Origin of the sequence: Prosthecobacter sp. (assembly GCF_044226605.1) — a bacterium.
GTDB lineage: Bacteria > Verrucomicrobiota > Verrucomicrobiia > Verrucomicrobiales > Verrucomicrobiaceae > Prosthecobacter.
On sequence record NZ_JBGAGS010000013.1, the window covers coordinates 171,719 to 229,389 of the forward strand.

Genomic DNA, 57,671 nt, shown 5'->3' on the forward strand with positions numbered 1-57,671 from the left:
TTTGGGGTTGTTTGGACGGGGGGCTGTGGTTGAGGGTGGCTGGATTATGGCTTTTCCTGGTCCTCCGAAACCTTCGCGATTGCAGCGGCTGCTGGGGCCGGTAGGAGTGGGGCTGGCGGATCTGCTGTATCCGAGAATGTGCTGTGTGTGCGAGGCACCGGTGGATGAGGGGTGGTTCTGCACGGTGTGCGAGGAGGGGCTGCCCCTGGTGAAGCCGCCGTATTGCATGGTGTGCGGGGAGGTGTTTGACGGGGCGATGGAGCGGGAGTTTCGGTGTGGGAACTGCAGCGGGCGGAGGCTGGAGTTTGAGTTTGCGGTGGCGGCGTGCGAGGCGGAGGAGGGGGTGAGGGAGCTGATCCACAAGTTCAAGTATGAGCGGCGGCTGTACCTGCGCGGGGTGCTGGCTTCACTGCTGCTGCGGACGCTGGAGGAGCCGAGGCTGGCGGGGGAAAACCTGGCGGAGTGGCTGCTGGTGCCGGTGCCGCTGCATCGGAGCCGGGAGGTGGACCGGGAGTACAATCAGAGCTGGGAACTGTGCGAGCGGCTGTCCCGCCTGACTGGGATCCCGGCGGGGAAGGTGCTGGTGCGGACGCGGGTGACGGACACTCAGGCGGGCCTGAACCGTGGGGAACGGCTGAGGAATCTGCGCGATGCGTTTGCGATGCGGCCGGCGCGCCCGTGGCGGCCCAAACTTTCGATGCAGGGGCGGCGCATCCTGCTGGTGGATGATGTTTTTACGACGGGGGCGACGACGAACGAGTGTGCGAGGGTGCTGCGGCGGGAGGGTGGGGCTGAAAAAGTGGTGGTCATTACGGTAACACGCGGCTAGGATCGAGGCCGCGTCTGGCTTCGGCCGGGCCTGACGGTGCGACGGCCGGGTGGGTGCTCCCTTCCTGGCGACTCCTGCGATTTGCCATTCGGGGAGAGGTGCCGACGGGTCCGCTCCTGGATGGATGCGCAACCTGACTGACCTACCATGGGATTTTTCACAAGACGTACTGTTGATAATTTAGGCGAGAAGAAACGAGACATGCCGGAGGGGCTGTGGACGAAGTGCCCTTCGTGCGGGGAGAGCCTGTTTGAGCAGGCGCTGGCCAAAAACCTGCGCGTGTGCACGAGCTGCGGCTACCATTTTACGATCGGCTCGGAAGAGCGCATCGCGAGCCTGGTGGATGAGGGGAGCTTTGTGGAGATGGACAAGGGCTTGGACTCGGTAAACGCGCTGGGCTTCAAGGGCTACCTGGACAAGGTGAAGGCGTACCAGAACAAGACCGGCCTGACAGAGGCGGTGGTGACGGGGCGCGCGGTGATCGAAGGACAGCCGGTGCTGCTGGCGATCATGGATTTCCGGTTCCTAGGCGCGAGCATGGGCAGCGTGGTGGGTGAGAAGATCACCCGCGCGATCGAGGCGGCGACGGCGGAGCGGAAGCCGGTGATTGTGTTTTCGGCGTCGGGTGGTGCGCGCATGCATGAGGGGATTTTGAGTCTGATGCAGATGGCGAAGACGAGCGGGGCGCTGGCGCGGCATGCGGAGGCGCGGCTGCCTTATATTTCGGTGCTGACGCATCCGACGACGGGTGGTGTGACGGCGAGCTTTGCGACGCTGGGTGATCTGATTATTGCGGAGCCGAAGTGCATGATCGGCTTTGCGGGGCCGCGTGTGGTGAAGGAGACGACGCATGCGGATCTGCCGCCGGGTTTCCAGACGGCGGAGTTCATGATGCAGCACGGGCTGGTGGACATGATCGTGGATCGCAAGGAGATGCGGGCGACGCTGGCGAAGGTGCTGCGGTATATGGCGGCGGGGAAGTAGAGCCGGGCGGAGTTGACGGTTGTTGGCAGTGGTTTGCGATTGTTTGCGGTGGTTGATGAGTTTGTGGCGAGCTCGAATGGGGGGCTTGCTGAGGAGGCTATGGGATAGCCGGGGATTTGTTGATGGAGATCTGGAGAAAGGGCAGAAAAATTAGGGGCAGAAAGATTTTTTCCGGAGGGGGGAATGATCGGAGATTTGGACCACGGATGACACGAGCAGCACTGATGCTGGATGGGATTTTGGGGCTGGGGCGAAGGTGGTGCGCTGTTGTGTGGCGGAGGAATGGCCGGAGAGTTGCACCGCTAGAGATTAGAAGACCGCAGAGAAATCCTTCTGGGTTGGATACCAGGAGGGGCGGAGGTATGTACCGCAAAGATTTGGAGAACGCAGAGAGGGCAGAAATCTGTGCCGATGGTATTGAGATGGCTGGGATGTTGTGATTCGGAGAAAGGGCAAAAAGATTGGGGGCAAAAAGATTTTTTTCCGGAGGGGGGCGGAGGCTTGCAACGCCGGAGATTGGAAGGCCGCGGAGAAGTCGTTCAGGGGCAGAGCTCTGTGTTGTTTTGGTGCCCGGGGATGAGGGGCTGGTAAAAGATGGGTGGTAAAAGATTTTTGAATCGGAGGTGTGGAGGGGAAGGCTGATTTTTGGGAGAATGGGGTTGATTTGTTGGGGTGAGCCCCAAGGGGTTTGAGTTATGAAGATGAAGAGTGATTTTGATGGGGTGGCTGGAGTTGCGGCGGAGGCTCGGGCTGAGGGGAGGCGACGGGTGGGAAAAGGGAGGGTGAAGGGGGAGAGGAGGTGGAAGAGGTGGCTGGCGGGGGCGAGGGCGCAGGGGAGGTCGGACAGGGAGCTGGTGGTGGAGATGCATCTGTGCCGGGAACTGCCGCTGCCGAAGGTGGCGGAGGTGCTGGGGCTGAAACTGAAGGAGGTGCAAGGGCTGTGGCTGCAAGCGCGGATGGGGACGATGCGAGGAATGACCGTGCCGAACTCGAAGGAGGATCTGGTAGTGCTGCGGGAGCAGATGGGAGCGCTGCTGTGGCACACGGTGGCGGAGTCCTGCTTTGAGGAAGAGGCGGAGGCCTGCGGTGCCATGACGACGACTGCCAAGGCGGCGGCAGCGAAGCGGCGGGTGCCGGCGCTGGGGGTGCGGCTGAAGGCGTTGAAGCAGATCGCTGAGCTGTACGGGGTGAACCCGAAGGCGAAGACCAAGGTGGTGGAGCCGAAGTATCAGCAGGTGGAGCCCGCCACGCCGGAGGAGATCTCGATGCTGGTGAGGGAGTGGCTGGAGGAGCGAGGGAAGGGTGGGGGGCGGGTTTAAAGTTTCAGGTGTTAAGTTTAATGTTGCCGGAGGGGATAGAGAGAGCTGCACCGCAGAGGGGAGCTGGCAGTTGTTGGCGGTGGTTTGCGATTGTTTGCAGTGGTTGGGGACGCCGGAGATTTTCACTGCAGAGATCGGAGAAACGCAGAGAGGCCGGAAATTTGAACCACGGATTGCACGACCAGCACGGATGCCGGAACGGATTTGGGGCTGCGGTGAAGATGGGGCGCAGGATTTTGGCCGAGGAATTTTTGGGCAGGGGGATGGCCGGAGATTTGCACCGCAGAGATGGGAACGCCGCAGAGGTTTTCCGGAATGGATTCGGACGACACCGCTGCTGGGAGTGCGACTCAAAGCGTTGAGGCAGATCGCGGTGCTGTATGATGTGAACCCGAAACGGAAGGCGAAGGCTCAGGATCCGCGGTTCGAGCCCGTGGAGCCTGCGACGCCGGAGGAGATTTCGGAGCTGGTGAGGAAGTGGCGGGAGGAGAGAGAAGTGAGGGGTGTGAAAAATTTGCACCCGCCATTCGCTGCATTTTTGAGAATGCAGAAAGTTTTCCTACTTATTGGCGAGCAGATGGAGATTGGTAGGGCACTTTGGGTTGGGTCATTTTAGGTCTCGATTATCCTCTCTGATAGCTCTGCTGGCAGAGACTTCTGCGATGATCCCACGCAGCGCTTTTTCAACGTGGTGCCAGCCGTTCACTGAAGGGTTAAAGCTTGAGATAGGACGTAGCAGTCCGTTGTGATTCGGCACAGTCTGCAGCCCGCTCAGCCATTTCTGCCTTGCAAAGGCTTCGCTGGGCTCAAGCAGCACGGGAAGGATTACGGCGTCGCCAGCTTTATTGCGGCGTTGAGCTTCCTTGAGTTCGACGCCTTTGATATACTTGGAGGCAAAAAAAGGAGTGCTTAGGAGCATCACCACGATGTCTGCCTCCCTCATTTCTTTTCGGATGGCATCATCCCACTCGCTGCCGGGGCGAATTCGGCCATCGAACCACCAAGACACGAGCCGCTCATTCTTCAACACGTCAAGGTGCGGCTTCAGCTTGTCCCACACCTTGTAGTTAGCATGGGAGTAGCTGACGAATATCTTCAGCCGCGGTGCGCCTTTCCTCCTCGCCTTAGCGGGCTGCACCTGCTCAAGCTCCGGGGTGACGGGCAGATTTTGAGCTCCCTCAGGCGTCATTACCTGCACCGGCAGGTTCTGGGCCTCTAGTTTCTCCAACTTCTCCACGCTCTCGTACTGATCTCCTGGCACCTTCAATTCCAATTCCTCGCGGCCTCGCAAACCGTTCGGCAAACCGCGATGAATCTCCTCCATATTGGCCCTCACGATCCCTGCGAGGTGCTGTCTCTCCTCCGCATTACCACCGAGGATATGAATATCTACACGCGGACTGGGTCGCTGCCCCGCCATGACCAACGCGCGAGCATTTTCCCAGCCTAGCACCACTCCGCGCTTCCAACGGAAATAGCCATCGCTCAGCGAATGTGTACGCACGATAAAGCGGCTCATCACCCCTGCGGGCAGCAGTTCGTACAAATAACGAAAGCGCACCTGCGCCTGTTCGATATGCGCCGCCACATCGTACTCTCCAGGCTCTGGTTCATCCAGCATCAGTAGGCCAGGCAACAGGTAAAGCGGTTTGTTTTTATGTTCGCCTGCGTGGAAGCCTAGTTCCCGATCCTGCATAAGTTGCAGTAGGAATTCATGCACTCGCACCCCATCGCGGTCTTCGGGGTAGTCATCAATGACGGCACCGCGCTCCTTGCTCATGCCCTTCAAGCCTTCCTCCAACACTGCAGGAAATTCATCCTGCCAAAGTTGACCAAGTTTGTTTTGGAATGGTTTTCGATGCACGCCGCGAACCAAGCCGTAGAGGCCATTGGCCGCCCAATTGGGGTTCAGCACACGGGTGTCCCGCAGCCGCTCATCATTGCCATAGTAAAGCGCCACGCCCAGCGCATTCAGGTTCTCTGCCAGACTCGTTTGTGCACCTTGATTCGTCACCTTGCAATCGGTGCACACTTGGCGGTAAGCTGCCCAGTTTAAGAAATGCTGCCGTTTGTGGGCGTCCTTATGGGAAACCAGATCGTCTAGTTTTTGACGCACTTGGAAGTAGGTCAGTGGCCATTGCTGGCGCACTGCAGGCATCTGCTCCAGGACGGCGCAGATTGTCTCCCGCAGCTTATCGATGCCAAAGGCCGTTTTCTCACCCTCTTTGAGCTCGCAGTCCGTCTCCACAAAGGCACGGATGTTTGGATGCTCGCGCTGCAGGCGGCGTTTTTCCACATCGTAGGGTCCGGGGCTTTGCCACTTATTCATCACCACGATGACTGGGGAATGCTCTATCTTGTTTCCATTCTTTCGACTGCCGTAGCGTTCCACATGGCCAAGCCAGTATTCCGCTTCCTCCATCTGCTGGCCACCGCGTCCGTCTAGTACAACCACGTAGAGACTGCGTTCCGTCAGGAAAAAGCGGTGAGTTTCATGTGTGATTTCTTGCCCTGCAAAGTCCCACACATGAATCTTCACAGGCTCGCCGCTAGGGCAGTTCAGTTGCCATGATTGAATCTCGATTCCTGGCGTTTCTTTCTGATCTTTTTGATACGGCTCGCCACGCAGGGCACGTGATACAGACGTTTTTCCAGCCTCTCCGCGTCCTACCATTAGTAGTTTCACCTCATTTAGTGGGCGCACGCCTTGCGCTTGTATGGCAAAATAGTAGTCTAGGATTGCTGTTGAAGATGCCGCCTTAACTTTATCATTCACGACCTCTGTCCAACTCGGGCCAAGCACTCCTGAAGGCAAGTTCAATTCGTCATTGTCATGCAGATACAATTGCTTAAGCTTAGTCAGGTGGCCGATTTCCCGTGGCAGGCATGTCAGGAGATTGCCCTGGAGAAATAGCACCGTTAATTTTGCAAGCTGACCGATCTGTGGTGGCAGAGTAGTAAGCCGGTTATAGTGGAGAGCAAGTCTATCCAAATTAGCTAACTGGCCGATTTCTACAGGCAGACTGGTGAGTTGATTGCCCGAAAGGTAAAGCCAACGCAGTGGGAGCAGACCGATGTTCGTCGGAAGGGCGGTTAATCCGTTGTTCCAGGCAGAAAGTGACTCAAGTGCAACGAGTTGGCAGAGCTCTGAAGGCAGAGTGACGAGTTGATTGTCTCCAAGACTCAATTCTTTAAGCGAAGTGAGTTGGCCAATTTCTCGCGGCAAACAGGTTAATTGGTTTTCATAAAGGTTGAGTTCGTTAAGCGCCGTTAGATGTCCAATCTCCGGTGGCAGGCTGGTAAGCGCGTTATTGCTAATATGAAGTTTCTTCAGTGCTGCAAGTTCGCCAATTTCTGGAGGCACTTCAGTCAGGCCGAGCCCGACCAGAGATAGAGAAATTCCGCGCTTTCCCTTGCGGCGGCAGTTTTCGATGATCTCCAGAGCCCTCTCATAGGCAACTTCGGGACTCTTTGACAAGAAGGATTGAGGAGACATGCACAAAGAATGTAATGCTGAAGCCCAATTGTCGAATGCCGAATAGCATAAAGGGCGACCATTCTTCAAGGGCAGTGATCTTTGTCATCTTCCCTCCTAATACGCGCCCCCAATCTTCCAATTACTCGACTTCGTCATTGATAACTTTGGACGCATACCAAAAGGCGGTTTTCGCGGGTTTTGAGTTTGTCCAGTAGGACGCAATTATGCCGCCACGGCACTTGTGCAAGGCGTGCTTGAACGGTGTGTCCCGGTTCAATGGTGCCCCAGGCTAGTGCACAATTTCTCTTGGTCCCAATCAGACTGAAGGCACCAGGTTTGCCTCCACTAGCGGAGAATTTTTGGGAATTGGGCTGATGGGAGATGAAACCTGGGATTTGAGCTGGTATGGATCGGCATGCCTTTGATCAGACGCTCTCCAAGCGGCGCATTCCTTCGTATGATGAGGAGCGCTGGGCGAAGGATTTGGAAACACTTCGAATACTGCGACTGCGGTCATTAGAGGGTTCGGGAGCGGTGTGAGTTAGGCCGCCCTTTCAGGGCTTCCCGCTTTTTTGTTTGGCGGAATCCCAGGGCGGTGCCCTGGGCTGCGATAGGTCGCGCCGTTGGCGCTGCTGTGGGCGGAGGGGAGGCGGGATAGTCGCGAATTTTGGCGAAATGGAGATGAACTGACGGGGATCAGGGTAACGATGTGGTGACTCCACGGCACTTGTGCCAGGTGTGCTTGCACAATTCCGCCCGGTTTAAAAATTGTGCACCAAGTTGATGCGCCATTGCCCCGCCCTCCCATTGTCCAACGACCTGTTGGACAATTACGGCCTGCCATGGCCAAAACCGATGGTGGTGAAGGAGAAGTACTCGAATATCCGCGAATTTTCAGAAATGGGGATGGGGAGCGGTGGTTGCTTTGGTAAGAGGGGTAAGGACATCCCCAAATTGGGCTAGCCCGGTGGGGGGAGGGTGGGGGTAGCTGTAAAAAGGGCTGCAAATATGGGTTTCCGCATTTGCACTTGGAGGGAAAGCGCCCATTCTTCCTGCCCCCATTCATGAGTGCTACTTTGCCGTACCGCGCTAACGCGGATTTCCTCGAGTCCAAATACGTGGACTGGAAAAAAGACCCTGGTTCCGTGGAACCGCTGTGGTCGTCGTTTTTTGAAGGTTTCGAACTGGGCATGGCCCGGCTGCCGACGAAGGCTGGAGAGGCCGGGGGCGGCGGGGAGGGTGCTGTGCTCTCTGAAAAGACGCTGAATTTCCGCATGCGGGTGTCCAATGCGCTGCAGAATTTCCGGGCGCTGGGGCATACGGCGGCTCATTTGGACCCCCTGGACAAGGCGGGGCCGGAGGTGCCGGGGCTGACGCCTGCGGGGCTGGGCTTTACGGCGGATGAGCTGGAGGAGGAGGTGAAGACTCACCTTTTCCGCAACGGGCAGCCGATGAAGCTGAAGACGATGCTGGCGGAACTGCAGCGTACTTACTGCGGCAAGACGGGCTTTGAGTTTATGCACATCCACCACCCGGAAGTGCGGGCGTGGCTGCTGGACAGGATCGAGGGCCGGGACCTGGACGCCAAGCCGGTGGCGCAAGATCAGGTGAAGGCGCTGCGCTGGTTGCTTGAGGCTGAGTCGTTTGAGAGGTTCCTGCACCGCCGGTTTGTGGGGCAGAAACGCTTCTCGGTGGAGGGTGGCGAGAGCATGCTGGTGGCGTTGGAAACGCTGCTGGAGGCGCTGCCTGCGGCCGGGGGCAAGGAGATCATCCTTGGGATGGCGCATCGCGGCCGTCTGAGTGTGCTGGCGAATTTCCTGCGGAAGCCGCTGGAGTATCTCTTTTATGAGTTCAGTGAAAACTATGTGCCGAACATGGTGTCGGGTGATGGCGATGTGAAGTATCACCTGGGATTTGAGACGGTGAGGCAGACGAGCAGCGGGGATTCCGTGGGCGTGATGCTGGCACCGAACCCGAGCCACCTGGAAGCTGTGGACCCGGTGGTGGAGGGGATGGCGCGTGCGCGCCAGCGTGCGCTGAATGATACCAAGGACCGCAAGAAGGTGATCCCGGTGCTGATCCACGGGGATGCGGCGTTTGCGGGTCAGGGTCTGGTGGCGGAGGTGCTGAACCTTTCGCAGCTGCCGGGGTATCGCACGGGGGGCACGGTGCACATCATCGTGAACAACCAGATCGGCTTTACGACGATGCCGGAGGATGCGCGCAGTTCTGACTATTGTACGGATGTGGCGAAGATGATCGAGGCGCCGGTCTTCCACGTGAACGGGGACTGCCCGCTGGAGGTGATGAATGCGACGAGGCTGGCGTTTGAATTCCGCCAAACTTTTGCGCGAGATGTGATCATCGACATCGTGTGCTACCGCCGTCATGGCCACAATGAGACGGACGAGCCTGGATTTACACAGCCAAACATGGCGCGTGCGATCGCGGAGCATCCGTCCACGGCGACGCTGTTCCGTCTGGACCTGGCGGCGACGGGAGTGCTGGATGAGGCGGGTGCGGCGGCGCTGCAGCGTGAGCTGGACGATGACCTGGAGCAGGGCGTGAAGACGCTGGCGGAGCGCGACAAGGGCAACGAGGGGGGCAATCCTTTCGAAGGAAGCATGGCGATGCCGCAGCCGGCGTATGACTACAACCCGGTGAAGACGGGGGTGGAACTGGCGACGCTGCAGAAGATCGGCCAGCGCCTGCTGGAGGTGCCGGAGGAGTTTAATCTGCACCCGACGATTTCGAAGCGATTCCTGGCGGCGCGCAAGAAGGCGATCGAGGCGGGAGAGGGCATCGACTGGGCGTATGCTGAGTCTCTGGCGTTTGGCACGCTGCTGACGGAGGGGCACGGAGTGCGCCTGAGCGGGCAGGACGTGCGGCGTGGTACCTTCAGCCACCGGCACAGTGTGTTTTATGACACGCAGACGCGTGAGCGGCACATCCCGCTGAACAATCTGGCTGCGGAGCAGGGGCGGTACTGTGTGTACAACAGCCTGCTTTCCGAAGCGGCGGTGCTGGGATTTGACTACGGGTACTCGCTGCTGACGCGGAACCTGCTGGTTTGCTGGGAGGCGCAGTTTGGCGATTTCGTGAACGGTGCGCAGGTGATCATTGACCAGTTCATCGCGAGTGCGGAGAGCAAATGGCAGCGGCCGAGCCACATCACGCTGCTGCTGCCGCACGGGTATGAGGGCCAGGGGCCGGAGCACTCGAGCGCGAGGCTGGAGCGATTCCTGCAGCTGTGCGCCGGCGGGAACATACAGGTGTGCAATTTCACGACGCCCGCGCAGTATTTCCATGCGCTGCGCCGGCAGATCAAGCGCAGCACGCGCAAGCCGCTGGTGGTGATGACGCCGAAGAGCCTGCTGAGGCATCCGAAGTGTGTGTCCAAGCTGAGCGAGATGGCGGAGGACACGACCTTTAAGGAGGTGCTGGACGACGACCAGCTGCTGGCGGCACCGGAGCGTGTGACGCGCCTGATTTTGTGCAGCGGCAAGGTCTATTATGATCTGCTGGAATTCCGCGAGGAGCACAAGATCAAGAACGCGGCGATCATCCGCATCGAGCAGCTTTACCCGCTGAACTACGAGATGCTGAAGGAGATCGTGGCGAAGTATCCGCGTGCGCAGAAGAAGTGGATCTGGTGCCAGGAGGAGCCGCGAAACATGGGCGCCTTCTACTACATCCGCCCGCGCCTGGAAGAGCTGTCCAACCACAAGCTGCGCTATGCTGGCCGCGAACGCAGCTCGAGCCCGGCAGCAGGATCCAAGGCGATCCACTCGCTCGAACAGGACAAGCTGGTCGAGTCGGCCTTCAGCGTGTGATTTGCAAAGACATCGATTTTTTTCTCCCTACATCCCGTCATGCCCTCAGACATCAAAATACCCGCACTCGGCGAATCCGTCGCCGGTGGTCAGATCGCGAAATGGCACTTCAAAGAAGGTGACTACGTGAAAACTGGCGACATTCTGCTCACGCTCGAAACCGACAAGGTCGCTGCTGAAGTGACGGCGGAGACGAGCGGTGTGCTGCACATCGGCAATCAGGCTGGAGACGATGTGGAAGTGGGCGGCGTGGTGGGTTCGATCGATGAAAGCGCGGCGGCGCCTGCGGCGAAAGCGGAGGCTGCGAAGCCTGCGCCTGCTGCGGCGGCCCCAGCGGCAGCGGCTGCTCCAGCGCCTGCGGCGAAGGCGGAAGAGAAGCCGGCGAATGTGACGGAATTTAAGGTGGTGCCGAAACCTGAGGCGGCACCTGCGCCTGCCCCGGCGGCGAAGGCGGCACCGGCTCCGGAAGGGCGTGTGACGCGCAAGAAGATGAGCCCGCTGCGCAAGAAGATCGCGGATCAGCTGGTGAGCGCGCAGCGGACGGCGGCGATTTTGACGACTTTCAACGAGTGCGACATGACGAATGTGATGGAGCTGCGCTCGAAGCTGCAGGACAGCTTTGTGAAGAAGAACGGTGTGAAGCTGGGCTTCATGAGCTTCTTCATCAAGGCCGTGGTGGAGGCGCTGAAGGCGGTGCCGCAGATCAATGTGCGCGTGGAAGGCGAGGAGATCGTGCAGCAGCACTATTTCGATATCGGCGTGGCGGTGGGCACGGAGCGCGGACTGATCGTGCCGGTGCTGCGTGATGCGGACCAGAAGAGCTTTGCGGACCTGGAGAAGGACATTCTGGGCTACGCGGCAAAGGCGAAGGAAGGCAAGATCCAGGTGAGCGACCTGACGGGTGGTGTGTTCACCATTTCGAACGGCGGTGTGTATGGCTCGCTGCTGAGCACGCCGATCATCAATCCGCCGCAGAGCGCGATCCTGGGGATGCACAGCATCCAGCAGCGGCCGATGGCGATCAACGGGCAGGTGGTGATCCGCCCGATGATGAACCTGGCGCTGAGCTATGACCACCGTGTGGTGGACGGCAAGGAGGCGGTGACGTTCCTCATCCGGGTGAAGGATTGCATCGAGAATCCGGCGAGGATGCTGGTGGGTGCGTAAGCGAGGCTGAGATCGTACCGCGAAAGAATTGAAGACCGCAGGGTTCCTGGAAGCAGGGTTCTGCGGTCTTTTTTTTGGTGTGAGGAAGCGGGGCTTTGGGTGCATCTCGCGGAGCGAGATGGGTACTGTATTGAGGGTGCTTTGTGCGGGAGCGAAATTAGTCGGATGAGGGAGGAATAAGGGGAACCCTCAGGACATTCCTTTTGAGAAGCGGTTTAAATCTGCGATATAGTAAGTTTTTGCTGAACATATGCTTTGGCCTGCGTTCTGATTTTTGAGCCTGATGACGTGTTAGATGGCATTTGACCCCCCCAATACAATCCCGATGAGCGAAGCGCATGCGCCCAAAGGGTGGGGCGTGTGGCTGCGGAACAAGTTTCTGGCGGGACTGGCACTGGCGCTGCCGCTGATCCTGACGCTGTGGATTCTGTTTACGATCTACGATTTGCTGCATGCCTGGAGCAAGCCGGTGCTGGCGCAGATCGTGAACCTGGTGAACGAATTCAGCGATGAACCGCTGCTGAACATTGAGGATCCGAAACTGGAGAGCCTGACGAATTTCATCGGCTTTTTGTTTTCGGTGCTGACGATCCTTGGGCTGGGCTTCATGGCCACGAATGTGATCGGGGTGCACATTGTGACGGCGGTGGACAAGCTGCTGCTGCGCATTCCGCTGGTGGCGGTGATTTATCGTCCGCTGAAGCAGGTGATCGATGCGTTTCGCAGCCTGGGAGGGACGAAGCAGAATTTTAAGCGGGTGGTCTACATCGAGTATCCCGTGCCGGGCATGCGGATGATCGGTTTTGCGACGGGGCAGTATTGCGATCCGCAGACGGGCAAGGCGCAGACCTGCGTGCTGCTGCCGACGGCACCGAGCCCGATGACGGGGATTTTGCTGGTGGTGGATTCGGAGAAGATCACGGATGCGCCGATCACGATCGAAGAGGCGATGAAGATGATCATCTCCGGCGGGCTGGTGTCTCCGCCGAATGCGGTGGTGCCGCTGAATCAGAAGCCGGTGGCAACGCCTGCACCCGAACCGGTGGAGGTGGAAGAGCCAGCGCTGGATCTGCCCGCGGGGCTGCCGCGCGCGGAGGATTTTGACGCGGGAGACACGGAGATCCTGGCGCAGTCGATGGACATCAAGAGCGGGAAGCGCTGGCTGCGTGCGCTGCCGTGGAAGAAACGCTGAACTTTGCACGGTGATCGTCGACTGGAACTCCTGGCAACCCGGCGTACGAGCGACGCTGATGTTCATCATTGATGAAGCGAGACGGGAGGTTTTGCTGATCCGCAAGAAGCGTGGACTGGGCGCGGGGAAGATCAACGGGCCGGGAGGGAAGATCGACCCGGGTGAGACCTCGCTGCAATGTGCGGTGAGGGAGACGCAGGAAGAGCTGGGAGTGACGGCGCTGGACCCGATGCACCATGGGGAGCTGTGGTTTCAGTTTGTGGACGGGCTGCGGATGCACGTGGATGTGTATGTGGCCACGCAGCATGAGGGGGAGGCGGTGGAGACGCCGGAGGCACTGCCGATCTGGACGGCGCTGGACGCGCTGCCGTTTGAGGAGATGTGGGCGGATGATGTGCACTGGCTGGCGGAGACGCTGGTGGAGCGGCGGCGGTTTGTGGGACGATTTGCCTTTGATGATGACAGGATGCTGACGCATGAAGTGAGCTGGCTGTGATTTTTTGATTTCAGGGCGATGGCGAACATGACTATGTTTGGGGCATGAAATGCCTTTTGTTTTTGTGCGGGGTGGTTGGACTGCAGATGGCTTGTGTGGCCGCGCCGGATGAGCCGCCGAACATTGTCCTGGTGATGGCGGATGATCAGGGGTGGGGGGACATGGGCTACAATGGGCATCCGCATTTGAAGACGCCGAATTTTGACGCGCTGGCGAAGGAGGGGATCCGCTTTGATGAGTTTCATGCGGCGGCGCCGGTGTGCAGCCCAACGCGGGGGAGTGTGATGACGGGACGTACGCCGAACCGATACGGCTGCTTTTCCTGGGGGCATACGCTGAGGCCGCAGGAGATCACGGTGGCGGAGGCGCTGAAGACGGCGGGCTATGCGACGGGGCACTTTGGCAAGTGGCATCTGGGCTCTGTACAAAAGGCGAGTCCGGTGAGTCCGGGGAACAGCGGGTTTGATGAGTGGGTGTCCGCGCCGAATTATTTTGATCTGAATCCGGTGATGAGCGTGGAGGGGAAGGCGGCCCAGTTTGAAGGGGACAGTTCGGACATCACGGTGGAGGCGGCGCTAAAGTTCATCCGGAAATGCGGGGAGAAGAAGCAACGCTTTCTCGCGGTGGTGTGGTTTGGGTCTCCGCATGATCCGCACCAGGCGCTGGAGAAGGACCGGGCGGTGTATGAGGGGCTGCCGGAGAAGCAGCAGAATTTTTATGGGGAGATCACGGCGATGGACCGTGCGTTTGGCAGGCTGAGGGCGGAACTGAAGGAACTGGATCTGCGGGAGAACACCTTATTATGGTACTGCAGCGACAATGGGGCGCTGCCGAAGGTGGGGGAGACGGGCGGGAGGCGTGGATTCAAGGGGCAGATCTATGAGGGGGGCCTGGCGGTGCCTGCGCTGATGGAGTGGCCGGCGGCGTTTCACGAGCCGAAGGTGATCAAGGCACCCTGCGTCACCTCAGACATCTACCCCACGGTGCTGGCGCTGGCGGACGTGAAGATGGAGAAGCAGCCGCCGGTGGATGGCATTGACCTCATGCCGCTGCTGATGGGGCAGGAGCAGAAGCGATCTCGGCCGATTGGTTTTTGGGAGATGGGAAGGCCGGGGATTGGGGTGAAGTCGAAAGAGTGGATGAACGAACTGCTGGCAGCGCAGGCGAAGGGGGAGGAGCCTGCCGATGCGGTGCGGGTGCGGCCTGACGCGGGCAAGATCACGGAAAAGGTGTCGCTGACGGAGTTTCCGGGGCACGCGGTGTGGCTGGACTGGCCGTGGAAGCTGCACCGGATCGAGAACAAAAAGAATCACGAGGTGACGTGGGAGCTGTACAATCTGGCGAGTGATCCGGATGAGAGCACCGTTTTGCTGGCGGAGCAGCCGGAGCGGGTGCCGGAGATGCAAAAGAGCCTGGAAGATTGGCTGGAGAGCGTGGCGCGGAGCCTGAACGGGGAGGACTACGGGGGAGAGAAGGCGGCGAAGTAGGCGAGCAGGCGTGGCCGTTATTTTTGAAGGCGTTTCAGTACCGAGAATGTTTTCCTTTTTTAGTACCCGCTTGCCAGCACGTCATTGAGTGCTAAATAGACGGTCGAGTTGAAAAGCAAAAGGCCTGAAAAGTTAGGATCTTGAATTGATCAAGAATTCTAGAATTTCAAAATTTTTCTTTAAATTCTAAAAATATCTTGCGGCAGTAGGATGTTTCGTGTTACTATAACTTCAATTGCGGGTATAGCTTAGTGGTAAAGTTCCAGCCTTCCACGCTGGCCATGTGGGTTCGATTCCCACTACCCGCTCTGAGGTCACGAAAACATCTGTCCAACTAACCCTACTGCCCGCTTATGAAAGCTGTCTCTACTTCTCGCATCGCGAGTGCTTTAGCCTGTGTGCTCATGCTGGCATGCGCGTCGTTCAGCTCCGCGCAAACGGCGGGGAACTGCGCAGAGATCACGAATGACGTGCGGGTGGCGGTGGAAAAAGACCCCGCTAAAGTTCTGATGGTTGTGGAAGATGCACTGGTCATCAATGAAGGGTGTGCAGGCGATATCGTGAAAGCAGCCATCACTGCTTCCAAGGCGGATCCTACCCTGGCAGCGCAGATTGTGAAGACAGCCGTCTCGGTGGCCCCTAAAATGGCGGGAGTGATCAATGATTCGGCGTTATCTGTGGTTCCAGGACTGGCGAGCGTGACTCCTGCGGCACCCGATGTGAAACGCCCTGCGATGACTGTGGCGGACGAGAAGAATCCCGGGAAGAACCCGATCGTCGTGGACAAGAGCCCGGTGGTGCCGGTCAAAGGTGAAGACTTCTTCATTCCGTCTTCGATTCGGGGCGTGTTTCTGCTGATGCCCCCTGTCTCGGGACCGCTGCCACCACGGATCATTATCACGCCGGTGTCTCCGTCGAATTCGATTCCGTGACCTTCTCCGTGAAGGACCAATCCTGCGTCTCTGCCCAATCGAAACCGCTTCTGAATCCCCCACTCCATGCGCACAAAACTGGCAATGCTTATCCTGGCCGTCGCGGCTGTGCTCAGCCCAGCCGCGCTGCGCGCGCAGGGGCTGGTGGCGATCCAGAACTACTCGGCGGATTTCCGCAATGAGGAGCCGCTGTCATTCTCGATGAGCGCCAACAGCGGGTATGACATGCTGAAGTACAAGTCGCCGACGTCGCAGTATGGAAACATTGAGTCCTGGTATGCGCAGCTCGGGGCGGGGACGGCGTACACGCACGCGGACAAGACGACGCCCTACAGCTTCAGCCTTGAAGGAAGCGTGCTGGAATATGTGAAGGGAGTGCCGACCTATGGCAGCACGTTCTACAACGGCCGTGCGACGTTCAACTTTGAGCACCAGTTCTCTGAGCGCCTGAAGATGAGCAACAACTTCTACCTCACGTATGGAACGAACCCCAACAGTGCCTTTGGCTACGGGGCCACGAGCGCGCTGTGGAACGGGCAGTTCCTGTATGGCTACAACAACTTCAATGTGAGCTATGCGTGGTCTCCGAGGTTCTCGACGACGACGTCCTACACGTTTGACGGCATCACGTATGAAAACTCGGCGGTGGCCACCTCGCAGGACCGGTATTCGCACCTGGGTGCGCAGCAGATCGCCTACAAGGTCTCCCAGCGGACGAGCCTGACGGCAGAGTACCGCTACCGCATGACGAACTACACGCGGAGCCGATTCCAGAACTATCATTCGCACTATGCCCTTGGCGGAGTGGATCATGCATGGAGCGAGAACATGTCCGGGTCGGCGCGAGCGGGTGCGGAGTTCTTTGAGAACTCGACGGTGAGCAAGGTGAGGCCCTACGCCGAGGCGGCGATCAATTATTCGGTGGCACAGCAGACACAGCTGCGGTGGTTTACGATGCTGGGATTCAACGGCGCACTGCTGGGCAGCTACACCAACAGCTACGGTGTGAACACGGGCATCCAGGTGAACCACAATGTGAGCAAGCGTCTGAGCCTGAACGGCGGCGCGAGCTATGCGCACTCCACGCTTTCCGGCGGACCGCTGCCAGACCAGCGGCAGGATGCGGTGTTCATCAATGCGGGGATTGGCTATCAGCTGATGGACAACGTGAACCTGAACGCGAACTACTCGTTCTCCACACAGCTGTCCAACAATCCTGCCGTGGAATTCAACCGCAACCGTGTCTCCGTCGGCGCCACGGCGACCTTTTAGTCCCAACAGCCAAGACAACACGCCGCCGGCGGGCCGATTCGGACATCACGAATCTCCCGCTGGCGGCATTTCAAGACCCCTTTCTTAACCTTTGCCAATAATCAAACCTGAGCAGTCATGAACGAGTCCGGCACCGAACTGCAGAAGCATGCGATGGACACCTGGCAGGTGATCAAGAATCGATTTGGGCTGATCTCGCTTTGTTTCATCCTGATCTTTGCTGCGGCGGCGGTGCTGACGTACATCATGCCGAGGAAGTATCGCGGGCATGTGGAGATGACGATTGAGCGCATCACCGAAGGCATCAGTGTGTTTGCGAACAACCGCAGTGACAGCACGGGCTTTTCGCCTGAATACCTCAAGACGCAGTTTGAGACGATCACGAAGCCCACGACGCTGTATCCGGTGATCGAAAAACTGGAGCTGGCCAAGCGCTGGGAGCTGCCCAGCCGGCAGGCGGCGCTGGCAAAGCTGCGGGCCAATCTGGAAACGCAGTCGATGCTGCGCTCCGACTTTGTGACGATCGACTACTACGATCCAGATGCCCAGCTCGCGGCGACCATTGCGAACGAAGTGGCCAAGAGCTACATGGAGCAGCGCAAGAACATTGAGCATGAGAAGAAGCTCAAGGCTCTGGCAGTCCTGGAACAGAAGATCAACGACCAGGAGGGGCTGCGCGCCCAGGCCCAGCTCCGTGCGCAGGAAGCCAAGCGCAAGGCGGGGATCGTGGGTGAATGGGTGATGGGCGGTGGCAACTCGCTGAGTCCGGGCAGCGAAATCCGCACGGCGGAGGAAGGACTGCAGCAGACACGTGAGCAGATGCTCATGCAGGCGGACCAGGAGAAGATGACCCTGCAGACGGAAATTGATCAGATCGGAAAGCTGAGCCCGGATGAACTCATCGAGCAGGCTTCAGGCCTCAAGCTGGAGAATGCCAGCATCGCGACAATGACCGCTAAGATGCAGGAGCTCAAAGTGGCACGGCAGGGGCTGACGAACGAAGGCCGCGGCAACAGGCACCCGCAGGTGCTCAGTGTGGACAGCCAGATCGAGGAATACAAAAGGCTCATTCTTGCGGAGGCCACCTCCCACATCAAAGGACTGCAGAACCGGCTGGATGGAGCCAAGAAAAAGCGCGAGTCACTGGAGAAGTGGAATGGTGATGCCAAAAAGGAGATCATGGGAATGCAGGCGCTCTACAATGAGTACAAGAGCGCGAAGGATGAGGTGACGCAGCTGGACAACATCATCGTGAACCTGCGCACGAGAAACCTGGAGGAAAAGGTCGGTGCGGATCTGGTGAAATCTCCCGCGACGATTTATTCTGAAGCAGAGCCGGAAGGGAAGCCTGCGAAGCCGAACGTGCCGCTGCACCTGGCGCTGGGCGGGGTGCTGGGGGTGATGTTTGGCCTGGGCCTGGCCTTTTTCCTGGAGTACATGGACACCACGGTGAAGAACCTGGATGACGTGGAAGGCTACCTGGGCGTGCCAGTGCTGGCAGTGGTGCCAAAGGATGTGGGCGTGCTGCACCGCAGCAGCGGATTCAATCCGGATGCGGAGGCGTACCGCATTCTGCGCACGAACATTGAATTCAACCGCAAGACGCCGGAGGCGAACTGCCTGAGCGTGGTGAGCGGCGGAGCGGGAGAAGGGAAATCCACGACGATGGTGAACCTGGCGTATGTGTGCGCGCAGGGCGGGTACAACGTGCTCTTGATTGATGCAGATTTGCGCCGGCCGAGCCTGCATACGCATTTTGATGTGAGCCATGCGACGGGCCTGACGAACTACCTGACCACTGACATCCGGCTGGAGGATGTGGTGCTGCGCACGCAGGTGGAGAACCTGTTTTTCCTGCCGAGCGGCCTGCTGCCGGCGGACAGCGCGGGACTGCTGAACTCCCAGCGCATGGTCGATTTGATCGCGGATGTGAAGAGCCGGTTTGACTTGGTGCTGATCGACTCGCCACCAATCCTGGGCGTGAGCGATGCCTCGGTGCTGGCGAATCTGGCGGACATGACGATGATCGTGGTGCAGCATCGCAAGCTGCCACGGCACATGCTGATGCGGGTGAAGCAGAACGTGGAGAACGTGGGCGGCAAGGTGGTGGGGGTGGTGCTGAACAACGTGGACCTGCGAAGCGACGCGCAGTACCAGTATTACACGAGCTACTACACCTACTACTCGCCCACGAATTCGCCGAACGGCGGGCAGGGGGGCAAGACCCGCCGCCGCAAGGTGAAGGCGGAAACGACCGCTCCTGCGCTGGGCAGCCCGCATGCCGTCTCAAGGCTGGATGGCGATGATGTGTTTTGATTTTACCCGACGACGCACGCTTTTTTATGAACACACGCATTCTTACCTGCATCCTCGCTGCATGCGCGCTGGCGACGGCCCATGCGCAGAACGGCGAAATCGCCCTCAAGATCAACAACCGCATCTCGATCTCCATCGGTGGCATTCCGGACAATGAGGTGCCGCAGATCAGCAAGGTGTACACGATCAGCGACAACGGCACGATCAACCTGCTGCACATCGGTGAAGTGCGCGCAGCGGGACTGAAGCCCTCCGCCTTGCAGCGCAGCATCGAGGCGACCTACAAGAACCAGGAAATCTACACGCGGCCCACGGTGACGGTGACGACGAATGACAGCGCTACCACGCAGCAGATGGTGTATGTGGTGGGCGGCATCAAGGGGAACGGGTCGGTGCCGTACACTCCGAACCTGACCGTGCTGAAAGCCATCTCCGCAGCGGGAGGATTCACGCCCTTTGCCAAGCCGAGCAGGACGAAGCTGCTGCGCAACGGAACAACGACGGAGATCAATCTTAAGGACATCAGCGCGGATCCTTCGCGGGATATTCAACTGCAGCCGGAAGATCAAATCATCGTGCCGGATTGAGGCTGGATTTTTTTACCCTTCATGACCATGAACATGAGCATGCGCTTTCTTGTTTCTGTGGTTTCCGTGCTGGTGTGCCTGAACGCCACGGTGACGGCGCAGAACACGGAGATGGCCTTGAAGGCGGGGGATCGGATCGCGCTTTCGATCGGTGGGATTCCGGCGGATGATGCCGCGCAGATCAGCAAGGTGTACACGATCGGTGACGGTGGGACGATCAATCTGGTGCACGTGGGAGAAGTGAAGGCCGTGGGGTTCAAGCCTTCGGAGCTGCAACGGGTCGTGGAGAAGACTTATGTTCAGGACGAGCTTTATAAGAGTCCGACGGTGACGGTGACGATTGATGGTGGAGAGGTGCCCGCGAGGCTGGTGTATGTGGTGAGCGGCTGCAAAAAGAACGGGCCGGTGGCCTACAATGCGGGCCTGACTTTGCTGAAGGCGATCAGTGTGGCTGGAGGCTTTTCTGATTTCGCGAAGCCCAGTCAAACGAAGGTGATCCGGGATGGCAAAAGCATTGCTGTTGATCTCCGAAATGTGGGATCTGAACCGGCGAAAGACATGAAGCTGGAGCCGGAAGATCAGATCATTGTGAGGGAGTGAGGGATGCGGAATGACGAATGACGAGGCGGGATGGTGGGGACGTTCGGTTTGGCCGCAGTTCACATGAACTCAAGCGACGGGATTGTGGGATGGAGAGTAACTGGGGGGCGAGAGTTGTTTGTACGAAGAGAGCTTCCAGATTCCGGCTGAAGCCGGTACTACAATACTTGCGCTGGTTGGTTTAGAATCTCGGGATATGCGGTGATTCCGGAACGGGCTAAAGCCCGAACTACGTACTCAGAAGTGAAAGCAGTCAGATTTTCATGCGGTTCTCAACAGCGATGATCACTCAGTCGCGTGAGTTAAGAATGGCTCCACTGAAGGACGAAGAGACGTTGTGCGTTTTAGGCTGGATGAAAATTGTGCTGTTTGCTTTGTGCTTTGTCGGGGCGGCTGTTTCGGCCATGGCGGAGTTTGCGCTGAGGGATGGTGATACGGTGGTGTTTCTGGGGGACAGCATCACGGCGGCGAGGCGGTATGACCGGATCATTGAGAACTACACGCTGCTGCGGTTTCCACAGAGGAAGGTGAAGTTTTTCAATGCGGGAAGAGGAGGGGACACGATGACGGGGGCGCTGGAGAGGCTGCAGCGGGAGGTGTTTGATCGTGGGGCGACGGTGCTGACGGTGGCGTTTGGGGTGAATGACATTGGCTGGGGCATGAAGGCGGATGCGGAGCACAAGGGGGCGTATCTGGAGTCTCTGCGAAAGCTGATCGCGCGCTGCAAGGAGCATGGGGTGCGGGTTTTCATCTGCTCGGCGGCGATCACAAATGAGGAGCCTGACCGGGCGGAGAAGGGTTTCCTTCAGCAGATGTGTGATGAGGGGCTGGAGGTGGCGAAGGGGCTGGGGGCGGAGACGATCGATGTGCAACGTGCGATGCGGAAGGTGCAACGGCGGGTCTTGGAGGTGAACGAGAAGCAGAAGGAACCGTCCAAGCCGACGAGGTTGCATGTGGAGGATGGGGTGCATCTGAACGATCTCGGGCAGCTGGCGATGGCGGTGGCGATTTTGAAGGGGCTGGGTGCGCCTGCGGAGGTGTCTTCGGCGGTGGTGGATGCGAAGGAGGGCAAGGTGGCGGCTGCCGATGGGTGCGCGGTTACTGGTGTGAAGGTGGAGAAGGATGGAGTGGCCTTTGACCGGCTGGATGAGGGGCTGCCGATCAACTTTGGGGCGCTGGGTGCGCTGAATTTTTTGTTTGTGCCGATCCCGGCGGAACTGAACGGCTACATGCTGACGGTGAAGGGGCTGGCGGCGGGCAAGTATGAGCTGCGTGCGGGTGGGAGGCTGCTGGGGAAGTTTACCGCGGGGCAGCTGGCGGCGGGGCTGAATGTCTCTTCGATGACGGCGAATGGGTGGGAGCCGGGCGGGCCGTGGGATGCGCAGGCGGCGGCGCTGAAAATGGTGACGGATGCGCGGATGGAGATCGTGGGATCGGAGAGCTATCGGGAGATGTTTTTGAAGGAGCAGCCGGGGGTGGGGGAATTGCGTTCGGAGACGAAGACTGTGCTGGAAGGACTGGAGGCGTTGCAGCGGAGGTATGCGACGCCGGCGAAGGTGAGGTTTGAGGTGAAGAGGGTGGAGTGAGGGGGTGGAGGGTGGAGGGAACGCTTGTGCTGGCATCGCTACGCGATGCGACCGTGCCGCCGCCAGTGGAACATCACGCCCGATGAATTCACCTGCAGCGTGAACTCTTTCAATTGCGTGTGGTATTATTCGCCGAACAGCAAGGTCGTATCGCATGCGGAGCACTTCTCGCATGCGGAGCGCTACTTGAAATCGCTTGGGCGAAAGGGAGCGGGCTTGGGCGGTTCGAATTTCATATTGGCTTTGAGCCAGTCTTGAAAGCTTTGGAAGTCTGCGGCGGAAAATGGGTCGCTCGATACACGGATGTATTCGCGCCAGCGACCGCCTTCCTTGAACTCCAGGGTGATGAGGGTGGTCTGACGGGCGCTGTCCCTTTTGCCCCAGTCCCAGGATTCTTGCAGGACGATTTCTGCGGCGACGAATTCGCTCCAGCGCTGGTATTTGTCGGGCTTGAGGAAAGTGACCTGGCGGATGCCCTCCGGCTCGATGCGGGTGTAGTTCAAGAGCCCGATCAACGCGTAGCCGGCGCTCACGAAGCCGGTCCCGAGAATGAGGACTGCGATGCCGATGCCGTAGCGCAGAAAAAACGCGTTGCGAAAAAAGTGGGCCATCGGGCCGCGTGCGAACCCGTAGAAAAGCACGCAGGCCGCTGGCAGGACAGAGAGAAGCAGCGAGGCCTCCCACCACGGCATCTGGGATGTCATGAGGGGAGGATGCGCTGGAGTCATGGCGGCAGGATTACAGGCCGAGGTCGGTCACGGCGCCTTCGCTGGCGCTGGTGGTGAGCTTGGCGTATTTGGCGAGGACGCCGCGGGTGTAGCGGGGCTTGGGCTGCTTCCACTTGGCGAGGCGGGTCTTCAGTTCCTTGGCGGGAATGCCGAGGGTGATGGCGCGCTTTTCCGCATCGATGGTGATGGGGTCACCGTTTTTGATGACGGCGATGGGGCCGCCGACGAAGGCTTCAGGGGTGACGTGGCCGACGACGAAGCCGTGGCTGCCACCGCTGAAGCGGCCGTCGGTGATGAAGGCGACGTCTTTGCCGAGGCCTTTGCCCATGATGGCGGAGGTGGGGGAGAGCATCTCGCGCATGCCGGGGCCGCCTTTGGGGCCTTCCATGCGGACGACGATGACGTGGCCTTTTTTGACCTTGTCATTGAGGATGGCCTGGAGGGCGGTCTCTTCGGACTCAAAGACGATGGCCTTGCCTTCGAACTTGAGGCCTTCCTTGCCGGAGATTTTGCCGACGGCGCCTTCGGGGCAGAGGTTGCCTTTGAAGATGACGAGATGGCTGTCCTTCTTGAGGGGAGCGCTGAGCGGGCTGACGATCTTCTGATCCTTGGGCCAGACGATCTTGGAGTTTTTCATGTTCTCCTTCATGGTCTTGCCGGTGACTGTGAGGCAATCTCCGTGCATGAGGCCTTCTGCGACGAGCATGCGCATGAGGGGGACGGTGCCGCCGATCTTGACGAGGTCGTTCATGAAGTATTTGCCGCTGGGCTTGAGGTCGGCGAGGACGGGGGTCTTTTTGCCGATGCGGACGAAGTCTTCGATGCCGAGCTTCACGCCGGCGCTGTGGGCCATGGCGATGAGGTGGAGGACGGCATTGGTGGAGCCGCCGAGGGTGATGATGAGGGTGATGGCGTTTTCGAAGGCTTCCTTCGTCATGATGTCGCGAGGGGTGATGCCCTTCTTGATCATGTTCATGACGGCGGCGCCGGCGTCGAAGCAGTCGATGAGCTTGTCGGTGCCGACGGCGGATTGCGCGCCGGAATTGGGGAGGCTCATGCCGAGGGCTTCGATGGCGGAGGCCATGGTGTTGGCGGTGTACATGCCGCCGCAGGAGCCTTCGCCAGGGATGGCGTGCTCTTCGATGTCGATGAGCTCCTTGTCATTGATGAGGCAGTTGGCGTGCTTGCCGACGGCTTCGAAGACGGTGACGATGTCGGCGTCTTTTTTCTCGGGGCCGACGCAGCCGGGGAGGATGGTGCCGCCATAGACGAAGACGCTGGGGCGATTGAGGCGGGCCATGGCCATCAAACAACCGGGCATGTTTTTATCACAGCCGCCGATGGCGACGAAGCCGTCCATGCCTTCGCAACCGACGACGGTCTCGATGGAGTCGGCGATGACTTCGCGGGAGACGAGGGAGTATTTCATCCCCTCGGTGCCCATGGAGATGCCGTCTGAGATGGTGATGGTGTTGAAGATGATGCTCTTGCCACCGGCGGCGTCCACGCCTTTGGCGGACTCGAGGGCGAGACGGTCGATGTGCATGTTGCACGGGGTGACCATGCTCCAGAGGGAGGCGATGCCGATCTGAGACTTCTGGAAGTCGGCGCGCTTGAAGCCGACGGCGTGCAGCATGGCGCGTGAGGCGGCGCGGTCCACTCCATCAACCACGATGGCGCTGTGCTTGCGATGGAGGTCGGATTTGGCGGCGGCGGAGGCTTTCTTGGGCATAAAAAATTGGGTGGTGTTGAGCCCGCAAACTGCCAGACGCGCGGGATGCGCGCAAGCTGCCTTTGCGTGGAGAGGTGCTCAGGGCAGGGCGGCGCGCCAGGACTGGAGTGTCTGCCTGGTTTTGGCGCTCATGGGAGCTTCGGAGGTGGCGTCCGCGGAGTTCAGGCACCAGTCGAGAAACTCACGGACCACGGCGTGGTCGAGGCCAGGTGCGGTGAGCGCCTTCTGGGCCTGCGCGAGAACTCGATCTGCAAACAAGCCGCGGTCTGCCGCATGGTGAATGCTCCAGGCGATGAGCATGCGGGCGGTGGTGGTGGCATCCGGCTCGTCCCAGAGGGCGAGGATGTGACGGGGCATGTGGAAGCGGTCTTTGATGACCCGCACGGTGTTGCCTGCCGTGTATGCCTCCTGCCCCTCCACATCGGTGGCGTCAAAGGTGGCGACACGGGCCAGATCGGGAGCGGTGTCGCGCAAATCCAGGGCATAGAGAGATGCAAAGGCAGGTGTGAGAGAGGAGTGGGTGCGCTGAAGCTGTGACAGCAGGATGGCGCGGAGTTCTGCCATGTGCTTTGGATCGCTGCTGGTCTGTGCCAGACGGCAAAGCACGTCGTAGTCGCTGCTGTAGAGGGCGATTTTCTTTTGATGGAAATCTTTGAAGGTGTCCCAGTAGCGAAGGGCTCCCTCCCGCCGTGAGAGCGCCTCGGCGAGCAGGTCTCCGTGACCGCCGAACTCGACTACCTGCGCCATCATTTCTTTGAGCAGCGTTTTTTCGATGCGGGGATCGCGATGGCGCATGGGATCCTCCGAAGGGACGAGCTGAGCGAGGATGGCCTTCTTGTCCCAATAGGCAGGGGATTTTTCTGTCAGCGCGGCAAGCAGGCTGTCCACATCTGCCTTCTCACCGATCATGGCCGGTGGGGCGATGGCGGTGCAGGCTTTGGCGAGTTCTCCTTTGAGCTGGCCCAGCGCGTGTGCGGCGGCTGCGGGATCGGCGGTGCAAAGTTCCTTGAACAAGGCCACTGCCCTGGCGGCTTCGTCCGGCTTTTTCAGCTTGAGCAGGTCGGCGGAGAGAACGCTGACATAAGCCGACATGTCCACTTCCTGGAGGCGGCGCATGGCCCAGTCGGCGTTGAGATCTTGTGATGAGGCCCAGGTTTTGAGAGCCGCGACGTCATCGCGAGCCGCGAGCTGGCGGCGGACGGAGGGCAGCGTGTCGCGGAGCGTGTAGGAGAGATTGTCTTCAAGCTCTGTGCGCAGCTGCCAGGCACGTGATTCATCTTCCTGATGCTGCTGCTGTTTTTTGCGGAGACGCAGCTCTTCGGCGGATTCTTTTTTGGGTGGGGTGTCACTTAAAAAGTCGAGGCTGGGGGGAAAAGGCTCGAGAAGGGGCATGGGACCGGCGGCCTGGATGCGCTTCTCGAGATCTCGAAGCTCGATCTCCGATGCGGTGGGCGGCAGAACGTGTGATTCCACGGAGTGCAAAATATCTTCCGCGGAAAGGCCCATCTCACCTGCGGCATGAAGCGCTGATTTAAGGAAGACTGGCGGCAGCGAGGGCGGATGCTCAAGCCGGTCCATGAAGCGATGGAGCATCATGAGAGTGCTTTGACGGCGGGCTTCGGTCGAGGTGGGGTCCGGAGGATCGTCTGACTCGTTGCGCAGAACGGGCATGGCTTTATGCAGGAACTCGGGGCCATCGCCCCAGCGTGGCGGCAGCGCCTTTTCGATGAGCAGGCATGCGAAATTCAGCGCGGTCTCTTTCTTGTAATCATCGTTCCAGCGGTGGCAGATCTCGTCTGCGAGGACCTGGCCTTGGAGATTCACCAGCGGCTTGCTTTCGGAGGATGACCGTAGCTTGAGATGGGCGGAGCCATCGGCGGTGGAAGTGCTCATGCTCATGCCCATGCTGCTTTTGCTGCCGAGGCGGTTGCGGCTGCGTACGCGGTCGAGCCACCAGAGGGTGTGCGCGATATGGCGGGCGTCCGCGTCTTTGAGATCGTGCCATTCGAAGTCGTAGAAAGGTCCATCATGAAGCGCGTTGTACCTGGCCGCGCCATTGAACACGGTGCGGCCATAGGCGAGCCAGGAGTCGCCTGGGCGAAAGGAAATAAAGATCTCCCACACGCGGGCATTGTAACAGAAGGACGAGCTATGGCTGAGGTGAAGCGTCCCGGATTCCGGAGGCTTTTGTCCGTCGCGATCTTCGACTGCGAGCTGAAACAGGGAGTGGTGCCGCGGAGAGCGGTTGATGTCCACCAGCTCCAATGCTGCGGCCTGAGGAGCCATGGTCCAGAAACCGTCAGGAATGCGGTCATTCTCCTGATGATCTTGAAGATGGTGATGGGGCCTGCGACCGAGACCCATGAAGGTGAACAGCTCCGCGTGCGTCAGCGACTGGCGTGATTGTTTCACATAGGGGCGGGCTGGCGGGAGCGCAGGAGATCCAGAGCCGGAGGCCGGTCCGAAGCCAAGCGTCTCAGACACGGGGGTGAACTGCTTGATGGGATAAGCGAGGCCTCCCTGTGCATGAAGTTTTTTCAAGGCTGCCTCCGCCTCTTCGAATGGGGCGGGCAGACGGGCGAAGTGGCTGCCTTTGCCGCCAGCCGGGCCGGTGAAGCGCTTCTGAGTCGCGTCCCATTCATAAACCGCCTGAGGCTTGTCAGCGCTGCCGGTGCTGGGAAACAGAACGACCTGCCAGCCTGCGGCGGCGGCGGACGGACGAACGTCCCACGACCAGCGGTTTTCGGGGAGATCGGCATCACGGCTGTGCCAGTTGATAACGACAGACAGCAGGGTGCGCGGCTTTGTCTCCGCCGTCTCGATGCACAACACTTCGACCGTGGCGTTTTCGATGGAGACGCCGGAATGGTAGGTGTCCAGCTTTTCCACCACGCCGTCTCCATTGACGTCGAAGAGGTAACCATCTGTGATCATGTTGTCGCCGCCGAATGGATCGAACTTCCGGCCGTTCTCGAAGTAGCCACTGAGCACTTGGTCGAGCATGCGAGCCGGTGACTGGCCGTCAGCCGAGGCTGCGGGGCGACGTGCTTGAAAAAGTTTTTCCGGTCGTGGGATCTCGTAGTCGCCGGGAAAGGTGTCGGACAGGGAATGCCACTCGGGGGTGTGGGAGACAATGTAGAAAGAGGGGGCTGAATCCCGCTGAGGGCAGCGGGTGACCTGGAGATTGGCGTGTTCCTTGGTGAATTCGGCCAGGCTCTGCTTCTCTTTCTGGTCCGTCATTTCATACAGGGCCTGCATGCGTGTGGCGGGATCGAGGAGCTGCCGTATGCGGGGGCTTTCCTTGCCCAGAGTCACGCATGCGCCAAGCCAAAGCAGTGATGGCCAGAGGAGGGTGGATAATGCCAGGCGCATCCAAGCATGATGCCGTGGATGAAGAACTGGAGTCAAGATGATATGGCCGCACTTCTGGCGCAGGAAATGGCAAACGGGGTGTGGTTTCCGGCCCGCGAAGAGCGATAAGGGAGGGTGAACATGTATTTCCGATGCATCTTTGTTTTTCTGGCCATGGCTGGCGCTCTCGCGGCGGCGGATCAGGTCGTGCCGCTGGACTTCAATCTGTACATGCAGGGGAAGTTTGTGTATGAGAGGAACTGCATCGTGTGCCATGGGCAGCGCGGGGATGGGAACGGGGAGATGAGCCCGACGCTGAAGCCGAAGCCGAGGTCGTTCCGGGAGGGGATGTTTAAATTCCGCACGACGCCGTATACCATGCTACCGACGGATGATGATCTGCGAAGGACGATCACGCATGGGCTGAGCGGCACGGCGATGGGGGCCTTCAGCCATCTGCAGTCGGACGAGGTGGAGGCAGTGATCGCGTATGTGAAGTCGTTTTCGCGGAGGTGGCGGAAGCCGGAGAATTATGCGGAAGCCATCAGTTTGGCGCCAGCGCCGGAATGGCTGAAGAAGGAGAGCGAGGTCAAAGCGCATGCGGGAGTCGGGCAGAAACTTTTCGCGACCAACTGTGCGGCCTGCCATGGGGAGAAGGCGGATGGCAAGGGGGCGGCGGCGATCGCGCTGAAGGATATCTGGGGGCTGCCCGCGGCGCCGGCGGATCTGCGCCAGCCGCATCCGCGCTGCGGAGACGGGCCGGAGGATTTGTACCGGGTGCTGGCGACGGGGCTGAACGGGACGCCGATGGTGAGCTTTGAGGCGACGCTCAGCGAGGCGCAGCGGTGGGATGTGGTGGCGTATCTTTTGAGCATTCGTCTGCCATCGGTGCCGGTGCTGTAAAAGGAGTCAGGCGCGGCGAATTCCGAAGGGCTGCGGGATGTCTTATGAATGATTGTTTGCCTCGGCTGATGGTTAACTTTAGCGTTGGGGACGCATGAGCCAATCTTCCCGCAGTCCTGAGAGCATCGAAGCTTCCTTTGCCCCGTTTCGTCAAAAAATGCAGGCGGAGGGGCTGAGTGAGTCGGCGATCCGGGCGTTTCGCGGGAGCTATGCGGCGCTACTGGCGGGGGAGACGGGGATGATTCCTGAGGCGACGATTTCTCCGGCGAAGGATCTACCGCGGGCGGATGATCTGAAGGCTCCGGCGGCGGAGCGTGCGGCGGAGTTGCTGAAGCAGACGGTGATCCTGAAGCTGAACGGTGGTCTTGGCACGGGGATGGGGCTGGAGAAGGCGAAGTCGCTGCTGCCAGTGCGGGGCGAGGACACGTTTTTGGATTTGATCGCGCGGCAGATTTTGCTGCTGAGGTCGCAGACGGGGGGAGAGGTGCCGATGTTCATGCTGATGAACAGCTTTAGTACTTCGGCGGATTCGGCGGCGCATCTGGCGAAGCGATTTCCGCAGCTGGGTGGAACGGAGACGTGGGAGCTGATGCAGAACAAGGTGCCGAAGGTGCTGGCGAGTTCGCTGGAGCCGGCGACGTGGGCGGCGAGTCCGGATGCGGAATGGTGCCCGCCGGGGCATGGGGACATCTATGCATGCCTCGCGGGTTCGGGCTGGCTGGAGCGGCTGCTGGGCAGCGGGGTGAGGTATGCGTTTGTTTCAAATTCAGATAACCTCGGGGCGACGCTGGATCCGGCGATTCTGGCGTGGTTTGCGGACAGCGGAATGCCGTTTGTGATGGAGGTGACACGGAGGACGGAGTCTGACAAAAAGGGCGGTCATCTGGCGGTGCGCCTGAGCGACGGGCGCTTTCTGCTGCGGGAGTCGGCGCAGTGCCCGAAGGAAGATGAAGGGCATTTTCAGAACATCGATCAGCACCGGTATTTCAACACGAACAACCTGTGGATTGATCTGCAGGCGCTGAAGGCGGCGCTGGAGGCGAATGACGGGCTGATCCCGCTGCCGCCGATCATGAACAAGAAGACGGTGGATCCGCGCGACAGTGCTTCGCCTGCGGTGGTGCAGCTGGAGACGGCGATGGGGGCTGCGATTGAGTGTTTTGAAGGAGCGGGGGCGATCGAGGTTTCACGGGTGCGGTTTGCGCCGGTGAAGACGACGAGCGATCTGCTGGCGGTGAGATCCGATGCGTATGAGCTGACGGAGGATTTTTGTCTGAGGCTGCACCCGAGCCGCAACGGGCAGCCGCCGCACCTGCATCTGGACCAGAAGCTGTGCAAGCTGGTGGACGGGCTGGAGCACAACTTCCCGCATACACCGAGCCTGCTGCATTGCCGGAGCCTGCTGGTGCATGGGCCGGTGGAGTGCGGCGCGGGCGTGGTCTTCAAGGGGGATGCGGTGATTCATAATCACACGCAGGCGCCGGTGAAGCTGAGGGCCGGGGTGCATGAGGGGCAGATCAGTGTGGGGTGAGATGAAATTTATGATTTACGATTTTTGATTTATGATTTGAGATAGGGGCATGAAACTCTTTCTCGCTGTTTTTGGTCTGTGCTGTGGTGGTCTGTGGGCGGCTGATGTGGCTGCGCTGCAGAAGCTGGGGGCGAAAGTGACGGAGGCGGGGGGAGTGGTGACGCAGGTGCAGGTGGATTGTGAGAAGTTTAGCGAGGCGGATTTTCGGACGCTGGGTGGTTTTACGACGATCAAGAATCTGAGCATCAGCGGGAAGACGATCACGGATGAGACGATCGGATTGCTGACGGGGCTGACGGAGCTGGAGATGCTGAGCACGAACGGGATTCAGCTGACGGATGCGGGGTATAAGCATTTTGCGGCGTTTCAGAAGCTGAAGTCGCTGGCGTTTTTTCATCCGGCGTTTCGGTCGAAGGATTTTACGGGGAGTGGTTTGGTGGAGCTGAAGAAGCTGCCGAATCTGGAGCGGCTGACGTTTGCGGGATCGACGACGGGGGATGCTGCGATGGAGGCGATCGGGCAGCTGACGCAGCTGAAGGATTTTCGCACGTGGCACACGGCGCAGACGCAGGCGGGAAATGCGGCGCTGATGAAGCTGACGCGGCTGACGGGATTGAGGATGGGGCAACGGCTGCCGGAGTGGGGGAAGGACTCGCCGGCGAGCTTTGATGAATCGACGATGGGCGTGATTGCGCAGATGAAGACGCTGGAGTCGCTGGAGCTGACGGAGGCGAGGCTGAGCGCGAAGATCATTCCGCAGCTTCAGGCGCTGCCGAAGCTGGTGAAGCTGAAGATTGAGACGGTGGACATTTCGGAGGCGGATGTGGAGGCGATCAAGGCGGCGCTGCCGAAGTGCAAGGTGGAGTATAAGGCGATGAGTGCGGAGGAGAAGGAGAGCGGGCTGGTGAAGAAGCTGAGGCTGTGAGGGAGGGAGTGATGGGTGTGGAGTGGGCGTGCGTGCGGCGGGGCTCTTTGCAAACGCTGCTGGGGCCAGATAGATGTGGCGGAGTGCTGGGTTTGCTTCCCGATTTTCTCCAGATAACCCAGGGCGGCGCTCGCTTAGGCTCGCTTGCCCTGGGCTGCGATAGGTCGCCCCTTTGGGGCTGGGCGTGAATTGGTGGGCTCGCTTGCGCATAGGAAGCTTCCAGATTCCGGCTAAAGCCGGTACTACAAAACTTGAGATGGCTGGCTTCGAATTTTGGGCGATGCGGTGGTTCCGGAGCGGGCTGCTGCGAAGCCGCGAAGCGAACCCCGAACTACGTACTTGGGATGGGAGGGGTGCGGACGTGTGGGCGGATTCGGGGCGGGTGAACTGATGATGGGCGGAGGTTTGCGCGTCGGTGGGGCGGGGGAGAAGGGGGGGGCTGATTGTGTGGTGAGGCGAAGGTGGGAGACAGAAATGTGAGAGGATGACGTTCATGGCTGGACCATGAGCCAGGCACCTTCTTTTGATCGTCGTCGTTTTATTCAAAACACTGCTGCGGTGGCGTTTGCCGCGCCGTGGATTTCGCAGGCGGCTGCGAGTGGGCCGTTTCAGGCGACGGGGACGAGGGTGGGGGAGGTGACGGATACGACGGCGATTGTGTGGACGAGGCTGACGGAGGGGGCGGTGCGGAACAATGCGGGGGTGAGTTTTGACAAGCAGAAGAAGGTCAAGGGTGTGAAGGAAAAGGTGCAGGAGGTGCCTGCGGTGCGTGAGATTGAGGGGGCGTGTCCGGCGGCCTCAGGCAAGGTGCGTGTGCGCTATGGGCTGAAGGAGGATCTGAGCGATGCGGCGGAGACGGCGTGGACGGAGGTGAGCGCGGAGAAGGATGGGATTCACCAGTTCAAGCTGAGCGGGCTGAAGGCGGGCAGTACGTATCATTATGTGAGTGAGACGGCGGGGGGCAGCTTCAAAGGGAAGTTTCATACGGCGCCAGATGGTGCGGCGCCGAGCAAGCTGCGGTTTTGTGTGATGACGTGCCAGGGGTATCAGGACCGCGATCATGCGGACGGGCATCCGATTTATCCTTCGATGACGGCGCTGGACCCGAACTTCATGGTGATGACGGGGGATCTGGTTTATTATGACAGCAATCCGCCGAGGGCGGTGTCGCCTGCGCTGGCGCGGCTGCATTGGGAGCGGATGTTCAGCCTGCCTCGTTTGATTGAGGCGACGCGCAGTACTTCAACGTACTGGCTGAAGGATGATCATGACACGCTGACGAATGATTCGTGGCCGGGGATGAAGGCGGGTGAGCTGACGTTTGGCGAGGGGATCCAGATTTTCCGGGAGCAGACGCCGATCGGTGAGAGGGATTTTAGGACGATTCGCTGGGGGAGGGATCTGCAGGTGTGGTTCACGGATGGGCGGGATTATCGCTCGCCGAACACGATGAAGGACGGGCCGGAGAAGACGATCTGGGGTGCGGAGCAGAAGGAGTGGTTCAAGCGCACGGTGAAGGAGAGCACGGCGACGTGGAAGGTGCTGGTGAGTCCGACGCCACTGGTGGGGCCGGATCGTGGCAACAAAAATGACAATCACAGCAACGAGGGTTTCACGCATGAGGGGGATGAGATCCGCGCGTGGCTGAAGGCGAATGTGCCGGACAATTTTTTTGTGGTGTGCGGGGACCGGCACTGGCAGTACCATTCGGTGCACCCGACGGCGGGCGTGCAGGAGTTTAGCGTGGGGCCGGCGAGCAATTCGCATGCGAGCGGCTCACCGGGGGAGGACAAGACGTATCACAAATTTCACCGGGTGAAGGGCGGGTTTCTTTGTGTGGAGCTGACGCCGAGCGGGAAGGAGAGCGAGATCGTGTTTCAGCTTCGCGGGGTAGACGGGGCGGTGGGGTATGAGGCGAAGTTTAAGCGGAGTGTGGCGTGAAGGCGTGGGAACTGACAGACTGCGAGCCGGTGGGGCGTTTCAAAGAGTCACTGTCATGAACATCCCCGCCAAACGTCATCTCGACCGCCGTGCTTTTCTGCGGGGCACCGGAACTGTGCTTTCGCTGCCGTTTCTGGAGGCGATGGTGCCGGCGTTTGCGACGCGGGCGCAGGCTGCGGTGGGACAGCCACCGCCGCGGTTTTTGGCGATGTGTGCGACGCTGGGCTTTCACACGCCGTTTTTGTTTCCGCAGGAGACGGGTGCTGACTACGCGCTGACGCCTTATCTGGAGCCGCTGAAGGATTTGAGGGGCGATTTTTCCGTGCTCTCGGGCCTGCAGCATGAGGAGCAGAGCGGGGCGAACGGGCACACGTCTGAAATGACGTGGCTGACGTCTGCGAAGCATCCGGGGCTGGCGGGGTTTAAGAACACGATCTCGATTGACCAGCTGATTGCGGAGCAGATTGGGGCGCAGACGCGGTTTCCGAGTTTGATCCTTGGCACGGGCAGTGAGTCGCTGTCGTGGTCGGCCAGCGGGGTGCCGCTGCCGGCGGAGTCATCGCCGTCGAAGGCGTTTCAGCAGTTGTTTGTAGATGGAACTCCTGCGGAGGTGGCAGCGCAGGTGCGGGGTCTAAAGCGCGGGAGGAGCATTCTGGATACGGTGATGGGGCAGGCAAAGAAGCTGCACAACGATCTGGGCAAACGCGATCAGGAGAAGCTGGACGAGTATTTTTCCGCGGTGCGTGATCTGGAAGGGCGGCTGGTGCAAAACGAGGCGTGGGCGCAGCGGCCGAAGCCGAAGGTGGATGCGAAGCCGCCGACGGACATTCAGAGCCGCACGGATGCGATCGGCAAGATGAAGCTGATGCAGGATCTGATTGTGCTGGCTTTGCAGACGGACTCGACCCGCGCTGTGACGCTGCGACTGAGCGGGATGAATGCGGTGCCTGAGATCGCAGGGGTGAAGAACGACTGGCACAATCTTTCGCATCACGGGCAGGACCCGGCGAAGATCGAGGAGCTGAAGGTGATCGAGAGAGCGGAGTTCGCGGCTTTTGCGGATTTCCTGGGCAAGCTGAAGAAGACGCAGGACAACGGGCGTGCGCTGCTGGATTCCACGGCGGTTCTGTTTGGGTCCAATCTGGGCAACGCGAGTGCGCATAGCACGGCGAACCTGCCGCTGGTGCTCGCGGGAGGCGGTTACAAACATGGGCGTCATATTGCGATCGAGAAGGACAAGCATGTCTTTTCGAATCTGCTGGTGGCGCTGGCGCAGCGGATGGGGGCTGACGCGGGGAAATTTGGATTCAGCACCGGGGTGCTGGACATCAGCCAGGTGTGAGAGGAGAGGTGGGGTCGCTCGCAGACGGGCGGTCTGGCGCCACGGCCGCCCTATGGTCTGGCGTGAGAGGCGCGAGTCGACGTGGAGGTGCGTGGGGGAGGTGTGTTTGCGGGGGCGCTGATCGACAGACAGGAGTGTCTGTCGTACTTCCAATCAGCCTGCGGCTGATTGCGGGGAGCGGCTGCGTTGGTTGGTGGCGTGTTGAATTATGGTTTCAGCCATTCGTTGCCGGATTGCTCCACCTGGGCGCCGTCGCGGATGACGATGTCCTGGGCCTGGTGGTGGATGCGGCAGCGGGTGACGCGGTGGGATTTTCCTTCGAGGAAGAAACCGGCGGCGACATTGTGATGAACCTCGCAGTTGGTGTAGGTGGTGACGCTGTCGTTGACATCGGCGATGCCCCCGGCAGAGGAGCCATTCCAGGCGATCTCGGAATCGAAGACGTCCATCTGCACGGTTTCGTGGGCGCTGATGCCTTCGTCGCCATTGGAGAAGGCTTTCACGTTTTCGAGGCGAATGCCGACGCGGGGGCCGTGGATGTTGAAGCCGTCATTGGCGGCATGCAGGGCGGTGATGTTTTTGATGGTGATGTAGGAACAGGCGATGTTTACACAGCTGGCGAGTCCTGCGGGTGGGAGAAAGATTTTGGCGGAGCCGGGGGGCTTGCCCTCAGGCCAGCGGAAGTAGATGGTGCCATCGGGTTTGAAGCCCATCTGGCCGGGCTGAAGCGCTGATGGTGCGGTGAAGACGACTTTGCCTTTTTCTCCGCTGGCTTTTTCGGCGGCGCGGTCGCGGGTGATGCGGATGGGGACTTCTTCGATGAAGAGGGCGGCGCGTTGCACGTCATCGATGGGTGGATGTTTTTCGAAGGGGCCGCGGGAGGTCCAAACATCGCCCTGCTTTTCCCAGTCGTGGGAAGTGACGTCGATGCCGAGATCGATGATCATGCCTTTGCCGTCAAAGACGGCGGGTTTGTCGGGAGTGCCGCCGTCCTTGAGCGTGAGGGGTGTGTGGCGGATTTCCTGGGCGTGGGTGGCGAAAGCGAGGGAGAGAAAGAGGGCGAGGCGGTGCATGTGCGGAATGTGATTATGCTTTCCAAAGGTCTTCGCCGTAGCTCCAGCCTTCGCGCACGGGTTCTTTGATCCAGGCGTCGAATTCGGGCGCGCCTTTGACCTTCATGTTTTCGGCGTCCCATTCGATGGTTTTGCCGGAGCGGATGGCCATGACGCCGGTGGCGACGAGTTCGGTGAGCGGGCAGGCGTAGTCGAAGTGGGAGCCTGCGTGCGGGATGGTGCCGCGGATGGAGGCGAAGAGCTCGCCGATGGGTTCGCCGGCGACGGAGCGCGGCAGGGGCTTGCGGCGGAGGATGTCGATGAGGGGCGTCATGCGCTCGCGGGGCCAGAGCTGCGGGCTCTGCACGCGCATGCCTTCGGAGAAGAGTGTCTCCTTGCTGCCTTTCATGATCATGCCGTTGTCGGGCAGGCCTTTCTCCATACCGGGGAGTTTTTCGGGAAGCAGACCGCCTTCATACCAATGAATCTGCACGGGAGGCATTTCGCCATGGGCGGCGAAGTGGAAGATGATGTGGGACTTGGGCGCGGTGTAGCCTTTGAAGTCGGCGGGCTGCTGCTCGACGACTTCGACCTTTTCCGGCATTCCGAGCTGAAGGGTCCAGAAAGGGGCGTCGAGGCAATGGCAGCCGATGTCGCCAAGGCCGCCACAGCCGTAGTTCCACCAGCCGCGCCAGAACTGCGGCATGTATTGGGAGTTGTACTCAGCATCGGCCACGGGCCCCTGCCAGAGCTTCCAGTCAACGTCCTTGGGCACGGGTTCGCCTGCGGGGACTTGGGTGGGGAATTTTGGCAGGAAGCCGACTTTGCTGATGGGGCGGTCGGTCCAGCAGTGGACTTCGCGGACCTCGCCGAGGACGCCGGCTTCGAACCATTCCTTCACGAGGCGGATGCCTTCCCAGCAGTGGCCCTGATTTCCCATGACGGTTTGCACGCCGTATTTTTTGGCGGCTTTTTGCAGGGTGCGAACCTGCCAGATATTGTGGGCGAGAGGCTTCTGCACGAAGACGTGTTTCTTGGCCTCCATGGCAGCCATGGCTGCGGCGAAGTGGGTGTGATCCGGCGTGGAGATGAGGACGGCGTCGATCTCGCCACCCTTTTTGTCGAGCATCTCGCGGAAGTCGGTGAACTTGGGGACATTGGGGTGCTTTTTGGCGAGTTCACCGGCGCTGCGGCCGCCGAGGTCGCGCCAGTCCACATCGCAGAAGGCGACAATTTCTTCGTCGCGGGAGGCCTGCACGGCGCCACCGCCCATATTGCCGATGCCGACGCAGGCGACGCGGATTTTCTGTTTCGAGTCAGCGGCGCGGAGGATGTTTGGCCCGGCAAGGGCGCTGAGGGCTGCAGTCTTGAGAAAGTGGCGGCGGGGGTGGCTGGTCATGGCGGAAGAAAGGAACGATGAAAGAGGGGCTGCCTTGCCACGATCCCGGGGATTTTCCGCAAGCTCACAGGCCCGGCCCCGTTGTATGCGCCTCTTTGCATGAAAACCAGTCTTTTGGCCTTTGCTCTCTCTCTTTCCGGCGCTGTCGCGGCGGACCTCAAACCTCTCATGGCGCAGCCGGATCAGGTGGTGCTGCAGGATGATTTTTCCAAGGCTGGGCCGCTGGAGAAGACGCGCTGGGAACCGCGACAGGGGACGCAGTGGGTCATCGCGGATGGGATGCTGCTGGGCAAGCCATCCACAGCGGAGTTTCGGGCCAACCGAAAAAACCACTTTGGGTATGAGCCGCGCATTTCCTCGCCAGCCACGCCGACGCAGTGCATCGCGCAGTTTTCAGTGAGGTTCAGCGGTGGCAGCGAGACGGCGATCGCTCCTTTCATCGAGCTGGGGCATCACATCTGCCGGCTGCATTTGACGAAGAACGGGGTGGAGATGCTGGCGGATCATGAGTCGGTGAAAGTGGCGGAGGCCAGGGAGTTCAAGTTTGAACCGGGCAAATGGTATCACGTGCTGGCGGAACTGAAGGGCGAGGAGGTGGTGGTGCAGTTTGCCGACGGGCCGACGCTGTATGCGAAGAACGCGGTTTTTGCGAAACCGGTGGAAAGTGGCGGCCATGGACTGGGCATTGCGGGGCCGAAGGATGGGACGGTGGAGATCGACAACGTGACGCTGTGGAGCGTGAAGGCCGAGGAACAGGCGACATGGGCGGCAAAGCGTGATACTTTGGTGAAGCTGGAGCCGGTGCCCGTCGTCAAAGCGAAAGGCAAGGCCAAGGCTGAGTGATGCTTTTCATGAACTGTTTTTTTATCCGTGCTGCCACCCTCTCTGTGATTCTGGGTGGGGTGGCTTTCGCTGAGCTGCCGCAGTCGCTGTCCGCGTTTCTGGACCAGCACTGCGCTGAGTGCCATGATGCGGATGTGAAGAAGGGCGGGCTGGATCTGAGCGTGCTGAAGTTTGACCTGAAGAATGCGGATGCGTTTCAGGGATGGCTGAAAGTGTTTGAGCGGGTGCGGGATGGTGAAATGCCGCCGAAGAAAAAGCCGCAGCCTGCGAAGGCGGATGCGGAGAAGTTTCTGAGTGCTCTGAAGCCGGAGCTGGTGAAGGCGGATGCGGCGGACATCGCTGCGAACGGACGGGTGCGGAGCCGGAGGATGACGCGCACGGAGTATGAGAACACGCTGCACGATCTGCTGGGGATCGACATGCCGCTGCAGGTGCTGCTGCCGGAGGACCGGGCGTCGTATGGATTTGAAACGGTGGCGGCGGGGCAGCAGCTCTCGCAGCATCTGCTGGCGCGGTACCTGGATGTGGCGGACATCGCACTGACGGACGCGTTTCAACGAGTGCTGAAGGGAGACGAGACTTTTCAAAGACACTACACGCCGGAGATGCTGGCGAAGGAGCGCCGGGGGAACTATCGAGGACCGGATCTGCGGGATGGCAAAAGCATTTCGTGGCCGATGACGCTGCAGTTCTTTGGCCGGACACCGACGTATGTGCCGGATGACGGGTGGTATCGCATCACGCTGCATGGAGTGCAGGCCATCAATCCTGGTGAGGATGGCACGGTGTGGGGCACGCTGCGGTCTGGCGAGTGTGAGTCGAACGCGCCGATGCTGTACATGATCGGGCTGGTGGAGGCGACGAGTGCGCCGCGTGATCTGGTGTATGAGGCGTGGATTCAAAAAGGGCACCGGCTGGAGCTGAAGCCGAATGATGCCAGGCAGAAACATCCCAAGACTGGTGCGAAAGGCGGGAATGTGTCGTTTCAAGGGCGCGACCTCGCGAAGGAAGGCTATGAGGGAATCGCGCACACGGGCATCGACATTGAGCGCATTTATCCGAATGCAGACCATGCGACGGTGCAGAAGGATTTGTTTGGAGATGCGGACGTGAAGAAGCTGGATGCGGCGGCGGTGGACAAGCTGATCACGCGCTTTGCGCGGCGCGCCTTCCGGCGGCCGGTGACGGAGGAGCAGACGGCGGCGTATCGGGAGATCGCGCAAAAGGCGATGACGGGTGGTGATGCGACGACGGAAGCGCTGCGGATCGCGTATCGCGCGATTTTGTGCTCGCCGCGATTTTTGACGTTTGTGGAAGAGCCGGGGGCACTGGATGATTTCGCGATCGCTTCACGGCTGAGCTACGCGCTGTACACTTCGATGCCGGACTACAAGCTGATGGAAGCGGCGAAGGAAGGGAAGCTGCGTGATCCGCAGGTGCTGGCTCAGCAGGTGGACCGTATGCTGGCGAATGCGAAGGCAAAGCGCTTCATCGAGAGTTTCACGGACCAATGGCTGAAGCTGAAGGAGATCGACTTCACCACTCCGGACACGCGGCAGTTTCCCACGTTTGATGCGGTGGTGCAGGAGTCGATGCTGCAGGAGACGCGGACGTATTTTGCGGAGCTGATCAAACGGGACCTGAGTGTGACGAATTTGGTGGAGTCGGATTTTGCCTTCCTCAACGGCAGGCTGACGCGGCACTACGGCACGGAAGCGAGCGTGGAAGCGGGTGAGGGATTGCAGAAGGTGAAGCTGGGGGCGAAGGACATTCGTGGTGGCCTCGTGACGCAGGGGGCGATTCTCAAGGTGACTGCGGATGGCACGAGCACCTCCCCAGTGGTGCGGGGGCTGTTCATCAACGAGCGTATTTTGGGCAATCGCATTCCGCCGCCACCGCCGGGGATTCCAGCGATTGAGCCGGACATTCGCGGGGCGACTTCGATTCGTGATCAACTGGCCAAGCATCGGAGCAACGAGAGCTGTGCGAGCTGCCATCAGACGATTGATCCACCGGGCTTTGCGCTGGAGAATTTTGATCCTGTGGGCGTCTGGCGCACGGGCTACGGCAAGAACAACAAAGGCGCCCAGGTGGATGCGTCCGGCACCACGCCTGAAGGCGGGACGTTCAAGGACATTCATTCCTGGCAGCGGCTTTATGCGGAGAATCCGAACCAACTGGCACGCGGATTTGCCACGCATTTTCTGACTTACGCCACCGGTGCGCCGCTGCGCTTTAGCAATGAAGAAGCGCTGGAGAAGGTGATTTCAACGACAACGCAAAACGGGCATGGAATGCGCTCCTTGATTCGTGCGGCTGTCTTGAGTGAAATTTTTCTGAGCAAGTAACTGATTTCCTTTTTGAATATGAAAAACGTCCATTTCAATTTTGATGCCCATGTTTCCCGTCGTGCGGTGCTGCGTGGAGCGGGAGTCGCGCTGGGGCTGCCGATGCTGGAGGCGATGACGCCGGCGTTTGCGGCGGTGAAGGAGACGAAGCGGGCGAAGCGCTTTGTGGGGGTGAGCATGTCGCTGGGGCTGCACAATCCGAACCTGGTGCCGGAGGGGGCGGGGCGTGGATACAAGGCTTCGCGTTATTTGCAGAGCATCCAGGATCTGCGGGAGGATTTCACGGTGGTGTCGGGTTCTTCGCATCCGGGTGTGACGGGCGGGCATACGGCGGAGGGGAGCATTTATTCGGCATGTCCGAATGCGCGGGGTGCGACCTCGCGCAACACGATCTCGCTGGATCAGCTGATGGTGAAGCAACTGGGGCATGAGACGCGGTTTCCTTCGCTGGTGCTGAACACGAACAGCCAGACGAGCCCGTCCTACACGGAGAATGGGTCGATGATTCCGGCGGAGAACAGTGCGATGCGGTTGTTCACGCGATTGTTTGTGAATGATTCGCCGGCTGAGCAGGAGCGGCAGGCGGAGCTGATCCGCAGCGGTCGGAGTGTGATGGATGTGGTGGGGGCGGAAGCGAAGACGCTGCAGCGTGAGCTGGGCGCGGGAGACCGCGACAAGCTGGATGCGTGGTTTACGAGTGTGCGTGATCTGGAAAAGAGGCTGGCGGCGAATGAGGCGTGGACGCACAAGCCCAAGCCGAAGGTGAAACTGCTGCCGCCGACGAAGATCCCGCGGGACAACGAGGTGGCGGTGGACGGCATCTTTTTGGACATCATCCACATGGCGCTGGCCACGGACAGCACGCGGTTTGTGACGCTGCACATCACGGGCAATAACGTGCAGGGGATTGAGGGCGTGGATGAGAGCTACCACAATCTGAGCCACCATGGGATGGATGAGGAGAAGCTGGCGCAGCTTGCCATCGTGGAGCAGGGGGTGATCAACCAGTGGGGGCATTTCCTGCGCAGGCTCAAGGGAGACAAACTGCTGGATGACACGATGGTGCTGCTGACTTCGAATCTGGGGAATGCATCTGCGCATGACAACAAGAACATGCCGGTGCTGTTTGCGGGCGGTGGATTTAAGCACGGGCAGCACCTGGCGTTTGACCAGAAGAACAATTATCCGCTGCCGAATCTGTACCTGAGTGCGCTGCATCGGTTAGGGCTGCAGGATGAACGATTTGCCACGAGCGAGGCGGAGATGGATGGGCTGGCAACGGTGTGATCGTCATGGAGAAACTCGTACTCTTTGCTGTCATTGCGTCTGTATGTCTACGGGCGGAGGAGGTCATGCCGGGGCCGTTTGGGATTGGGAGCTGCCATGTGAACAATCGCTCGGCGCGGGACAATGAGCGGTGGATGCCGCAGATGGAGAAGATCGGACTGCGGTATAATCGTTCCGCGCACACGGGCTGGGGTGAGGTGGAGCCTGAAAAAGGGAAATGGCAGTGGCAGGCGTTGGATGAGCAGCTCGCGTATTTTTCAGCGCACCATTTTGAAACTGGAGGGATGCTGATTGGGAACCCGAAGTGGAACACGCTGGATGCACGCGGGAATCTGCCGGTGAACAACTTGGCCGGGTGGTCGGCTTATGTGACGGCAGTGGTGGGGCGTGCGAAAGGCCTGATCAAACTGTGGGAGGTGTGGAATGAGCCGCCGAATTTCACAGGTCGTGAACAGACGCCAGCGGACTATGCGAAGATCGTGGTGGCGGCGTATGATGCGGCGAAGGCGGCCGATCCGGAATGCCGCGTGGGGCTGGCGGCGAAGTCGGCGCACATCAACTATCTGGAGCAGGTGATCAAGGCGGGGGCGAAGGATCATTTCGACTACATCACGCTGCATCCATACGAGGTGCTGGATGGCATCGTGGACAATGCGGGAACGGAGGCGGTGTACATGAACATCGTGCCCGCTTTGCGCAAGATGCTGGCGGTGCAGAATCCTGCGAAAGCGCAGGTGCCGGTGATCTTTACGGAGCTGGGATGCGATGTGAAGAAGGGTGCAGACAGGCAGGCGCATGCGCTGATCAAGGCCTACACGATGGGGGTCGCGCAGGGTGTTTCATGCATTCACTGGTTTGAAGGACGGGATGGGGACAGCGGTCCGCTGGGGCTGCTGGATGGCAAAGGGGAGGCGCGTCCGGCTTATCATGCGATGGGGCGGATGATCGAGCATCTGGGGCAGCGGCCGGATTATCTGGGATGGGTGCTCTTGAATGGGAAGCATTACGGTTTTGTGTTTCAGGGGGCGAAGGGCACGGTGCTGATCGCGTGGGCTTATCGGGGGATGGCGGAGAAGGTGAGCTTTGGTGAGAAGGTGGCGATGGTGAATGCGGTGACGGGGGACAAGAGTGATGACCTTTCATCGGCGCCGGTGTTTGTTCTCGATGTTCCGGCAGAGTTGCTGAAGCAGGCGAAGGGGAATCGCGCGAAGCCGCTGCCGTGGGGTGGGGATTTTAGCGGGGCGAAGGAGGTTTCGATCACGATGGGGGAGCATGCGGAGGAGAAGGGGCTGCACTCGCGGTCTGGCGATGCGGTGGCGGCGGCGGTGCTGGGGTATGGTGGCTCCGCGCGTGCGGGCAATGTGCCGGGAGGAAATCTGTTTCTGGTGGATCCGGGCTTCCTTTCGTATGCGGCGGTGCCGATTGAAATCAGCGTGGTGGTGAGGCGGAATCCGGCGAATGACAATGCGGGGTTTAAGCTGGTGTATGAATCCACGAATGGGTTTAAGACAGCGGGCGGGTGGTACACGGTGCCGGACAACAAGGAGTGGCACACGGTGCGCTGGAAGATCAAGGACCCACAGTTTGTGAACTACTGGGGCTACAATTTTTCGCTCGTGTCTGACGGGAATGTTTACAACAAGTACTACATTCAGAGCGTGACGGTGACGAAGCTCGACGAGTGAAGCGCGCCGGGAGCGGCGTTTAATAGAGGCAGTATCAATCCGCACATGAAGCACTTCGGGTCCCTCGTTCTTTTTCTTTTCTCCTCAGCGGCCTTGGCCGCGGCGCCTGCATTCCAGCCGTTTTTGGAGCAGAACTGCATGGACTGCCATGATGGTGAAGTGAAAAAAGGAGGGCTGGATCTGTCCAGCCTGCCGACTGATGGCAAGGACGCCGCTGCGCTGAAAAAATGGGTGCGTGTGTTTGATCGTGTGGCGGCGGGTGAGATGCCGCCGCCGAAAAAAAAACAGCAGCCTTCGGCGGATGCGGTGCAGGATTTCATGGCGGCGCTCGGTGCGGATTTGAGCACCAAGTACAATGCGCAGAAAGGCACGGTGCTGCGCCGGCTGAACCGCAACGAGTATCAGAACACGATCAATGATTTGCTGGGGGTGAGTGTGAATGTGACCGATGCCCTGCCGGAGGACGGACGCGCGCAGGGTTTTGACAACATCGGCGAGGCTCTCTCGATCTCCGGCATCCAGATGCTGCGGTACATGGAGGCGGCGGAGCTGGCGCTGAATGCGGCGTTCTCGCTGGAGACGCGCCCGGAGAAGACGACCCTAACCGCGACGCTGGAGAGCGACCGGAACAAGGAAAACCTGGGCAAGCAGTGGCTGAAGCGGGAGGACGGAGCGATCGTGGTCTTCAATGATGGCGGATATCCCAGCACGGTGATTCCGAATCTGCGGTCGAAGGCCGCGGGGATGTACAAAGTGCGTGTGACCGGGTATGGCTATCAGATCGAGGAGCCGGTGGTGTTTGCCCTGCTCACGGGCAGTTTCAATTTTCGCAATGCGGATACACGCACGCGCAGTTTTCATGAGCTGCCCGTAGGCAAAGCAGGGACGGTGGAGATCACGCTGCACATGCCGCAAAACCATGGCATCTGGATTAGCGCACAGGGGCTGAACGGGCCGGATGGGCATTCTGCGGTCAAAGATGGTCCGGACAAATATCCGGGCGAGGGCATGGCGCTGCAATCGGTGGAGCTCGAAGGTCCGTTCATCACGGAGTGGCCGCCGCGTGCGCAGACGCTGCTGCTGGGCGACGCGAAGCTGAAGGAACTGCCGCCAGAAAAGCCCTGGATGAAGGGCAAGTACAACTACAAGCCGACCTATACTGCCGAATGTGCGGATCCCGTAACGACTTCGCGGAAAACGCTGCCTGCTTTTCTCGCTGCGGCGTTTCGACGGCCGGTGAGCGCTGCGGAAGCGGAGCCGTATTATAAGCTGTTCGATGCCGAATGGAGCGAGAGCCATGATTACCTTATCGCCATCCGCACGGCGGCCATTGCGGCGCTGTGCTCGCCTGAGTTTTTGTATTTGAAGGAGCCGGATGGGAAGCTGAATGACGCGCAGCTGGCCACGCGTCTGAGCTACTTTCTCACGCGCAGCGCACCCGATGCGGAACTGCTGGCCGCGCGAGTGAGCCAGCCTGAGGTCTTGCGCGGACAGACGGAGCGTCTGCTGAAAAGCGGCAAGCTGGAGCGCTTCATCGCGGATTTTACAGATGGCTGGCTGAACCTGCGTGAGATTGAGTTTACCACGCCGGACAAGCAGCTGTATCCGGAATACGACAGCCTGCTGCTGGACTCCATGCTGCGTGAGACGCGAGGATTTATCACGGAGCTGGTGCGGAGCAATCTGAGTGTCTCCAATCTGATCCGAAGTGATTTTGCGATGCTGAACTCACGCCTTGCCAGGCACTATGGGATCGAGGGTGTGAGCGGTCTCGACTTGAGGAAGGTCAACCTGACCGAGGGCAGCCATCGCGGTGGTGTTCTGACGCAGGCGAGTGTGCTGAAAGTCTCCGCGAATGGAACGAACACTTCCCCGGTGGTGCGGGGGATCTTTGTGATGGACCGCCTGCTGGGCATGGAGCCGCCGCCACCGCCGCCGGGTGTGCCTGGAGTGGAGCCGGACATCCGTGGCGCCACGACGTTGCGTGAGCTGCTGGACAAACATCGCAACATGGAGAGCTGCAACGGCTGCCATCGGGTGATCGATCCGCCGGGCTTCGCGCTGGAAAGCTATGACGTGATCGGGGGCTGGCGTGAGCGCTTTCGCAGCATCGACAAAGGAGAGCAGGTGAATCTGAAGGTGGAAGGCCGCCGCGTGCGCTATCGCCTGGGACCGCCGGTGGACGCTGCGGGAGAACTCAGCAGCGGGGCGAAATTTGCCGGCATGGAAGAGTTTCAAAAAATACTGCTTTCCGATCAGGACCGCGTGGCGCGCTGCATGGCGGAGAAAATTCTGACGTTTGCCACCGGCCGGGCCATGGGATTTGCCGACCGGGGAGAGATCGACAAGATCGTCACACAATCCAAAGCGCGCGGGCATGGCATGCGTGATCTGATTCACGCGGTGGTGCAGAGCGGGATTTTCAGGAGCAAGTAATGATGCCAATATGGCGCCAACCTTCATGTCACTGTCGAACACAGCTCGGGGCGATCGGCTTTTCGATGGAATGAAGCCTTAGCGTTTGACCGGTGGAGGAATGGGCGGCAAAAGTCGTGCCCCCTGGCGGCTAAAACCGCCGTAACATCCCAAAACTTCGCATACTCATGGAAACAACTCTCGCCTCGGTCGGCTCGCATGTGCCTGACTTTGAAATGGAAACTTACGAGCCCGCGCATAGCGACTTCGGCAAGGTCTCGCTGGCTGACATCAAGAAGGCCGGCAAATGGACCGTGCTGGTGTTTTACCCGGCTGACTTCACCTTCGTCTGCCCGACGGAGCTGGCGGACCTGGCCGATCAGCAGGAGAAGCTGGCGAGCCTGGGTGCGCATGTGATCGCCGTTTCCACGGACACGAAGTTTGCGCACATGGTCTGGCGCAACACGGAAGGCCTGATGAAGAACGTTAAGTACACGCTGGCTGCTGACACCACGGGTGCGGTGAGCCGCCTGTTTGGCGTGTATGACAGCAGCACCGGCCTGGCGCTGCGCGGCACCTTCATCATCAATCCTGAAGGCAAGCTGGTCTCCTCCGAAGTGAACTTCTACAACGTGGGTCGCGACGCTGGCGAACTCGTCCGCAAGCTGGAAGCGAATGTGCACCTGATGGCGAACCCGAGCGAGGCCTGCCCCGCAAAGTGGACGCCTGGTGCGAAGACGCTGAAGCCTGGCAAGGATATTGTCGGCAATGTGGAGGCGGCACTGAAGTAAGCAGAGTCCGACTGATCGATTATGCAGCCTTGCGGATGAGAGTCCGCAAGGCTGTTTTTTTGACCAGTTCTCGAAAATCTTGTCACATTGCCCGGACGGCGGAGTGGCCCCATTGGCTGCGTTAGTCGCTTGCCTGTTATGTTCCAATAGCAGGCGGCGCTCCCGCCTTGCCACTGGGGCCGCTGCGCTCGCCGGTCAAAATGACAATCTTTTCGAGAACTGGTCTATTTTGAGAGCTCCCAGTCACGCTTTCCTTCGAGATACATCAGCCACATGGAGGCGGCGGTGATGAGGTGGGCGTAGCCGCCGCTGTCAGAGAACACGTCTTTGGCCACGCCGGGCAGGGCGGTCTGGCAGCCGATGCCGGTAGGGATGTAGCCGTGCTCTTTGAAGATGTTCTGCCAGGTGCGCAGGCCGCAGCCGAGTTCGCGCTCTAGCCAGGCCTTCACATCGCTGTGAGGGCAGGGCTTGCCGGTGATCTGCTCGACGGCGGTTTTGATCTGGTCCGGGATGGTCGCGTATTCACCGCCCTGCTTCATGGCCTGAAGCGCCCAGCCACAGACGGCCATGTTTTGCGGGCCCATGCGTGAGCCGATGGGGAGAGGCTTGCCGTGTGGGCCTTTGCCCTGGGAGGCGTAGTGCTCGGGCTTGCCGTCGATGAAATTGAGCGTGGTGAGATCGAAGCGATTGATGCCGGGGGGGACAGGGCCGTCATCGCGGTAGATCTGCCAGAGGATGGGATTGGTGAAGGCATCGAAGGCCAGCTTAAGCGCGAGTGGGCGAGGCAGCGTGCCGTGCTTCGCGATGCCGGCGTAGTAGAGGTACATGTCGTCATCGGCGAAGGCGGGAGTGCTGTTTTTCTGACCGGGTTTGAAATCGCGCACGGCACGGGTGAAGTGGTTTTCGGTGCAGAGCCTGGATTCCTTTTCCCAGGAGGGCACTCGCTTCATGAGTTCGGCGTCGGCATTGGTCAATGCGCAGGCTGCGACGACGTCGGGGATGCTGCCGGCCCCATGGCGTACGCGGCATTCTTGAAGATTTTTTGCGGCGAGTGCGCATTCAGCGGCGAGCTTTTGCTCGGCCGGATCTTTGGAGGTGCGCAGCATCACCCACGCTTGCTGAACCAGGATGGCGAGATCCTGCGCCAGGTGGTTGGAGCTGCCGTGCGACCAGCCACTGAGGCGAAATTCAGGATTTGGCTTCGCTGCCAGGACGTTCGTGCAAGGGTACCATGGACGCTCGGATTTTGAGCGGATCATGTCGAGGCTGACTGAGGCACCGTCGTCCCACCAGTAGGGAACGAAGCCGTTTTCGCGGCCCTGCAGCAGCCATTCCTTGCTGTTCTTCCAGGTGTCCTTCATGTCCGCTTTGACATCAACCACGTCGGAAGAAAACAACTCGGCGCTGTGGTTCAGCATCTTCAGGTAGAAAGGCAGCAGCCACTGCACCAGCACCTCCTTGTAGTGAGCGTCCCCGGTAGCGCGGTGGGCATTCACCATCGCGTTCGCGAACCATGCGCCGTCGTGCATGGTGTCGAGCGCCTCGCCTTCGACGAACTGGTCGGGCTTCCCGCGTTTGTCCCACCACAGGTATTCATACATCATGCCGCGCTGAGGCGAGCTATCGCGCTTCATGTGATGTTGAACGGCGAAATCACAAAGTTCGCGGGCGAAAGCGCGAGTTTCCTCGGCCGTGAAGGGGGACAAATCATCCGCGAGTGAAACGGCGGGGATGAGCAGCAGGATGAGGAGGAAGGGGCGCAGGCACATGATGAATCTCAAAACGTGCGCCGGATGCATGCTTTGCATACAGAAGTCTGCGGCATGGCGCGTTGAGTGAGGATGAAATTCGCCGTTTTTCTCGCCGCCCTTCTGTCTGCCGCTGTCTGCGCTCATGCGGACATCATCAGTGGTGGTTTTGACATGGCCGCGATTCGTGACACGAGCACGCTGGAAACCCAGGTCATCATGGACTGGCAGACCAATCCCAAAGATGCGGCGATCCGGCAGAAGCTGGTGGAGATCACGGTGTGTGAGTGGTGGCCGGGCATGAAGGTGCGGCTGCCGGTGACGATGCTGGCTCCTGCCACGGGTGTTTGCACGAATGTGATCATAGAGAACACCGGTCTGCAGCTGAAGCCTGCCGCCGCTTCTGGCGCCAAGCTGCGCCTGCTCAAGGAGAACGGCGTGGGGCTGGTCTTCATTGGGATGGTGCCGATCGATGCGATGGAGCCGGTGGGAAAGCTGCACCTGATGATGGAGGAGCATTTCATCCAGACCAAGAACACGCGCTATACGCCCGCGTGGATCTGGGGCATCAGCGACATGCGCGCCCTCACGGCGGCCATGGCGGAAAAGGAAGTGTTTCAGCCAAAGAAGGTGCTGGCCACGGGCGGCTCGAAGCGAGGCGTGGCCACGGCTGCGGCAGGCATTGCGGATGATCGCATCACGGCGATCATGCCCGTCGTGGCCCCGGTGATCGAGAGCCCCGGCGGGACGTATGTGGAGGGCATGCTGCCTGCGGAGATCACGAAGATGAACGATGACTTCATTGCCGCGATGACCGATCCCGTGGGCCGTGAGAAACTGCTGGTGAGGCAGAAGGCGCGCTCAGATGAGCGCATCACGGTGAAGATGGCGCGGGATGCTGGATGGAGCGAGGCGGAGATGAAGGCGGCCTGCAATGCTGCTTGGGAAGCCTGCTGCACGACCAACCATCTGGATGCCCTGAAGAAACGAGGCACCGAAATCTTCTACAACCAGGGCTCGAATGACAACGTCAGTCCAGGACTCGTCGAGCTCGGCCGCCGTTTTCCGCAGCTGCCCGTTTACATTGTGCCCGGCGGTCAGCATGGCGGCGCGAAGGAGGCGGGATTTGTGAAATCCGTCGGAGGCCTGCCAGAGGTGGACGAGAATCTGCGAGCGTTTGCGCTGCATCACTTCTTTGATGCACGCCACATGGTGGCGCCACCGAAGGTGACGGCGAAGTGGGACAAAGCCTCGCACAAGCTGGCGGTGCAGGTGGTCTTTCCTGACCACAGTGCGCCGCAGAAAAACGACCTGTGGTGGTCGCTGAACCGGCATCCGGATTATTCCATCGCGATGGAGTTTGATGCATGGTCCTCCGTGCCGCTGAAAGAAAGTGGTGCTGGTAGTTACAGCGGCGAGGCTGTCATCGAAGGGGATGTGAAGACGCTGGATCTCATCACCGTTCACGCGCAGGAGGAAAACGGCTCCACGCTCACCGTTTCGAGTCCTGAGATTCGTCTGGAGTGAGTCGCATGCGGCCCTGAGCCGGCTTGGGGCCGGAGACGCCGCCGAGTTGATTGCGGAACTCGTACACGTCGCTGCGGTAGAGCGTCTCTTCGCACCATAAGGGCATTCCGCCTTCGAGAAAACCGGTGGCCACCACGAGCAGGCAGGCGGTGTTTGGGGCGATGCCAAGAGCGGCGGCCTGGGGCCTGGAGGCATTCACGGCGCGGATGGATTCATCTGCGCCCGAGATGGCCAGGCGGCACTTTGCCGTCCAGTAGGCATAGAGCGAGTCTTTGGCATCGGTCCTGGTCATGCGGCTGCAAAAGCGCGCCACGACGTGCCGGCGCTCGAAAATGACCGGCTGTCTGTCTGCGAGGCGGACGCGCTCCAGGTAGAGCAAAGGCTCGCCGAGGGGCACATTGAGGGCCTGTGCGACTGCGGCAGTGGCGGGCATCTTTTGAAAGGCGAGGACCTGGGTGGCCGGTGTCTTGCCTGCGGCCTTTGCCTTCTCGGTGAAGCTGACGAGATGCTGCAGGTCGTAATCCAGCACGCTCTCGCGCACGAAGGTGCCCGCGCCCTGGCGAAATTCGAGGAGGCCGGTGGAGACGAGGCTGCTGAGTGCCTTGTTGGCGGTGGGGCGGCTGGTGCTGAAGCGCTCGGCGATCTCACGCTCGGTGAGAAATTTGGCGCCGGGCGCGAACTGGCTGCCGCGGAGAAGCTTCCGCAGCTTTTCGATCAGTTGTTCGTGAATGGACGCCACGAGAACGACATTGGGGTGAAATCGGGTTTTGACAAGTGGCTTAGCCAATTTAGAAATTGGCTAAGCCAATTCCACACAATCATGAAATACAGCTACTCTGACCTTGCCAAGATGATCGACCACAGCCTTCTGCATCCCACGATGACAGACGCGGACCTGGAGGCGGGGTGCAAGCTGGCGGCGCAGTACCAGGTGGCTTCGGTGTGCATCAAGCCCTATGCGGTGAAGCAGGCGGTGGAGTGGCTGAAGGGTTCCGGTGTGCTGGTGGGCTGTGTGATCGGCTTTCCCCATGGGAACAGCACCACGGAGTCGAAGCGCTATGAGACCGAGCTGGCCTGCAAGGACGGGGCCAACGAGATCGACATGGTGGTGAACATCGGCAAGGCGCTGGGCGGTGACTGGGGCTACGTGGAGGCGGATGTGAAAGCCGTCTGCGACGAGGCGCACAAGCACGGCGCAAAGGTGAAGGTGATCTTTGAAAACGACTATCTGACCAGCGGCGGCGCAGGTCTGAGCAGCGATGATTTCAAGCGCAAGCTCTGCGAGATCTGCGAACGCGCAGGCGCCGACTGGGTGAAGACGAGCTCGGGCTACGGCTTTGTGAAGCAGGCCGATGGCAGCTACAATTACAAAGGCGCAACGGAGCATGATCTGGCGCTGATGCGCGCGAGCTGCAGCCCGAAGGTACAGGTGAAGGCAGCGGGCGGTGTGCGCGATCTGGATGGTCTGATCAAGGTGCGCGATCTCGGCGGATCACGCTGCGGTGCCACGGCCACGGCGGCGATGATGGATGACTACCGCAAACGCGAGGCAGCAGGAACGCTGGATGCAGCGGGCGGCAAAATCGGCTCCGGGGGATATTGACAATTACAGGTGTCGTCTGACTTGAACGAAGCTGCTCAGGCGGCTTCGTCCTCCGTCCCCGCGATGGGGACGGAATGGATGCCGGCCATCTGCGCGGCGAAACGCAGCACGCCATCACTCCAACCACCGAGGATGAAGGTGCGGTCAAAGAACTCAGGCATGATGGTGTCTTTATAGCCCGCCACCTGGACGAGGAAGACCTTCACTTCAGGGTTTACCTGCCTGCGGTATTCCTTCACAAGCTTGGGGACGTCGATGTAGCGGCTGTCCACCCACTGATAGCGGGCGTACTGCTCGGGCTGCAGGCCAAACAGACCGCCATGGCCCGCCTGCATGTCTGAATACACGAACACCATGTCCCAGTGCTCGCGTTCACGGATCGCCTTGTCCCAAAAAAGCCAGATGCCATTCTCCGTGCCCTGACCGATGTCTTTGCCGAGGGTATTGGTTTCGTTAAGAACGTCAAAAACAGAGCTGCGTTTGCGGACGGGCCGGGTTTCGAGGCCGTCGCCAAAAACTCCGACCCAGCCCTCCTCGGACTGCATGGCGGTGAGAATGGCCGTGAGATTGGCAATGGTGCTGACCTTCACCCTTCCCATGGAGGAGGTGGCGGTCCCCTGGGCGGAGCCGCTGTTGTCGCAGAGGCTCATGACTCGTCCGGGAAAGAAAGGCAGATTCCCCAAAGAAGTCACCAGACATTCCTCGATGGCATCCAGCACGGATGGTGGTGCCGTTTTTTTGACTGCACAATAGGCGCTGTAATAACGGAACGGAAGCTGCATGCCCCTGGCCGCACCTTGTTTGAGCGCTGGAAGGAAGAGCTCAGGAGGCACCTTGTGCTCAAGCAAATTGCGGAGATTGCGCAGCAGGGCCATGTGGCCCATGAGAGGCAGGGCCTGCTGCCAGGTCTCAGCAGAGGCGCCGCGGGAAGAGATCAGGGATTCCCAGGTGTTTTCATCGAGGCGCAGCGTGCCACGCATCAGCTTGTCGATTGCAGGGCTTTTGGGATGGCAGAGGTTTACCACGTCCAGAGTTTTGACGGTCCTGGCATCGAGGCGATACTTGGCCAGCTGGTATTCGTCTGCCTTTGCGAGCACTGAGGCCCAGAGTTTCTTGAGGGCGTTCGGCACGGGCCTGCCAAATTTTTCCAACTGGTAGGCCAGGCCCGTGGCCGGCTCATCGAGCCGTTGCACGATCTGCGGACCATAACGCGCGATCAGGCCGGAACCCCGCACGGCGGCATGGTTTGCCGCGCGCACCAGAGCCACCTGGGGGGTGGTGCGAATTCTGTCTTCCTGGCGGAGGCGGGCGGCCTCCTGCAGCGTGGCCTCGGGATCCGCAGCCAGTGCTGCATCGATGGCCTGCTCCATGAGTTCCGCCGGCGTGAGGCCGCGCCAATGTGCGGGCACCAGTTCGTCCAGGCTTTCACGCAGGAGCGTGAGTGCGGCATCCGGCAGGGAAGTGCGCGGATGCTCCGCAGCGGGCCGCATATCCCCCGGATCGCGATGGTAGTACATGGGCTCGCCGAAGAAACAAGAGGAGGCGACGAGGCGGAACTGAAACACGGGATGGCTGATGTCCCACGATCTTCCACCCATCCAGTTGAGGTGAGAACTCTGAGTCTTCCCACCGTCCTGAGTTTTGGTTTGATTGATAAAGCTCATGCGCCGTGACCAGGATGAATCCAAAGGTGGACGGGAGAACACCGCCGCCCGGGTGGCCTTTCGGCCGTTCGTTGAGAAGTAACCGGACGACTCACTGCCCGCCCACCTTTGGATTCATCAAAGCAGGTCATGATTAGTGATTTTGCCTGAAGTATTCAAGATCAAAAACCGGGATTTAGCACAAGGAAGGGTGAGCGCAGACTGGACGCTGGCCTATGCGAACTTGATCCACGCGGCCGCTCTTGCCTGAACGAAGCCGAGGAAGAAGTAAAATTTTTGAGCGAAGAAAAATAAGTGTTTACAAATGTAAGCGTTTTTGTTTACAGTTGTAAACATGAGCAAAAAACGTGTTCAAAAAGCGGCGCCACCGGCGCCCGAGGCTGTTGCCATCACGGAAGCGGAATGGGACATCATGGAGCTGCTGTGGGAAAAGTCCCCGCGCACTTCCCAGGAGATCGTGGCCCTGCTGGAGGAGGGCAGGGGATGGAAGCGTGCCACGGTGGTGACGCTGCTGGCGAGGCTCACGGCCAAGGGCGCGCTAAGCACTGAGCCACAGGGAAACCGCTTTCTCTACACACCCGCGGTCGAGCGCACAGCCTGTGTGGCGGAAGAGACGCGCAGCTTCCTCGACCGGATGTTTGGCGGCGCATTGCAGCCGCTGGTCGCGCATGTGGCGGAGCATCATTCGCTGACCAAGAAGGACATCGCCGAGCTGAAAGCACTGCTGGATCAGATCAAACCCAACTCTTGAGACTTTATGAACACAACCATGGAATCCGTCGAAATTTGGTCGCAGGCGCTGCTGCTCCTGTCATGGAAGGGGACCCTTCTCGCGCTGGCCGTCGGGCTGGTGCTGCTGCTGTTGCACCGGCATCTCTCACCCGCGTGGCGGCATGGCCTCTGGCTGCTGGTGCTGCTGCGTTTCATCCTGCCGGACTTCGGGCAGTTTGCCCTTTCTTTGCATGGACTGACCGATGCTCCGGCCATCTTTGAACCAGCGCCTGTGGCGGTGCCGGAAGAGGTGGTGATGATGAACGCTCCTGCTGAAGCGTCTGTCATTCATCACGTGGAAGAGACGGTGGAACGGAGCGACGCAGACAGTACTGCGGTTCCGGCGAGTCCGCCTGCAGCAGCGGTTTCTTGGTGGTCTCTGCGGCAGATGCTGTGTGTGCTTTGGCTCGGTGGAGCAGGTGCTGTGCTTAGTGTGATGGTCGTGCTGCATCTGCGGCTGAAGCGTCGGATTCGAAAGGATGCCAGCGAGGCTTTCAGCGAACTCCGCGCTGTTATGGATGAGGCGTGCAACCTGGCGGGGGTTCGTCGCGCGCCGCGGCTGCTGGTGACAGATGCGGTGCGCGCGCCGTCCCTGTTTGGCGTTTTGAACCCGGTGATCCTGCTGCCCAGGCAAGTGGCCGCAGGGAGAGATGCGGCTGCTTTGAAACTGATTTTGCTGCATGAGCTGGCGCATTTGAAAAGACGTGACCTGTGGGCGCAGATTCTCGCGTCCTGTGTGCTGGCTCTGCATTGGTACAATCCCATGGTGTGGGTGGCCGCACGGCGCCTGCGCACGGAGGCGGAGATGGCGGCGGATGCACATGCGCTGCGCTGCACGGATGCCACCGAGGCGCACCGTTATGGGGAGATGCTGCTTGGTTTTGCCAAGCACGCCACGGCGGGATGGGTGGTGTGGCTTGCCTCTGCGAGCCTGCTTGGCATCTCGGAAAACAAACACGATCTGCGCCGCCGCATCGAAGGGCTGATGGACATTGCGCGCGGCAGGCGCACGCGGTGGGTGATCGGGCTCGGAGCCTTCCTCCTGCTGGCGGCGATCGGCCTGACCAGTGCTCCTGCGGAAGAGGCGAAGAAAGTGGCCGCGAAGGAGGCTGCGAAAGCCGAAGACAATTCGCCTACGACTGTCGTTGCGGGCATCGTCGTGGATGAGGAAGGCAGGCCGGTGAGGGGGGCGAAGGTGCGGCTGCAGATGGATCTTACAGGAAGGGGGGACTGGAAGGAACGATGGACGGGTGAAGACGGGAAGTTCAGCTTTGAAGCGGTGCCAAAATCCGCTTCACTCAATCTGCGCGCGCAGCACGCTGATTATGCCGAGTCAAATTACATCGCCTTCCTGGGCATCAGCGAAAGCCAGGAACGTCGACTCGTGATGGCCAGAACCTCATGGATCATGGGGAAAATCACGGACAAGCGGGATGGCAGGCCCATCAAGGATGCGCGGGTGTTCATAGGCGTCGAAAACAAGGTCACCCTTGTCAGTCGCTATGATTGGAAGCAACCCTTTGCGCGGACCGATGAGGCTGGGGCATACCGACTGCCGGTGAAGCTCCGCGAGCTGAACGGGGTCATCGTGCGTGCATGGGCGGAGGACATGGCCTCGCAGTCCAAAGTGATTGACATCAAGCAGCGTGAGACGGTCTTTGACGCAGCGCTGGAGCCTGTGGAGCGCATCCCTGGCAAAGTGGTGAACTTTGAAGGCGAGGCGGTCAAAGAAGCGATGGTCTGGGTGGTGGAGGATTCGGCGTGGCTCGATGAAAGCACCCAGCCGATCTCCTCTGCGATGATGCGGTCAAACGACCGGGTGAAACTGGCGTCCGGCAAGTTTTTCATCAGCCTGGACTACTCGAAAGAGGACGGCTCCTTCGCGCTGCCGGATGTGGATCCCCTGCTGAAGAACAAGCTGTGGGTGGTGGCCATGCACCCCATGGCAGGATTTTCCCGGATGCAGGCGCGCGAGCTCAAGGCGGGGGCGGTATTCAAACTTGAGCGCTGGGCCTCCCTCAGCGGGCGAATGATCCGCAACGATGGAACACCGGTGGCGGACGCGACCGGGATTGTCCAAGCCAAAGGTGACGCCGATTTTCTGGCGTCCGGACCGGACACTCTGAAGATCAGGCACACCATCAAGTTCACCACAGACAAGGACGGCAACTACAAGATCGACCACATCCTGCCAGGCGCGAGCTTCAATGGAGTGACAGTGGAAGGGGAAGGGATCAAAAATGAATATCTGCCGACCACGCTGGTGACCGTGGGGTCTGGCCCGCAGAACCCCAGGCAACTGACCCTCGGGACGAGCTTGCGATCCCAGACGCCGTCTGCGGGCCGTGCTGTGCAAGGGCGGGTCGTGCTGCCTGAAGGGTTCACCTACCGTAGCGACGCCTACTTCATCAATCTGTCCATCAATCGTGACGGAGTTATCGTGCCCGGCATGCTGCAGCCGGACCAGGACGGACGCTTCATCACTGACAAGCTGCAGCCAGGAAACTACGAGATCAGTGTTTATGTCAATGCGAGAACCTCCGGCATGAGTCTGCCAACGGATGTGGGCAGGTGGATGCGCTTCCAGGTGGAGGCTGGGAACGAGGCATCTCCCCTGAGGCTCGCGGACCTCGTTTTGAACAAAGAAGATCTCACCCCGAAGCCGCGCGCAGAGATCACGACGGCTGCGTCTGAGCCTGCTGTCTTCATTGAGGGGCCCGACGGAAAAGTCGAGATTACGACGGTTGATCGGGACAAAAAACCGGTGCCGGGAGTGAAGATCGAAGTCCTGGATTATGTCGATCATGCCCACAATCCCATGAGGCTGGACAAAGTGCTCGTGAAACCGGTGGTGGCCACCAGTGATGATCGTGGCAAGGCCACGCTGATGTTTCCACGCATGCCTGCCCCCGGCCGCAAAGCCTTCGGGGTGCAGGTCGTCGGTACCGGAAAGGATGGATTCAAGTCCCGCAAGATTGAGCTGATGGATGGCAGAAAGTCGGATCTCCGGGTTTATCCTGAGACAGCGGTCGATCTCACATTTTCCACCCCCATCGTCAAATGGTCGGTCAGCAGCAGCCCGGGGCTGATCGCGGAGGACCAGCCCCTCCAAGACGGGAGGGTGAAGACCCGGTTTGCGCTGGAGCATGGCACTTACTTCCTTCTGCAGGGCACAACCGCCGATGGGAGGGTGCTGTTCTCAAAAGCCATCCGTGCCGCCAAGGATCGCAGCGAGGAAGTGAAAATGACCGTGGCGCTCACACCGGGAGTCGAGATAGAGGGAAAAGTAGAGGGTCTGCCATCGGACTATGAAGGCGACGGAGGAGTGATCGCCAGGGTCTATGTGAAATCCGAAGGCGAGATGAATCAAATCATGAAAGGTTACCCGCCAAGCGCCCCCTGGGTGGTGTGGGCGCCGGTGGGGCGTGACGGCCGCTTTCACTTCACCGGCATGCCGCGTGGCATGGTGAGCCTGTGCGGGCTCGGCAAAGGCTGGACCACTCGCGGCCCCCTGAGAGTGGAGAGCGCGACTCTTGTGAATCTGGCCAGCTCGAGCGGCAAGGAAGTCGTGACCCTGAACACGCGGCCCTGTGTGAAAAGAACCGCCCGCATTCTGCTGCCGGATGGTACTCCTGCCGCAGGTGCCACCGTTCAGTTGAACTGGCCCGGGCTCGAACTGGTAAGCTATGGCCGTACGAACATGCATGCGGAAGATGCGGAGAGGCATGCGCAGTTTAAAAAGGAACCGTGGACGGCCACGCAGCTCGTGGCGGACGCTCAGGGCCAGCTAGAGCTGCTGAACCGGGTGGCGGGCAAGGGTTACTGCCAGGTGTACTGGACGGACGCGAAAACGCAGCGCCCCCGCTCTGGAACCGGGAACTTCACCATTGAGGAGCAGGCGTCGGATTCGCTGGTGCCCATTCAGGTGACCGAAAAGTAGGGAACTGACTTTCCGCTGGCTGATCCTGCTCAAGGCTTGTCTAATGGTCAGAAAATGTCTTCTCAAG

General features: G+C 59.9%; 38 protein-coding genes and 1 tRNA gene. 30 read left to right on the forward strand and 9 right to left on the reverse strand.

Annotation, left to right across the window (positions count from 1 at the left end; translation table 11 throughout):
* Nucleotides 1-46 precede the first annotated feature (46 nt).
* The 3 genes from ACILSO_RS19095 to ACILSO_RS19105 all read left to right on the forward strand — a co-directional run bounded on the left by ACILSO_RS19095 (nt 47) and on the right by ACILSO_RS19105 (nt 3,132).
* Nucleotides 47-829 carry a ComF family protein gene (locus ACILSO_RS19095; protein ID WP_395739045.1) on the forward strand — a complete coding sequence of 261 codons (783 nt, stop codon included), beginning with the start codon at nt 47-49 and terminating at the stop codon, nt 827-829.
* Between the two features lie 147 nt (nt 830-976).
* On the forward strand, nt 977-1,813 hold the full coding sequence (accD, locus tag ACILSO_RS19100; protein ID WP_395739046.1) for an acetyl-CoA carboxylase, carboxyltransferase subunit beta: 837 nt from the start codon (nt 977-979) through the stop codon (nt 1,811-1,813).
* Between the two features lie 701 nt (nt 1,814-2,514).
* Nucleotides 2,515-3,132 carry a hypothetical protein gene (locus tag ACILSO_RS19105; RefSeq protein ID WP_395739047.1) on the forward strand — a complete coding sequence of 206 codons (618 nt, stop codon included), beginning with the start codon at nt 2,515-2,517 and terminating at the stop codon, nt 3,130-3,132.
* Nucleotides 3,133-3,739: 607 nt separating this feature from the next.
* Here the strand turns inward: ACILSO_RS19105 and ACILSO_RS19110 are convergent.
* Complete coding sequence (locus ACILSO_RS19110; protein ID WP_395739048.1) at nt 3,740-6,628, reverse strand: COR domain-containing protein; 2,889 nt, start codon at nt 6,626-6,628, stop codon at nt 3,740-3,742.
* Between the two features lie 1,046 nt (nt 6,629-7,674).
* Between ACILSO_RS19110 and ACILSO_RS19115 the strand changes: the two genes are divergently transcribed.
* From ACILSO_RS19115 to ACILSO_RS19170, 12 genes are all read left to right on the forward strand, one after another.
* Complete coding sequence (locus tag ACILSO_RS19115) at nt 7,675-10,443, forward strand: 2-oxoglutarate dehydrogenase E1 component (RefSeq protein ID WP_395739049.1); 2,769 nt, start codon at nt 7,675-7,677, stop codon at nt 10,441-10,443.
* A gap of 39 nt (nt 10,444-10,482) precedes the next feature.
* The gene (gene sucB / locus ACILSO_RS19120) at nt 10,483-11,610 is read left to right on the forward strand and encodes a dihydrolipoyllysine-residue succinyltransferase (RefSeq protein ID WP_395739050.1); all 1,128 of its coding nucleotides are present in this window, start codon (nt 10,483-10,485) and stop codon (nt 11,608-11,610) included.
* A 325-nt stretch (nt 11,611-11,935) separates the two neighbouring features.
* The gene (locus tag ACILSO_RS19125) at nt 11,936-12,802 is read left to right on the forward strand and encodes a DUF502 domain-containing protein (protein WP_395739051.1); all 867 of its coding nucleotides are present in this window, start codon (nt 11,936-11,938) and stop codon (nt 12,800-12,802) included.
* Between the two features lie 10 nt (nt 12,803-12,812).
* On the forward strand, nt 12,813-13,298 hold the full coding sequence (locus ACILSO_RS19130) for an 8-oxo-dGTP diphosphatase (RefSeq protein WP_395739052.1): 486 nt from the start codon (nt 12,813-12,815) through the stop codon (nt 13,296-13,298).
* Between the two features lie 44 nt (nt 13,299-13,342).
* Complete coding sequence (locus ACILSO_RS19135) at nt 13,343-14,785, forward strand: sulfatase-like hydrolase/transferase (protein ID WP_395739053.1); 1,443 nt, start codon at nt 13,343-13,345, stop codon at nt 14,783-14,785.
* Between the two features lie 237 nt (nt 14,786-15,022).
* A tRNA-Gly gene (locus tag ACILSO_RS19140) sits at nt 15,023-15,093 on the forward strand.
* Between the two features lie 45 nt (nt 15,094-15,138).
* Nucleotides 15,139-15,717 (forward strand): hypothetical protein, encoded by a 579-nt coding sequence (locus tag ACILSO_RS19145; RefSeq protein WP_395739054.1) that lies wholly within the window; start codon nt 15,139-15,141, stop codon nt 15,715-15,717.
* A gap of 66 nt (nt 15,718-15,783) precedes the next feature.
* Nucleotides 15,784-16,989 (forward strand): outer membrane beta-barrel protein, encoded by a 1,206-nt coding sequence (locus tag ACILSO_RS19150; protein ID WP_395739055.1) that lies wholly within the window; start codon nt 15,784-15,786, stop codon nt 16,987-16,989.
* A 117-nt stretch (nt 16,990-17,106) separates the two neighbouring features.
* Nucleotides 17,107-19,305, forward strand: coding sequence for a GumC family protein (locus tag ACILSO_RS19155; protein ID WP_395739056.1), 2,199 nt, complete (start codon nt 17,107-17,109; stop codon nt 19,303-19,305).
* 26 nt (nt 19,306-19,331) lie between these two features.
* Nucleotides 19,332-19,892 (forward strand): polysaccharide biosynthesis/export family protein, encoded by a 561-nt coding sequence (locus tag ACILSO_RS19160; RefSeq protein ID WP_395739057.1) that lies wholly within the window; start codon nt 19,332-19,334, stop codon nt 19,890-19,892.
* A 21-nt stretch (nt 19,893-19,913) separates the two neighbouring features.
* Nucleotides 19,914-20,492: a polysaccharide biosynthesis/export family protein gene (locus ACILSO_RS19165; protein WP_395739058.1), complete on the forward strand. Its 579-nt coding sequence runs from the start codon at nt 19,914-19,916 to the stop codon at nt 20,490-20,492.
* A gap of 353 nt (nt 20,493-20,845) precedes the next feature.
* Nucleotides 20,846-22,078 carry an SGNH/GDSL hydrolase family protein gene (locus tag ACILSO_RS19170; RefSeq protein ID WP_395739059.1) on the forward strand — a complete coding sequence of 411 codons (1,233 nt, stop codon included), beginning with the start codon at nt 20,846-20,848 and terminating at the stop codon, nt 22,076-22,078.
* 182 nt (nt 22,079-22,260) lie between these two features.
* On the opposite strand, the gene ACILSO_RS19175 is transcribed toward ACILSO_RS19170, so the two are convergent.
* From ACILSO_RS19175 to ACILSO_RS19185, 3 genes are all read right to left on the reverse strand, one after another.
* Complete coding sequence (locus ACILSO_RS19175; protein WP_395739060.1) at nt 22,261-22,782, reverse strand: hypothetical protein; 522 nt, start codon at nt 22,780-22,782, stop codon at nt 22,261-22,263.
* Nucleotides 22,783-22,816: 34 nt separating this feature from the next.
* Complete coding sequence (gene ilvD, locus ACILSO_RS19180) at nt 22,817-24,538, reverse strand: dihydroxy-acid dehydratase (protein ID WP_395739061.1); 1,722 nt, start codon at nt 24,536-24,538, stop codon at nt 22,817-22,819.
* A gap of 78 nt (nt 24,539-24,616) precedes the next feature.
* Nucleotides 24,617-27,910, reverse strand: coding sequence for a hypothetical protein (locus ACILSO_RS19185; protein ID WP_395739062.1), 3,294 nt, complete (start codon nt 27,908-27,910; stop codon nt 24,617-24,619).
* Nucleotides 27,911-28,063: 153 nt separating this feature from the next.
* On the opposite strand from ACILSO_RS19185, the gene ACILSO_RS19190 reads away from it, so the two are divergent.
* The 5 genes from ACILSO_RS19190 to ACILSO_RS19210 all read left to right on the forward strand — a co-directional run bounded on the left by ACILSO_RS19190 (nt 28,064) and on the right by ACILSO_RS19210 (nt 34,531).
* Complete coding sequence (locus tag ACILSO_RS19190) at nt 28,064-28,792, forward strand: c-type cytochrome (RefSeq protein WP_395739063.1); 729 nt, start codon at nt 28,064-28,066, stop codon at nt 28,790-28,792.
* Nucleotides 28,793-28,886: 94 nt separating this feature from the next.
* Nucleotides 28,887-30,323, forward strand: coding sequence for a UTP--glucose-1-phosphate uridylyltransferase (locus tag ACILSO_RS19195; protein WP_395739064.1), 1,437 nt, complete (start codon nt 28,887-28,889; stop codon nt 30,321-30,323).
* A gap of 49 nt (nt 30,324-30,372) precedes the next feature.
* Nucleotides 30,373-31,248: a hypothetical protein gene (locus ACILSO_RS19200; protein WP_395739065.1), complete on the forward strand. Its 876-nt coding sequence runs from the start codon at nt 30,373-30,375 to the stop codon at nt 31,246-31,248.
* A gap of 504 nt (nt 31,249-31,752) precedes the next feature.
* Nucleotides 31,753-33,189: an alkaline phosphatase D family protein gene (locus tag ACILSO_RS19205; protein WP_395739066.1), complete on the forward strand. Its 1,437-nt coding sequence runs from the start codon at nt 31,753-31,755 to the stop codon at nt 33,187-33,189.
* A 55-nt stretch (nt 33,190-33,244) separates the two neighbouring features.
* Entirely contained in the window at nt 33,245-34,531 is a 1,287-nt protein-coding gene (locus ACILSO_RS19210) for a DUF1552 domain-containing protein (protein WP_395739067.1), read from the forward strand.
* A 206-nt stretch (nt 34,532-34,737) separates the two neighbouring features.
* Here the strand turns inward: ACILSO_RS19210 and ACILSO_RS19215 are convergent, their stop codons facing one another.
* Nucleotides 34,738-35,604 (reverse strand): right-handed parallel beta-helix repeat-containing protein, encoded by an 867-nt coding sequence (locus tag ACILSO_RS19215; protein WP_395739068.1) that lies wholly within the window; start codon nt 35,602-35,604, stop codon nt 34,738-34,740.
* Between the two features lie 13 nt (nt 35,605-35,617).
* The gene (locus tag ACILSO_RS19220; protein WP_395739069.1) at nt 35,618-36,982 is read right to left on the reverse strand and encodes a Gfo/Idh/MocA family oxidoreductase; all 1,365 of its coding nucleotides are present in this window, start codon (nt 36,980-36,982) and stop codon (nt 35,618-35,620) included.
* A 99-nt stretch (nt 36,983-37,081) separates the two neighbouring features.
* On the opposite strand from ACILSO_RS19220, the gene ACILSO_RS19225 reads away from it, so the two are divergent.
* The 6 genes from ACILSO_RS19225 to ACILSO_RS19250 all read left to right on the forward strand — a co-directional run bounded on the left by ACILSO_RS19225 (nt 37,082) and on the right by ACILSO_RS19250 (nt 46,351).
* Nucleotides 37,082-37,825, forward strand: coding sequence for a hypothetical protein (locus ACILSO_RS19225; RefSeq protein ID WP_395739070.1), 744 nt, complete (start codon nt 37,082-37,084; stop codon nt 37,823-37,825).
* Nucleotides 37,826-37,833: 8 nt separating this feature from the next.
* Nucleotides 37,834-40,173: a DUF1592 domain-containing protein gene (locus ACILSO_RS19230; RefSeq protein WP_395739071.1), complete on the forward strand. Its 2,340-nt coding sequence runs from the start codon at nt 37,834-37,836 to the stop codon at nt 40,171-40,173.
* A gap of 18 nt (nt 40,174-40,191) precedes the next feature.
* On the forward strand, nt 40,192-41,460 hold the full coding sequence (locus ACILSO_RS19235; RefSeq protein ID WP_395739072.1) for a DUF1552 domain-containing protein: 1,269 nt from the start codon (nt 40,192-40,194) through the stop codon (nt 41,458-41,460).
* Nucleotides 41,461-41,465: 5 nt separating this feature from the next.
* Nucleotides 41,466-43,145, forward strand: a complete 1,680-nt coding sequence (locus ACILSO_RS19240; protein ID WP_395739073.1) for a hypothetical protein — start codon at nt 41,466-41,468, stop codon at nt 43,143-43,145.
* A 45-nt stretch (nt 43,146-43,190) separates the two neighbouring features.
* Entirely contained in the window at nt 43,191-45,581 is a 2,391-nt protein-coding gene (locus tag ACILSO_RS19245; protein WP_395739074.1) for a DUF1592 domain-containing protein, read from the forward strand.
* A gap of 167 nt (nt 45,582-45,748) precedes the next feature.
* Nucleotides 45,749-46,351: a peroxiredoxin gene (locus ACILSO_RS19250; RefSeq protein ID WP_395739075.1), complete on the forward strand. Its 603-nt coding sequence runs from the start codon at nt 45,749-45,751 to the stop codon at nt 46,349-46,351.
* A gap of 224 nt (nt 46,352-46,575) precedes the next feature.
* On the opposite strand, the gene ACILSO_RS19255 is transcribed toward ACILSO_RS19250, so the two are convergent.
* Nucleotides 46,576-48,120 (reverse strand): hypothetical protein, encoded by a 1,545-nt coding sequence (locus ACILSO_RS19255; RefSeq protein ID WP_395739076.1) that lies wholly within the window; start codon nt 48,118-48,120, stop codon nt 46,576-46,578.
* A 72-nt stretch (nt 48,121-48,192) separates the two neighbouring features.
* Between ACILSO_RS19255 and ACILSO_RS19260 the strand changes: the two genes are divergently transcribed.
* Nucleotides 48,193-49,626, forward strand: a complete 1,434-nt coding sequence (locus ACILSO_RS19260; RefSeq protein WP_395739077.1) for a PhoPQ-activated protein PqaA family protein — start codon at nt 48,193-48,195, stop codon at nt 49,624-49,626.
* On the opposite strand, the gene ACILSO_RS19265 is transcribed toward ACILSO_RS19260, so the two are convergent.
* Nucleotides 49,592-50,365 carry a GntR family transcriptional regulator gene (locus tag ACILSO_RS19265; RefSeq protein WP_395739078.1) on the reverse strand — a complete coding sequence of 258 codons (774 nt, stop codon included), beginning with the start codon at nt 50,363-50,365 and terminating at the stop codon, nt 49,592-49,594. The two genes, ACILSO_RS19260 and ACILSO_RS19265, sit on opposite strands and share 35 nt — an antisense overlap.
* 81 nt (nt 50,366-50,446) lie before the next feature.
* Here ACILSO_RS19265 and deoC point away from each other — a divergent pair, with 81 nt between their 5' ends.
* A complete protein-coding gene (gene deoC / locus ACILSO_RS19270; protein ID WP_395739079.1) occupies nt 50,447-51,229 on the forward strand; it encodes a deoxyribose-phosphate aldolase in 783 nt (260 codons plus the stop codon).
* A 35-nt stretch (nt 51,230-51,264) separates the two neighbouring features.
* On the opposite strand, the gene ACILSO_RS19275 is transcribed toward deoC, so the two are convergent.
* On the reverse strand, nt 51,265-52,893 hold the full coding sequence (locus ACILSO_RS19275; protein ID WP_395739080.1) for a TROVE domain-containing protein: 1,629 nt from the start codon (nt 52,891-52,893) through the stop codon (nt 51,265-51,267).
* Nucleotides 52,894-53,227: 334 nt separating this feature from the next.
* On the opposite strand from ACILSO_RS19275, the gene ACILSO_RS19280 reads away from it, so the two are divergent.
* On the forward strand, nt 53,228-53,644 hold the full coding sequence (locus tag ACILSO_RS19280) for a BlaI/MecI/CopY family transcriptional regulator (RefSeq protein ID WP_395739081.1): 417 nt from the start codon (nt 53,228-53,230) through the stop codon (nt 53,642-53,644).
* A gap of 18 nt (nt 53,645-53,662) precedes the next feature.
* Nucleotides 53,663-57,604, forward strand: coding sequence for a M56 family metallopeptidase (locus tag ACILSO_RS19285; RefSeq protein ID WP_395739082.1), 3,942 nt, complete (start codon nt 53,663-53,665; stop codon nt 57,602-57,604).
* Nucleotides 57,605-57,671 lie beyond the last annotated feature (67 nt).

Bases quoted from the DNA above. Each gene is read 5' to 3' on its own strand.
- ACILSO_RS19230 (WP_395739071.1), top strand. From the start codon at position 37,834: ATGAACTGTTTTTTTATCCGTGCTGCCACCCTCTCTGTGATTCTGGGT.
- ACILSO_RS19125 (WP_395739051.1), top strand. From the start codon at position 11,936: ATGAGCGAAGCGCATGCGCCCAAAGGGTGGGGCGTGTGGCTGCGGAAC.
- ACILSO_RS19110 (WP_395739048.1), bottom strand. From the start codon at position 6,628: ATGTCTCCTCAATCCTTCTTGTCAAAGAGTCCCGAAGTTGCCTATGAG.
- ACILSO_RS19255 (WP_395739076.1), bottom strand. From the start codon at position 48,120: ATGTGCCTGCGCCCCTTCCTCCTCATCCTGCTGCTCATCCCCGCCGTT.
- ACILSO_RS19165 (WP_395739058.1), top strand. From the start codon at position 19,914: ATGACCATGAACATGAGCATGCGCTTTCTTGTTTCTGTGGTTTCCGTG.
- ACILSO_RS19240 (WP_395739073.1), top strand. From the start codon at position 41,466: ATGGAGAAACTCGTACTCTTTGCTGTCATTGCGTCTGTATGTCTACGG.
- ACILSO_RS19215 (WP_395739068.1), bottom strand. From the start codon at position 35,604: ATGCACCGCCTCGCCCTCTTTCTCTCCCTCGCTTTCGCCACCCACGCC.
- ACILSO_RS19135 (WP_395739053.1), top strand. From the start codon at position 13,343: ATGAAATGCCTTTTGTTTTTGTGCGGGGTGGTTGGACTGCAGATGGCT.
- ACILSO_RS19170 (WP_395739059.1), top strand. From the start codon at position 20,846: ATGAAAATTGTGCTGTTTGCTTTGTGCTTTGTCGGGGCGGCTGTTTCG.
- ACILSO_RS19205 (WP_395739066.1), top strand. From the start codon at position 31,753: ATGAGCCAGGCACCTTCTTTTGATCGTCGTCGTTTTATTCAAAACACT.
- deoC (WP_395739079.1), top strand. From the start codon at position 50,447: ATGAAATACAGCTACTCTGACCTTGCCAAGATGATCGACCACAGCCTT.
- ACILSO_RS19220 (WP_395739069.1), bottom strand. From the start codon at position 36,982: ATGACCAGCCACCCCCGCCGCCACTTTCTCAAGACTGCAGCCCTCAGC.
- ACILSO_RS19190 (WP_395739063.1), top strand. From the start codon at position 28,064: ATGGCTGGCGCTCTCGCGGCGGCGGATCAGGTCGTGCCGCTGGACTTC.
- ACILSO_RS19260 (WP_395739077.1), top strand. From the start codon at position 48,193: ATGAAATTCGCCGTTTTTCTCGCCGCCCTTCTGTCTGCCGCTGTCTGC.
- ilvD (WP_395739061.1), bottom strand. From the start codon at position 24,538: ATGCCCAAGAAAGCCTCCGCCGCCGCCAAATCCGACCTCCATCGCAAG.
- ACILSO_RS19150 (WP_395739055.1), top strand. From the start codon at position 15,784: ATGCGCACAAAACTGGCAATGCTTATCCTGGCCGTCGCGGCTGTGCTC.
- ACILSO_RS19160 (WP_395739057.1), top strand. From the start codon at position 19,332: ATGAACACACGCATTCTTACCTGCATCCTCGCTGCATGCGCGCTGGCG.
- ACILSO_RS19275 (WP_395739080.1), bottom strand. From the start codon at position 52,893: ATGAGCTTTATCAATCAAACCAAAACTCAGGACGGTGGGAAGACTCAG.
- ACILSO_RS19195 (WP_395739064.1), top strand. From the start codon at position 28,887: ATGAGCCAATCTTCCCGCAGTCCTGAGAGCATCGAAGCTTCCTTTGCC.
- ACILSO_RS19200 (WP_395739065.1), top strand. From the start codon at position 30,373: ATGAAACTCTTTCTCGCTGTTTTTGGTCTGTGCTGTGGTGGTCTGTGG.
- accD (WP_395739046.1), top strand. From the start codon at position 977: ATGGGATTTTTCACAAGACGTACTGTTGATAATTTAGGCGAGAAGAAA.
- ACILSO_RS19250 (WP_395739075.1), top strand. From the start codon at position 45,749: ATGGAAACAACTCTCGCCTCGGTCGGCTCGCATGTGCCTGACTTTGAA.
- ACILSO_RS19225 (WP_395739070.1), top strand. From the start codon at position 37,082: ATGAAAACCAGTCTTTTGGCCTTTGCTCTCTCTCTTTCCGGCGCTGTC.
- ACILSO_RS19280 (WP_395739081.1), top strand. From the start codon at position 53,228: ATGAGCAAAAAACGTGTTCAAAAAGCGGCGCCACCGGCGCCCGAGGCT.
- sucB (WP_395739050.1), top strand. From the start codon at position 10,483: ATGCCCTCAGACATCAAAATACCCGCACTCGGCGAATCCGTCGCCGGT.
- ACILSO_RS19210 (WP_395739067.1), top strand. From the start codon at position 33,245: ATGAACATCCCCGCCAAACGTCATCTCGACCGCCGTGCTTTTCTGCGG.
- ACILSO_RS19185 (WP_395739062.1), bottom strand. From the start codon at position 27,910: ATGCGCCTGGCATTATCCACCCTCCTCTGGCCATCACTGCTTTGGCTT.
- ACILSO_RS19235 (WP_395739072.1), top strand. From the start codon at position 40,192: ATGAAAAACGTCCATTTCAATTTTGATGCCCATGTTTCCCGTCGTGCG.
- ACILSO_RS19155 (WP_395739056.1), top strand. From the start codon at position 17,107: ATGAACGAGTCCGGCACCGAACTGCAGAAGCATGCGATGGACACCTGG.
- ACILSO_RS19285 (WP_395739082.1), top strand. From the start codon at position 53,663: ATGGAATCCGTCGAAATTTGGTCGCAGGCGCTGCTGCTCCTGTCATGG.
- ACILSO_RS19115 (WP_395739049.1), top strand. From the start codon at position 7,675: ATGAGTGCTACTTTGCCGTACCGCGCTAACGCGGATTTCCTCGAGTCC.
- ACILSO_RS19175 (WP_395739060.1), bottom strand. From the start codon at position 22,782: ATGACATCCCAGATGCCGTGGTGGGAGGCCTCGCTGCTTCTCTCTGTC.
- ACILSO_RS19105 (WP_395739047.1), top strand. From the start codon at position 2,515: ATGAAGAGTGATTTTGATGGGGTGGCTGGAGTTGCGGCGGAGGCTCGG.
- ACILSO_RS19095 (WP_395739045.1), top strand. From the start codon at position 47: ATGGCTTTTCCTGGTCCTCCGAAACCTTCGCGATTGCAGCGGCTGCTG.
- ACILSO_RS19245 (WP_395739074.1), top strand. From the start codon at position 43,191: ATGAAGCACTTCGGGTCCCTCGTTCTTTTTCTTTTCTCCTCAGCGGCC.
- ACILSO_RS19145 (WP_395739054.1), top strand. From the start codon at position 15,139: ATGAAAGCTGTCTCTACTTCTCGCATCGCGAGTGCTTTAGCCTGTGTG.